The organism is Exiguobacterium sp. R-17, assembly GCF_049913315.1.
GTDB lineage: Bacteria > Bacillota > Bacilli > Exiguobacteriales > Exiguobacteriaceae > Exiguobacterium_A.
In genome coordinates this window covers 2,268,124-2,325,504 of record NZ_CP184372.1, presented here as the reverse complement: position 1 = coordinate 2,325,504, position 57,381 = coordinate 2,268,124, and the positions used below count along the sequence as shown (strand labels likewise).

At 47.4% G+C, this 57,381-nt stretch carries 59 protein-coding genes and 3 riboswitches (2 of these 62 cut by a window edge); of the genes, 46 read left to right on the top strand and 13 right to left on the bottom strand.

Features of this window, described 5'->3' with window-relative positions; all coding sequences use genetic code 11:
* The 17 genes from ACN9MT_RS12290 to ACN9MT_RS12210 form a co-directional block, all read left to right on the top strand.
* Positions 1–739, top strand: partial view of a bifunctional cystathionine gamma-lyase/homocysteine desulfhydrase gene (locus ACN9MT_RS12290; protein ID WP_290752251.1) — the 3' portion only. The gene continues 428 nt to the left of window position 1, outside the view; the window shows 739 of its 1,167 coding nt (coding positions 429–1,167); the start codon falls outside the window, past its left edge; its stop codon occupies positions 737–739.
* Positions 740–796: 57 nt separating this feature from the next.
* A riboswitch (SAM riboswitch) is annotated at positions 797–901 on the top strand.
* 78 nt (positions 902–979) lie between these two features.
* Positions 980–2,002 (top strand): methionine ABC transporter ATP-binding protein, encoded by a 1,023-nt coding sequence (locus tag ACN9MT_RS12285; RefSeq protein ID WP_426272256.1) that lies wholly within the window; start codon positions 980–982, stop codon positions 2,000–2,002.
* A complete protein-coding gene (locus ACN9MT_RS12280; protein ID WP_023469161.1) occupies positions 1,999–2,664 on the top strand; it encodes a methionine ABC transporter permease in 666 nt (221 codons plus the stop codon). Before ACN9MT_RS12285 ends, ACN9MT_RS12280 begins: the two co-directional genes overlap by 4 nt.
* 32 nt (positions 2,665–2,696) lie before the next feature.
* On the top strand, positions 2,697–3,530 hold the full coding sequence (locus ACN9MT_RS12275; protein ID WP_426272255.1) for a MetQ/NlpA family ABC transporter substrate-binding protein: 834 nt from the start codon (positions 2,697–2,699) through the stop codon (positions 3,528–3,530).
* A 79-nt stretch (positions 3,531–3,609) separates the two neighbouring features.
* Positions 3,610–4,860 (top strand): MDR family MFS transporter, encoded by a 1,251-nt coding sequence (locus ACN9MT_RS12270; RefSeq protein WP_290752244.1) that lies wholly within the window; start codon positions 3,610–3,612, stop codon positions 4,858–4,860.
* A gap of 133 nt (positions 4,861–4,993) precedes the next feature.
* Positions 4,994–5,779 (top strand): Fe-S cluster assembly ATPase SufC, encoded by a 786-nt coding sequence (gene sufC, locus ACN9MT_RS12265; protein ID WP_426272254.1) that lies wholly within the window; start codon positions 4,994–4,996, stop codon positions 5,777–5,779.
* Positions 5,780–5,797: 18 nt separating this feature from the next.
* Positions 5,798–7,075, top strand: coding sequence for a Fe-S cluster assembly protein SufD (gene sufD, locus ACN9MT_RS12260; RefSeq protein ID WP_056062861.1), 1,278 nt, complete (start codon positions 5,798–5,800; stop codon positions 7,073–7,075).
* Position 7,076: 1 nt separating this feature from the next.
* Positions 7,077–8,300, top strand: coding sequence for a cysteine desulfurase (locus ACN9MT_RS12255; RefSeq protein WP_290783271.1), 1,224 nt, complete (start codon positions 7,077–7,079; stop codon positions 8,298–8,300).
* Positions 8,290–8,724: a Fe-S cluster assembly sulfur transfer protein SufU gene (gene sufU / locus ACN9MT_RS12250; protein ID WP_035406013.1), complete on the top strand. Its 435-nt coding sequence runs from the start codon at positions 8,290–8,292 to the stop codon at positions 8,722–8,724. Before ACN9MT_RS12255 ends, sufU begins: the two co-directional genes overlap by 11 nt.
* 36 nt (positions 8,725–8,760) lie before the next feature.
* The gene (sufB, locus tag ACN9MT_RS12245) at positions 8,761–10,158 is read left to right on the top strand and encodes a Fe-S cluster assembly protein SufB (RefSeq protein WP_023469154.1); all 1,398 of its coding nucleotides are present in this window, start codon (positions 8,761–8,763) and stop codon (positions 10,156–10,158) included.
* Positions 10,159–10,245: 87 nt separating this feature from the next.
* A complete protein-coding gene (locus tag ACN9MT_RS12240; RefSeq protein WP_426272253.1) occupies positions 10,246–10,797 on the top strand; it encodes a dihydrofolate reductase family protein in 552 nt (183 codons plus the stop codon).
* Between the two features lie 146 nt (positions 10,798–10,943).
* Positions 10,944–12,017, top strand: coding sequence for an acyltransferase (locus tag ACN9MT_RS12235; RefSeq protein WP_368914613.1), 1,074 nt, complete (start codon positions 10,944–10,946; stop codon positions 12,015–12,017).
* A gap of 166 nt (positions 12,018–12,183) precedes the next feature.
* The gene (locus ACN9MT_RS12230; protein ID WP_035406019.1) at positions 12,184–13,026 is read left to right on the top strand and encodes a DUF72 domain-containing protein; all 843 of its coding nucleotides are present in this window, start codon (positions 12,184–12,186) and stop codon (positions 13,024–13,026) included.
* A 21-nt stretch (positions 13,027–13,047) separates the two neighbouring features.
* The gene (locus ACN9MT_RS12225) at positions 13,048–14,349 is read left to right on the top strand and encodes a bifunctional metallophosphatase/5'-nucleotidase (RefSeq protein WP_426272252.1); all 1,302 of its coding nucleotides are present in this window, start codon (positions 13,048–13,050) and stop codon (positions 14,347–14,349) included.
* Between the two features lie 62 nt (positions 14,350–14,411).
* On the top strand, positions 14,412–15,311 hold the full coding sequence (lipA, locus tag ACN9MT_RS12220) for a lipoyl synthase (protein ID WP_035406024.1): 900 nt from the start codon (positions 14,412–14,414) through the stop codon (positions 15,309–15,311).
* Positions 15,312–15,406: 95 nt separating this feature from the next.
* On the top strand, positions 15,407–15,784 hold the full coding sequence (locus tag ACN9MT_RS12215; protein ID WP_056062847.1) for a YutD family protein: 378 nt from the start codon (positions 15,407–15,409) through the stop codon (positions 15,782–15,784).
* Between the two features lie 85 nt (positions 15,785–15,869).
* Positions 15,870–16,316 (top strand): general stress protein, encoded by a 447-nt coding sequence (locus tag ACN9MT_RS12210; RefSeq protein WP_426272251.1) that lies wholly within the window; start codon positions 15,870–15,872, stop codon positions 16,314–16,316.
* A 36-nt stretch (positions 16,317–16,352) separates the two neighbouring features.
* Here ACN9MT_RS12210 and ACN9MT_RS12205 read toward each other — a convergent pair whose 3' ends face one another.
* Entirely contained in the window at positions 16,353–16,628 is a 276-nt protein-coding gene (locus ACN9MT_RS12205) for a DUF3055 domain-containing protein (protein WP_023469147.1), read from the bottom strand.
* Positions 16,629–16,663: 35 nt separating this feature from the next.
* Entirely contained in the window at positions 16,664–17,644 is a 981-nt protein-coding gene (glpX, locus tag ACN9MT_RS12200; protein WP_035406031.1) for a class II fructose-bisphosphatase, read from the bottom strand.
* A gap of 151 nt (positions 17,645–17,795) precedes the next feature.
* On the opposite strand from glpX, the gene ACN9MT_RS12195 reads away from it, so the two are divergent.
* Together ACN9MT_RS12195 and ACN9MT_RS12190 are read left to right on the top strand one after the other, a co-directional pair.
* Positions 17,796–18,239: a DUF86 domain-containing protein gene (locus ACN9MT_RS12195; protein ID WP_290752216.1), complete on the top strand. Its 444-nt coding sequence runs from the start codon at positions 17,796–17,798 to the stop codon at positions 18,237–18,239.
* Positions 18,240–18,245: 6 nt separating this feature from the next.
* Positions 18,246–19,010 (top strand): TIGR01457 family HAD-type hydrolase, encoded by a 765-nt coding sequence (locus ACN9MT_RS12190; protein WP_023469144.1) that lies wholly within the window; start codon positions 18,246–18,248, stop codon positions 19,008–19,010.
* A 42-nt stretch (positions 19,011–19,052) separates the two neighbouring features.
* On the opposite strand, the gene ACN9MT_RS12185 is transcribed toward ACN9MT_RS12190, so the two are convergent.
* On the bottom strand, positions 19,053–19,280 hold the full coding sequence (locus ACN9MT_RS12185) for a NifU family protein (RefSeq protein ID WP_012371190.1): 228 nt from the start codon (positions 19,278–19,280) through the stop codon (positions 19,053–19,055).
* Positions 19,281–19,389: 109 nt separating this feature from the next.
* Here ACN9MT_RS12185 and ACN9MT_RS12180 point away from each other — a divergent pair, with 109 nt between their 5' ends.
* Positions 19,390–19,686 (top strand): DUF1462 family protein, encoded by a 297-nt coding sequence (locus ACN9MT_RS12180; RefSeq protein ID WP_035406035.1) that lies wholly within the window; start codon positions 19,390–19,392, stop codon positions 19,684–19,686.
* A gap of 41 nt (positions 19,687–19,727) precedes the next feature.
* Here the strand turns inward: ACN9MT_RS12180 and ACN9MT_RS12175 are convergent, their stop codons facing one another.
* Positions 19,728–20,780, bottom strand: coding sequence for an NAD(P)/FAD-dependent oxidoreductase (locus ACN9MT_RS12175; protein ID WP_035406037.1), 1,053 nt, complete (start codon positions 20,778–20,780; stop codon positions 19,728–19,730).
* Positions 20,781–20,872: 92 nt separating this feature from the next.
* Here ACN9MT_RS12175 and ACN9MT_RS12170 point away from each other — a divergent pair, with 92 nt between their 5' ends.
* Complete coding sequence (locus ACN9MT_RS12170) at positions 20,873–21,106, top strand: YuzB family protein (protein WP_023469141.1); 234 nt, start codon at positions 20,873–20,875, stop codon at positions 21,104–21,106.
* Positions 21,107–21,182: 76 nt separating this feature from the next.
* On the opposite strand, the gene ACN9MT_RS12165 is transcribed toward ACN9MT_RS12170, so the two are convergent.
* Positions 21,183–21,749 carry an ECF transporter S component gene (locus ACN9MT_RS12165; RefSeq protein ID WP_029342415.1) on the bottom strand — a complete coding sequence of 189 codons (567 nt, stop codon included), beginning with the start codon at positions 21,747–21,749 and terminating at the stop codon, positions 21,183–21,185.
* 154 nt (positions 21,750–21,903) lie between these two features.
* A riboswitch (FMN riboswitch) is annotated at positions 21,904–22,046 on the bottom strand.
* Positions 22,047–22,157: 111 nt separating this feature from the next.
* Here ACN9MT_RS12165 and ACN9MT_RS12160 point away from each other — a divergent pair.
* From ACN9MT_RS12160 to ACN9MT_RS12145, 4 genes are all read left to right on the top strand, one after another.
* Positions 22,158–22,508 carry a HesB/IscA family protein gene (locus ACN9MT_RS12160; protein WP_029342414.1) on the top strand — a complete coding sequence of 117 codons (351 nt, stop codon included), beginning with the start codon at positions 22,158–22,160 and terminating at the stop codon, positions 22,506–22,508.
* A 118-nt stretch (positions 22,509–22,626) separates the two neighbouring features.
* Positions 22,627–23,493, top strand: coding sequence for an NAD-dependent epimerase/dehydratase family protein (locus tag ACN9MT_RS12155; RefSeq protein ID WP_426272250.1), 867 nt, complete (start codon positions 22,627–22,629; stop codon positions 23,491–23,493).
* Complete coding sequence (locus ACN9MT_RS12150; protein ID WP_426272249.1) at positions 23,490–23,993, top strand: GNAT family N-acetyltransferase; 504 nt, start codon at positions 23,490–23,492, stop codon at positions 23,991–23,993. Before ACN9MT_RS12155 ends, ACN9MT_RS12150 begins: the two co-directional genes overlap by 4 nt.
* Entirely contained in the window at positions 23,990–24,481 is a 492-nt protein-coding gene (locus tag ACN9MT_RS12145) for a GNAT family N-acetyltransferase (protein ID WP_426272248.1), read from the top strand. The genes ACN9MT_RS12150 and ACN9MT_RS12145 overlap by 4 nt, the downstream gene beginning before the upstream one ends.
* Before the next feature lie 241 nt (positions 24,482–24,722).
* Here the strand turns inward: ACN9MT_RS12145 and ACN9MT_RS12140 are convergent, their stop codons facing one another.
* Positions 24,723–25,721, bottom strand: coding sequence for an NAD(P)/FAD-dependent oxidoreductase (locus ACN9MT_RS12140; RefSeq protein WP_035406045.1), 999 nt, complete (start codon positions 25,719–25,721; stop codon positions 24,723–24,725).
* Between the two features lie 243 nt (positions 25,722–25,964).
* Between ACN9MT_RS12140 and ACN9MT_RS12135 the strand changes: the two genes are divergently transcribed.
* The 6 genes from ACN9MT_RS12135 to ACN9MT_RS12110 all read left to right on the top strand — a co-directional run bounded on the left by ACN9MT_RS12135 (position 25,965) and on the right by ACN9MT_RS12110 (position 34,187).
* Positions 25,965–27,176 carry an NAD(P)/FAD-dependent oxidoreductase gene (locus ACN9MT_RS12135; protein ID WP_023469134.1) on the top strand — a complete coding sequence of 404 codons (1,212 nt, stop codon included), beginning with the start codon at positions 25,965–25,967 and terminating at the stop codon, positions 27,174–27,176.
* Positions 27,177–27,257: 81 nt separating this feature from the next.
* Positions 27,258–27,575, top strand: a complete 318-nt coding sequence (locus tag ACN9MT_RS12130; RefSeq protein ID WP_035406048.1) for a YuiB family protein — start codon at positions 27,258–27,260, stop codon at positions 27,573–27,575.
* Positions 27,576–27,676: 101 nt separating this feature from the next.
* Positions 27,677–28,534 carry a glucose PTS transporter transcription antiterminator GlcT gene (gene glcT, locus ACN9MT_RS12125; RefSeq protein ID WP_035406051.1) on the top strand — a complete coding sequence of 286 codons (858 nt, stop codon included), beginning with the start codon at positions 27,677–27,679 and terminating at the stop codon, positions 28,532–28,534.
* A gap of 217 nt (positions 28,535–28,751) precedes the next feature.
* Complete coding sequence (ptsG, locus tag ACN9MT_RS12120) at positions 28,752–30,275, top strand: glucose-specific PTS transporter subunit IIBC (protein ID WP_290785426.1); 1,524 nt, start codon at positions 28,752–28,754, stop codon at positions 30,273–30,275.
* A gap of 129 nt (positions 30,276–30,404) precedes the next feature.
* Entirely contained in the window at positions 30,405–32,516 is a 2,112-nt protein-coding gene (gene ptsG / locus ACN9MT_RS12115) for a glucose-specific PTS transporter subunit IIBC (RefSeq protein ID WP_290774126.1), read from the top strand.
* A gap of 153 nt (positions 32,517–32,669) precedes the next feature.
* The gene (locus ACN9MT_RS12110) at positions 32,670–34,187 is read left to right on the top strand and encodes an MDR family MFS transporter (protein ID WP_313489938.1); all 1,518 of its coding nucleotides are present in this window, start codon (positions 32,670–32,672) and stop codon (positions 34,185–34,187) included.
* A 109-nt stretch (positions 34,188–34,296) separates the two neighbouring features.
* Here ACN9MT_RS12110 and ptsP read toward each other — a convergent pair whose 3' ends face one another.
* The gene (ptsP, locus tag ACN9MT_RS12105; RefSeq protein WP_056062784.1) at positions 34,297–36,021 is read right to left on the bottom strand and encodes a phosphoenolpyruvate--protein phosphotransferase; all 1,725 of its coding nucleotides are present in this window, start codon (positions 36,019–36,021) and stop codon (positions 34,297–34,299) included.
* Positions 36,022–36,373: 352 nt separating this feature from the next.
* On the opposite strand from ptsP, the gene ACN9MT_RS12100 reads away from it, so the two are divergent.
* The 3 genes from ACN9MT_RS12100 to ACN9MT_RS12090 are packed head-to-tail and all read left to right on the top strand — an operon-like array spanning position 36,374 to position 38,602.
* Positions 36,374–37,786 carry a leucyl aminopeptidase gene (locus ACN9MT_RS12100; RefSeq protein ID WP_308101863.1) on the top strand — a complete coding sequence of 471 codons (1,413 nt, stop codon included), beginning with the start codon at positions 36,374–36,376 and terminating at the stop codon, positions 37,784–37,786.
* Positions 37,783–37,953: a hypothetical protein gene (locus tag ACN9MT_RS12095; protein WP_426272247.1), complete on the top strand. Its 171-nt coding sequence runs from the start codon at positions 37,783–37,785 to the stop codon at positions 37,951–37,953. Before ACN9MT_RS12100 ends, ACN9MT_RS12095 begins: the two co-directional genes overlap by 4 nt.
* On the top strand, positions 37,934–38,602 hold the full coding sequence (locus tag ACN9MT_RS12090; RefSeq protein ID WP_308101862.1) for a DUF429 domain-containing protein: 669 nt from the start codon (positions 37,934–37,936) through the stop codon (positions 38,600–38,602). Before ACN9MT_RS12095 ends, ACN9MT_RS12090 begins: the two co-directional genes overlap by 20 nt.
* Here ACN9MT_RS12090 and ytvI read toward each other — a convergent pair.
* A complete protein-coding gene (ytvI, locus tag ACN9MT_RS12085) occupies positions 38,582–39,706 on the bottom strand; it encodes a sporulation integral membrane protein YtvI (RefSeq protein WP_056062778.1) in 1,125 nt (374 codons plus the stop codon). The genes ACN9MT_RS12090 and ytvI overlap by 21 nt on opposite strands.
* Before the next feature lie 89 nt (positions 39,707–39,795).
* Here ytvI and ACN9MT_RS12080 point away from each other — a divergent pair, with 89 nt between their 5' ends.
* Both ACN9MT_RS12080 and ACN9MT_RS12075 read left to right on the top strand, forming a co-directional pair.
* The gene (locus ACN9MT_RS12080) at positions 39,796–39,981 is read left to right on the top strand and encodes a hypothetical protein (protein WP_056062777.1); all 186 of its coding nucleotides are present in this window, start codon (positions 39,796–39,798) and stop codon (positions 39,979–39,981) included.
* Complete coding sequence (locus ACN9MT_RS12075) at positions 39,947–40,834, top strand: MazG nucleotide pyrophosphohydrolase domain-containing protein (protein ID WP_426272246.1); 888 nt, start codon at positions 39,947–39,949, stop codon at positions 40,832–40,834. Before ACN9MT_RS12080 ends, ACN9MT_RS12075 begins: the two co-directional genes overlap by 35 nt.
* Positions 40,835–40,872: 38 nt before the next feature.
* On the opposite strand, the gene ACN9MT_RS12070 is transcribed toward ACN9MT_RS12075, so the two are convergent.
* From ACN9MT_RS12070 to ACN9MT_RS12055, 4 genes are read right to left on the bottom strand one after another with little or no spacing between them, the layout of a single operon-like run.
* Complete coding sequence (locus ACN9MT_RS12070) at positions 40,873–42,063, bottom strand: aminotransferase (RefSeq protein WP_035406082.1); 1,191 nt, start codon at positions 42,061–42,063, stop codon at positions 40,873–40,875.
* On the bottom strand, positions 42,060–42,557 hold the full coding sequence (locus tag ACN9MT_RS12065) for an Lrp/AsnC family transcriptional regulator (RefSeq protein ID WP_035406085.1): 498 nt from the start codon (positions 42,555–42,557) through the stop codon (positions 42,060–42,062). The genes ACN9MT_RS12070 and ACN9MT_RS12065 overlap by 4 nt, the downstream gene beginning before the upstream one ends.
* A 4-nt stretch (positions 42,558–42,561) precedes the next feature.
* Positions 42,562–43,356, bottom strand: a complete 795-nt coding sequence (locus tag ACN9MT_RS12060; RefSeq protein WP_426272245.1) for a glycosyltransferase family 2 protein — start codon at positions 43,354–43,356, stop codon at positions 42,562–42,564.
* Between the two features lie 57 nt (positions 43,357–43,413).
* The gene (locus ACN9MT_RS12055) at positions 43,414–43,653 is read right to left on the bottom strand and encodes a NifU N-terminal domain-containing protein (protein WP_035406091.1); all 240 of its coding nucleotides are present in this window, start codon (positions 43,651–43,653) and stop codon (positions 43,414–43,416) included.
* A gap of 461 nt (positions 43,654–44,114) precedes the next feature.
* Between ACN9MT_RS12055 and ACN9MT_RS12050 the strand changes: the two genes are divergently transcribed.
* The 9 genes from ACN9MT_RS12050 to ACN9MT_RS12010 all read left to right on the top strand — a co-directional run bounded on the left by ACN9MT_RS12050 (position 44,115) and on the right by ACN9MT_RS12010 (position 54,273).
* Positions 44,115–46,382 (top strand): ribonucleoside-diphosphate reductase subunit alpha, encoded by a 2,268-nt coding sequence (locus tag ACN9MT_RS12050; RefSeq protein ID WP_426272244.1) that lies wholly within the window; start codon positions 44,115–44,117, stop codon positions 46,380–46,382.
* A gap of 18 nt (positions 46,383–46,400) precedes the next feature.
* Positions 46,401–46,889 carry a flavodoxin domain-containing protein gene (locus ACN9MT_RS12045; protein ID WP_056062771.1) on the top strand — a complete coding sequence of 163 codons (489 nt, stop codon included), beginning with the start codon at positions 46,401–46,403 and terminating at the stop codon, positions 46,887–46,889.
* Positions 46,858–47,901, top strand: coding sequence for a ribonucleotide-diphosphate reductase subunit beta (locus ACN9MT_RS12040; protein ID WP_035406099.1), 1,044 nt, complete (start codon positions 46,858–46,860; stop codon positions 47,899–47,901). The genes ACN9MT_RS12045 and ACN9MT_RS12040 overlap by 32 nt, the downstream gene beginning before the upstream one ends.
* A gap of 410 nt (positions 47,902–48,311) precedes the next feature.
* A complete protein-coding gene (gene yugI / locus ACN9MT_RS12035; protein ID WP_426272243.1) occupies positions 48,312–48,704 on the top strand; it encodes a S1 domain-containing post-transcriptional regulator GSP13 in 393 nt (130 codons plus the stop codon).
* 136 nt (positions 48,705–48,840) lie between these two features.
* Complete coding sequence (locus ACN9MT_RS12030; RefSeq protein ID WP_426272242.1) at positions 48,841–50,007, top strand: iron-containing alcohol dehydrogenase; 1,167 nt, start codon at positions 48,841–48,843, stop codon at positions 50,005–50,007.
* 113 nt (positions 50,008–50,120) lie between these two features.
* A complete protein-coding gene (locus tag ACN9MT_RS12025; RefSeq protein WP_426272241.1) occupies positions 50,121–51,470 on the top strand; it encodes a glucose-6-phosphate isomerase in 1,350 nt (449 codons plus the stop codon).
* Between the two features lie 173 nt (positions 51,471–51,643).
* Positions 51,644–52,117, top strand: a complete 474-nt coding sequence (gene ytkD, locus ACN9MT_RS12020; RefSeq protein WP_035406108.1) for an RNA deprotection pyrophosphohydrolase — start codon at positions 51,644–51,646, stop codon at positions 52,115–52,117.
* The gene (locus ACN9MT_RS12015; protein ID WP_052018981.1) at positions 52,089–52,853 is read left to right on the top strand and encodes an alpha/beta hydrolase family protein; all 765 of its coding nucleotides are present in this window, start codon (positions 52,089–52,091) and stop codon (positions 52,851–52,853) included. The genes ytkD and ACN9MT_RS12015 overlap by 29 nt, the downstream gene beginning before the upstream one ends.
* A gap of 166 nt (positions 52,854–53,019) precedes the next feature.
* The gene (locus ACN9MT_RS12010) at positions 53,020–54,273 is read left to right on the top strand and encodes an EAL and HDOD domain-containing protein (protein ID WP_290752142.1); all 1,254 of its coding nucleotides are present in this window, start codon (positions 53,020–53,022) and stop codon (positions 54,271–54,273) included.
* Between the two features lie 27 nt (positions 54,274–54,300).
* Here ACN9MT_RS12010 and pckA read toward each other — a convergent pair whose 3' ends face one another.
* Complete coding sequence (gene pckA / locus ACN9MT_RS12005; protein ID WP_426272240.1) at positions 54,301–55,869, bottom strand: phosphoenolpyruvate carboxykinase (ATP); 1,569 nt, start codon at positions 55,867–55,869, stop codon at positions 54,301–54,303.
* Positions 55,870–56,103: 234 nt separating this feature from the next.
* A riboswitch (SAM riboswitch) is annotated at positions 56,104–56,230 on the top strand.
* 128 nt (positions 56,231–56,358) lie between these two features.
* On the opposite strand from pckA, the gene metK reads away from it, so the two are divergent.
* Positions 56,359–57,381 carry the 5' portion of a methionine adenosyltransferase gene (gene metK / locus ACN9MT_RS12000; RefSeq protein ID WP_023469108.1) on the top strand. 186 nt of this gene lie beyond the right edge of the window, so only the first 1,023 of its 1,209 coding nucleotides appear in the window; its start codon is at positions 56,359–56,361; its stop codon lies beyond the right edge, outside the window.

Below are 57,381 nucleotides of genomic sequence, written 5' to 3'. Positions count from 1 at the left end.
GCCGACGAATCCGTTGTTGAAAGTAACGGACATCGCAGCAATCGCAACGATTGCAAAACGTCACGATCTTAAACTCGTCGTTGATAACACGTTCGCGACACCATACCATCAACAACCACTCGCACTTGGTGCTGACATCGTCTTGCACAGTGCGACGAAATACATCGGCGGACATTCAGACGTCGTCGCTGGACTTGTCGTCGTCAAAGATGATGCGCTTGGCGAAGAGATGCACTTCATCCAAAACTCGACAGGCGGCGTGCTTGGACCGCAAGACAGCTTCTTGCTCGTCCGTGGTCTACGTACGCTCGGTATCCGGATGGATGCGATCGAAGAGACAGCACATGATCTCGTTGCGTTCCTACAAGCGCAAGACATCGTCTCGAACATCTTCTACCCAGGACTGGCATCACATCCTGGTCACGACATCCAAGCGAAACAAGCGACTGGATTTGGTGGGATGATCAGCTTTGATGTCGGTTCAGCAGCGAACGCAGAAAAACTCGTCGAGGCGACACACTTCTTCACACTCGCTGAGAGTCTTGGTGCCGTCGAGAGTCTGATTTCGGTGCCGGCACGGATGACGCACGCGTCAATCCCAGCAGAACGTCGGGCAGAACTCGGCATCACGGACGGTCTCGTCCGGATTTCAGTTGGACTTGAAGACGCGGAAGATTTGAAAGAAGACTTAACACGTGCTTTCACGTTCCTCGAAAAAGTTTCTGAAAAAACTGTTTGACAACAAAAATAACCCCTGCTAATATTCAGAATATATTCTACAAACTTAATACCGAAACTCTTATCGAGAGTGGTGGAGGGACTGGCCCGATGAAACCCGGCAACCGCGGATCTGATCCGAAGTGGTGCTAATTCCAGCAGACAAAAGTCTGGGAGATGAGAGCAAATGGTTTTGTGTACTGAAAAGTGCGCGCGTTTGCTCTAAAACGCGCGCACTTTTTTTATTTTAGGAGGGACAGTTGTGATTCGTTTACAAGACGTAGGAAAGATTTATCGCTCAAAGCGCGGAGCGGTCGAAGCCGTCGCGAATGTCGATCTGACAATCGAACGCGGTGAAATTTTTGGAATAATCGGTTATTCCGGAGCAGGGAAATCGACCTTGATCCGATTGTTGAATATGCTCGAAGCACCAACGAGTGGTTCGATTCAAATCGATGGTGTCGAAATGACATCACTGAAACCAAAAGAATTACGAGGCGTCCGCAAGAATGTCTCGATGGTCTTCCAGCACTTCAACCTACTCTGGTCACGGACTGTTGAAGAAAACATTATGTTCCCACTCGAACTCGGTGGCTTCCCGAAGGCTCGCCGCAAGGAACGGGTCGCGGAACTGATCCAACTCGTTGGTTTGGATGGACGCGAAAAAGCTTATCCGTCGCAATTATCCGGTGGTCAAAAGCAACGTGTCGGTATCGCTCGGGCACTGGCATCGAACCCGGACGTTCTCTTATGTGACGAGGCGACAAGTGCACTCGACCCGAAGACAACGGACTCTATCCTTGAGTTACTCGTCGACATCAATGAAAAATTGAAACTGACGATTGTCTTGATCACACACGAGATGCACGTCATTCAAAAAATCTGTCACCGGGTCGCCGTCATGGAGGCCGGTAAAATCGTCGAACAAGGACCGGTCGCAGAAGTCTTCCGTCATCCGAAGCAAGCGATGACGAAGGAATTCGTCAAACAATTGACGTCGCCATCGGAAAACGAGTTGACGTTCGCGAAACTCCGCGAACGCTACCCAACCGGAAAAATCGTTCAGTTGACATTCGTCGGATCGACGGCGGAAAGTCCGATCCTCGCGGAAGTCATGAAGGATTCACCCGTCCTGTTCAATATCATCGGCGGAAACGTCGGTCAATCACAGGAAGGGGCGCTCGGTACGCTGTTCATTCAGTTAATCGGGGAAACAGAAGCAACACAAACGGTCATCACGAAGCTTCAAGCCAGTGATGTTGAAGTGGAGGTGGATCACCGATGATTTCATTCTTTGACAACCTAGACTGGGACATGGTGTGGGAAGCGACAGGCAGTACCGTTTATATGACGGCAATCGCTGGGGTTTCGACATTCGTCCTCGGTTTGATCATTGGTTTACTATTGTATGCGACAAACGAAGAATTATTGTTCAAGAATCGGGCGTTTTATTCAGTGCTGAGCTTGGTCGTCAACGTCTTCCGTTCGATTCCGTTCATCATCTTACTGATCTTATTGATTCCATTTACGACAGCGATCGTCGGTTCGTTCCTCGGACCAACGGCAGCATTACCGGCACTGATTTTCGGTGCTGCACCATTTTACGGTCGGATGGTTGAACTCGCGTTACGCGAAGTCGATAAAGGTGTCATCGAGGCAGCGGAATCGATGGGCGCGACGAAGTTCCAAATCATCTATAAGGTCTTAATCCCGGAAGCGTTGCCTGCCATCGTTTCTGGTATCACGGTCACACTCGTCTCACTTGTCGGTTATACGGCAATGGCCGGAGTAGTCGGCGGAGGTGGACTTGGGGACATGGCTTTCATCGAAGGATTCCAGCGTTCTCAAAACGATGTCATCGTCATTGCGACACTCTTAATCTTAGCGATCGTCTTCGTCATCCAAATCATTGGTGATTTGCTGATCCGTGCGATCGATAAACGTTAATTCAAATTTTATTCATATTGGAGGAATCATTCATGAAAGTTTGGAAAAAATTCGTAGGTACTGCCGCTGTATCCGTCTTAGCAATCAGCCTTGCTGCATGTGGCGAAAAATCATCAGGATCAGGTAGCGACGACAAAACACTCGTCATCGGTGCTTCAAACGTACCGCACGCTAAGATTCTCGAGCACGTCAAAAAGGAATACGAAGCAAAAGGTTACAAGCTTGAAATCAAGAAGTTCCAAGATTACGTACTTCCGAACAAAGCGCTCGCAGCGAAAGAAATCGATGCGAACTACTTCCAGCACGTACCGTATCTTGAGCAACAAGAGAAAGAAAACAAATCATATAAGTTTGCGAACGCAGGTGGCGTCCACGTTGAACCACTCGGTATTTATTCGAAGAAATACAAATCACTCGATAAGTTACCAAACGGTGCAACGATCCTGACGAGCTCAAACGTCGCGGAACGCGGTCGTGTCTTGACGTTCCTTCAAAACGAAGGGCTGATCAAACTCAAAGACGGTAAAACGACAGATGCACAACTCGGTGATATCGCAGAGAACCCGAAGAAACTCAAGTTCAAAACGAACATCGAAGCATCACTTCTTCCGCAAGCTTATAAAAACAATGAAGGCGACGCTGTCCTCATCAACACGAACTATGCGATCGATAACGGTCTGAACCCGTTAAAAGACGCGATTGCTTCAGAAGATGAGTCGTCACCATACGTCAACATCATCGTCACACGTGACGGCGATGAGAAAGACAAACGTGTCACAACACTTCTTGACGTGCTGCATGAGAAGAAAAACCAAGATTGGATCCTCGACAAGTACAAAGGTGCCGTCGTTCCAGTCAGCAAATAAGTTCACCGAAACCGGCATCCTTCCTATATAATGGAAGGATGCTTTTCATTTGTCTGAAACAGGGGTTAGGGGGAATCATATGCAACGCATACGTCAACTGCATCCGTTGACACTCGGGGTCTTGTTCGGGACGTTTTTCTCACGTCTTGGAACATTCATTACGATGCCGTTTTTCGCTATCTACATGACGACTGTTCTGAAGTTTGATCCGGTCGATGTCGGCTGGGTTCTCAGTATTTCGGCGATCGCCAGTCTCGTTATGAGTTTCATCGGCGGTACATTGTCGGACCGGTATGGTCGCCGAGCGATGATGCTCGCCGGAACGATTGGGTTTGCGATCGTCTTCATCGCACTCGCGCAAGTCGAGACGTTCTGGGCATTCTTCATCCTCAGTGCCTTGAACGGAGTCTGTCGTTCGATTTTCGAACCATCCGCTCGTGCCTTGATCAGTGATACGACGGACGAAGCAAATCGGTTATTCGTCTTCAACATTCGTTACGCGATGATCAACATCGCAGCTGCGATCGGACCAGGAATTGCCTTACTGCTGAGTGCGGGGAATACGTCCGCAACGTTTTACATCACGGCGTTCGTCTATATGGCATACGGGGTGATGATTGGATTCTTATTTAAACGTCATCCAATCACTGAGACACATGGTGGCAAGAAGGTCTCATTCGGAGCGACGGTTCGTCTGTTGCGGACGGATATCGCCTTTACGCTGGCACTCGCCGGCATCATCTTCGGGGTCTTCGGCTACAGTCAGTTCAATTCGACCTTGCCGCAATTCTTGACTGAGACGTCACTCCTTGAAGGCGGGAAGACACTCTATGCGATCTTAATCACGATCAATGCGATCACCGTCTTGATCGTGCAGTATCCGATCATGAAGTTCGGCGTCAAGACGTCACCGCTCGTTTCGATCACGACCGGGATTGCGACTGTTGCGATCGGACTGTTCGTCATGGGGAATGCAAACGCGATCTGGTGGATGATCGTCGCGATGTTCATCTTCACGTGCGGGGAAGTGATGATGTTCACGATGACCGACATCTTGACTGATCGCTTTGCGAAGCCGGAATTAAGGGGCAGTTATTTCGGGGCAATGGGCTTGACGTCGATCGGACAATCAATCGGTCCAATTGCCGGCGGACATTTATTAAGTTTATATGGAGCGGACCGTCCGTTACCGATTTTCGGGATTTTAGCGGGCTTGACATTATTCGGAATACCACTGCTCCTACTGTCACAACGGATTCATCGGACTTCGACGATCGAGGAACTGGAGGAACCGGTGAAACTTTCGAATGATTCTCAACAAAACGCATGATTTTGAGAAAAAACAACGAGCGATGACGCTTGAATAATACGCCATGTTTCTTTAAGATTAGAATGATACTAAATTAGTAACGCTCGTGTTCTGAATCGTCAGTCACGAAATGAATAGATGGAGGGATTCTAACATGAAGGCTTCACACTTGAAGATTGAAGATCTACACGTCGCGATCGACGGCAAGGAAATCTTGAAAGGCGTCAACTTGGAAATCAAAGGCGGGGAAATCCACGCGGTCATGGGACCAAACGGGACAGGTAAATCAACACTCGCATCAGCATTGATGGGTCACCCATCGTACGAAGTGACATCTGGTTCAGTCACACTCGACGACGAAGACGTCCTCGACATGGAAGTCGATGAACGCGCACAAGCAGGTATGTTCCTCGCAATGCAGTACCCAAGCGAAATCAGTGGTGTCACGAACTCAGACTTCCTTCGTTCAGCGATCAACTCGCGTCGTGAAGAAGGCGATGAAATCTCACTCATGAAATTCATCCGTGAACTTGATTCACAAATGGGTCTTCTCGAGATGCCTTCAGAAATGGCACACCGTTACCTCAACGAAGGTTTCTCTGGTGGAGAAAAGAAACGTAACGAAATTCTTCAGATGATGATGCTTAAACCAGCAATCGCGATTCTCGATGAAATCGATTCAGGTCTTGATATCGATGCACTTAAAGTCGTTGCAAAAGGTGTCAACGAAATGCGTTCACCTGAATTCGGCTGCTTGATCATCACGCACTATCAACGTCTCTTGAACTATATCGAGCCAGACTTCATCCACATCATGATGGGCGGAAAAATCGTCATGTCTGGCGGTAAAGAACTCGCACACCGTCTCGAAGCAGAAGGTTATGACTGGGTTAAAAAAGAACTCGGCATCGAAGACGTCGAAATCGAAACAAAAGCGTAAGACGAGGGAGGAAGCATGATGACTGTAGAACTGAATCTTGCAGTAAATCGCGAGGCAGTGGCAGAACGTGCGACTCGCTTAGGGGAACCATCTTGGATGGTCGCAAAGCGTCAAGACGCGCTTGATCTTGCCCCAACGCTCGCATTGCCAAAAGTAGAAAAAATCAAGATCGAAGGCTGGAACTTCACAGAAGGTACGACGGAACTTGAAACCGTCACTGGTCTTTCTTCAGATATCGAAGCATTGATCGGCGAAAACCGTGATCACATGCTCGTCACGCGTAACGGACAACTCGTCCACGCGCAAAACAGTGAAGCGTCGAATGGCGTCATCTTCACGACACTCGAAGACGCATTAAAACAACACCCGGAACTCGTCGAGAAGTACTTCATGACGGAAGGTGTTCAAGTCAACGAAGATCGTCTTGCGGCATTAAACGCAGCACTTCGTAACGGCGGTACGTTCCTTTATGTACCAAAAGGCGTCAAGCTGTCTGTACCAATGCAAGCGATCTACACGCTTGAGCAATCAGGCGCTGCCCTTTACCATCACGCAATCATCGTTGCAGACGCTGACAGCGAATTGACGTATATCGAAAACTTCGTCTCTTACGGTGACGAAGCGCATAACGTCAACGTCGTCACAGAAGTATTCGTCGAAGACAACGCAAAAGTTCTTTTTGGTGGTGTAGATACACTATCGAAAGGTGCCATCACGTATATGAACCGTCGCGGTGTCGTCAAACAAGGCGCGAAGCTCGAATGGGCACTCGGTCACATGAATGACGGTCACACGGTCACAGAAACAAAAACACACCTCGTCGGAAACGATTCGTTCTCAGATACGAAAGCCGTTACGGTCGGTCGTGGAGAGCAAAAACAAAACTTCAACGTCCGTACGGACCATTTCGGTAAAGGATCAGAAGGTTTCATCTTGATCCACGGTGTCCAAAAAGACGCAGCAACATCAATCTTCAACGGAACGTCGATGATCCATCACGGCGCTTCGAAATCAAACGGCGTTCAAACGGAACGTGTCCTCATGTTGTCGGAAAAGGCACGTGGTGATGCGAACCCAATCCTCTTAATCGATGAGGATGACGTCATGGCAGGACACGCGGCATCTGTCGGTCGTGTCGATGAACTACAACTCTACTACTTGATGAGCCGTGGCCTTTCACGGAAGGAAGCGGAACGCCTCGTCGTTCACGGATTCCTCCAGCCAGTCGTCTCGGAACTTGCGATTGACTCGGTGAAAGAACGTCTCGTTCAAGTCATCGAAGGGAAAGTAAACTAATATGGGAATCGATGCATCCATCCGCAATCAGTTTCCGATCCTCGACCAACAGGTCAACGACCGGAAACTCGTCTATCTCGATAGTGCGGCCTCGTCGCAGAAGCCGCTCGTCGTCATCAATGCGATTGACGACTACTATAAGACGATTCATTCGAATGTGCACCGTGGCGTCCATACGCTCGGAACACGAGCGACGGATGCGTACGAAGGTGCGCGTGAGAACGTTCGTCGTTTCATCCAGGCGCAACACCATGAAGAAATTATCTTTACCCGCGGCACGACGACGGCGATTAACATCGTCGCGTCAAGCTACGGGATGGAGCATGTCGAAGAAGGCGACGAAATCGTCGTCACGTACCTCGAACACCATGCGAATCTCATTCCGTGGCAACAAGTCGCTAAACGCAAAAAAGCGAAGTTGAAATACGTTGATTTGACAGCGGATGGTCGCGTGACGGTCGAAGCGGTCGAAGCACAACTGTCTGACCGGACGAAAATCGTCGCGATGGCACACGTCTCGAACGTTCTCGGGACAATCAATCCGATCAAAGAAGTCGCTCGTCTTGCGCACGCTCGCGGTGCCGTCATGGTCGTCGATGCTGCGCAAAGTGCGCCACACCAACGGATCGATGTCACGGATCTCGACTGTGACTTCCTCGCTTTCTCCGCACACAAGATGTGTGGTCCGACAGGCGTTGGTGTCCTTTACGGGAAAAAAGCATTACTCAATGCGATGGAACCGGTCGAATTTGGTGGTGAGATGATTGATTACGTTGGTCTTGAAGAGTCGACGTTCAAACCGTCTCCATATCGTTTCGAAGCTGGTACACCGATCATCGCAGGCGCTGTTGGTTTATCGGCAGCGATTGATTTCTTAGAAGAGATTGGTTTAGAGAACGTCGAAGCACACGAACGTGAACTCGCGCAGTACGCGATGGCACAAATGCGTGACATCGACGGACTAACGATTTACGGTCCGGAAGAACGCGTTGGACTCGTCACGTTCAATCTCGGTGATGTCCATGCACATGACGTCGCAACCGTCCTTGATATGCAGGGAATCGCGGTTCGCGCCGGTCATCACTGTGCACAGCCCCTGATGCGTTGGCTCGGAGCGAGCTCGACGGCTCGCGCTAGCTTCTATCTCTACAACACGAAAGAAGAGGTTGACGCACTCGTGACAGGACTTCGCCAAACGAAGGAGTATTTCAGTCATGGATTTTAACAATCTCGATCACTTGTATCGTCAAGTGATCATGGATCATTATAAAACTCCCCGAAATCGCGGTGCGATCGAGGGGGGCGTCACGATCGACATGAACAATCCGACGTGCGGCGATACGATTCGTCTCCAGCTCGCGATTGAAGACGATGTCGTCCGTGATGCGAAATTTGACGGGGAGGGCTGCTCGATCAGCATGGCGTCTGCTTCAATGATGACGCAACTCGTCAAAGGTAAGACTATCGATGAAGCCTTACGACTCGCGGATATCTTTTCGGACATGGTCCAAGGAAAAGACTATGACGACGAATCGTTCGACCTCGGGGACGTCGAGGCACTCTCGGGTGTCACGAAATTCCCGGCACGCATCAAATGTGCGACACTTGCCTGGAAGGCGCTCGAACGCGGCGTAGAAGAAGGGAAGTAAACTTCAGTCACAAGCAAGTAAGAGGAGGAAATGAACATGGCAAAGAACATGCCGGAAATTGGCGATTATAAATATGGTTTCCACGATCGCGATATCTCGATCTTCCGTTCTGGACGTGGCTTGACGACTGAAGTCGTCGAAACGATCTCGAAAATGAAGGAAGAACCACAATGGATGCTTGATTTCCGTTTGAAATCACTCAAGATCTTCAACGAACAAGCGATGCCAGCGTGGGGTGGCGATCTCTCAGAATTGAACTTCGACGACATCACGTACTACGTCAAGCCGTCTGAACGTGCAGAGAAATCGTGGGATGAAGTACCGGAAGAAATCAAACGTACGTTTGATAAGCTCGGTATCCCAGAAGCAGAGCAAAAATACTTGGCAGGTGTCTCGGCTCAGTACGAGTCAGAGGTTGTCTACCACAACATGAAAGAAGACCTCGAAGAAATCGGTGTCGTCTTCAAAGATACAGATACAGCCTTAAAAGAAAACGAAGATATCTTCCGTGAGTACTTCGGAAAATTGATTCCGCCAACAGACAACAAGTTCGCAGCCTTGAACACAGCGGTCTGGTCAGGTGGATCGTTCATCTACGTACCAAAAGGCGTTAAAGTCGACACGCCGCTTCAAGCCTACTTCCGGATCAACTCGGAAAACATGGGTCAATTCGAGCGGACGTTGATCATTGTTGATGACGAAGCATCGGTTCATTACGTCGAAGGATGTACAGCACCGGTCTACACGACGAACTCGCTTCACTCAGCGGTCGTTGAGATCTTCATCAACAAAAACGCTTACTGCCGTTATACAACGATCCAAAACTGGGCGAACAACGTCTACAACCTCGTTACGAAGCGTGCGATCTGTGAAGCTGGCGCAACGATGGAATGGGTCGATGGTAACATCGGTTCGAAACTGACGATGAAATACCCAGCCGTCATCCTCAAAGGTGAAGGTTCACGTGGTATGACATTGTCAATCGCAATCGCAGGTAAAGGTCAACACCAAGATGCGGGTGCGAAGATGATTCACTTAGCACCGAACACATCGTCGACGATCGTCTCTAAGTCGATCTCAAAACACGGTGGTAAAGTCACGTACCGCGGTATCGTTCACTTCGGACGTAAAGCGACAGGTGCACGTTCGAACATCGAATGTGATACGCTCATCATGGATAACCAATCGACGTCGGATACGATTCCGTACAACGAAATCCTCAACGATAACATTTCGCTCGAGCACGAAGCGAAAGTCTCGAAGGTCTCGGAAGAACAATTGTTCTACCTCATGAGCCGCGGGATTTCACAAGAGGAAGCAACGGAAATGATCGTTATGGGCTTCATCGAGCCGTTCACAAAAGAACTCCCAATGGAATATGCGGTCGAAATGAACCGTCTCATCAAGTTCGAGATGGAAGGTTCAATCGGATAATTCGTCTTACTCTCTCATCTCCGGATGAGGGAGTTTTTTTCATGACTTGAGGAAAACGGGTATAGGAGGGAAAAAGGAGGGGTTACTATGCGTGACATCGTTTATTCCTTTCAAGTATCACTTGACGGTTATATCGAGGATGCGTCAGGCAGCATCGATTTCGCTTCACCGGATGCGGAACTGCATCAATACTTCAACGATTATGAGAGAGCGTTCGATACCCATGTCTATGGACGTCGTTTGTATGAAATGATGCAGTACTGGGAGACAGCGGATCAAGAAGACGAGCCGATCATCGTTGAGTATGCGAAAACGTGGCAGGCGCTTGAGAAGATTGTCTTCTCGCGAACGCTCGACGCTGTCGAAGGAAAGGCGCGTCTAGCGACCACGTCGCTTGCCGAGGAACTTCAAGCACTAAAAGTCCTACCTGGGAAGCAGATTGCGATCGGGGGGGCGACACTTGCTGCTGAAGCGATTGAGCTTGGACTCGTCGATCGCTATCATGTTGTGATCTATCCTGTTCTACTCGGAGATGGGAAACGAATGTTTCCAGTGTTTGATCAATCACAAGCGCTACGGTTAGTCGAGACACACGTCTTTAAATCGGGATGTATCGTGTTATCTTACGAAAAAATCTAGTCTTTATAAAAAGAGTCTCTTATTTCAACAGAGATTCTTTTTTTTGTGACATTCAATAAAATTTGGATATTTTCATTTAATATGGGCGAAAATAGATTATAATAACTTTTGTAAAAAATCTATAAAACTGATTAAGGTGTGAAAAAATGAAATTTTATCAGGAAATTCCAGTCATTCGATCGATTGCGGCAATTTTGGTCGTCGCTGTCCATGTCATCGCTGGTCTCTATTATTCTCGAGGAGAATTTACAAACGAGGCAATCGGTTATATCAACCAGTTTGCTCGAATCGGTACGCCGATTTTTGCCATCATCAGTGCTTTTCTATTGATGTCGATGGTCCAGCGCAAAGGATTTAATCTTGGAACATTCGTTAAATCGCGTTTTTCTAAAATTTTCATTCCTTATCTGATTTGGAGTACCATCTATCTCGTGTATCGTTATCATGTAGAAGATAGTTTGAAGCCAGGTGTGCCGTTATCGGAGTACTTCCTTTATGGAACGGCGAACTTCCATTTGTACTTCATTTTGACTGTGCTTCAGTTTTATGTCGTCTTTCCATTTCTCGTAAGATTCAAGAAAGGAACCATGCTACTTGTTGCAACTGTGGTTGCGATGGGCGTCAACTATTTCTGGCTGACGTCAGGAAGCTTAACGACGAATAATGACTTCCTCAATCAAGTCGTCAACAGTCGCTCTTTCTTACTTAACTGGATCGCGTATTTCATGATGGGAATTACATACGCTGTTTATTATGAAGAAATACAACAGATTCTAAAACGTCACCGGACGATCTTGTTGCTCATCAGTGGATTGATTTTGGTTGATATTTGGGTCAGTATTGATTTGAACCGAATTTATACTTCGACGAATCTTGCGAACCTCGTGTATATCCCGTTCGTTCTTGTCGTTTTGAATTATGCTTTTCAATATGTGCAGAGAGATGCGACAGCAATGCGACTCTTTCAAACGATTGGAACACATTCGATGGGGATTTACCTGATCCATCCGCTCGTTATCCGCGGAATCGGTCGAACAGATCTCTTTGCTTACTTCGACTCTGCGAGTATGTTCGTTTGTGCGATGATCGTCACGCTTGCAGCTTCGATTTCTGTATCGTATGTCATCAGTCTATTGCCCTATGGTAACTATATCGTTCCGGTACCGAAACGAAGAGCGCCTGCTCCAAAAATCGTTGAGGCGCAGACTTCTGCTTCATAATGAAAATCGTTAACTAGACATCCTTTTTCTTCCTGCATAAGCAGGGGGAGAGGGATGTCTTTTTTCTGAAAAAGAGTGTTTGCTCAGAAAGCATTGAAGAAGAAATCCTGGATTCTGCTATGCTATGATGAATAGGTAGAATAGAACACGCGAGGGGGAAGAGAGCATGATATATATCGGTGTCACGGGCTGGGGAGATCATGATAGTCTCTACTTGACCCCGCAAGATCGAAAAGAAAAACTAGCTGCCTATGCTGGGCATTTTCCAGCAGTTGAGGTCGACTCGACGTTCTATGCGATTCAACCAGAACGAAACTATGAGAAATGGGTATCTGAGACACCGGACGGTTTCCGCTTCATCGTTAAGGTCCACCGCGCGATGAGTGGGCACGACCGGGAAAATAAAGATCCGCTCGGACCAATTTTTGAACAATATATCACGTCGATTGAACCGATGCGTAAGAGTGGAAAAATTGCGGCAATCCTTGTCCAACTTCCACCATGGTTCGATGTCAGTAAATTGCACTTGGAATACTTGCAAACGATCCGAAAATCGCTTGCTGGACTGCCTGTTGCGATCGAATTCCGAAATCCATCGTGGTACTCGGAAGCCTATCGTGAGCGGACGCTCCGTTTTTTGAAGGAACATCAGTTCATCCATACGATTTGTGATGAACCGCAGACGGAAGACGGTTCCGTACCATTCGTACCTGTCGTGACGCAGGAGACAGCATTCATTCGATTACATGGACGAAACAAGGCCGGTTGGTTAAAGAAACCGGGTCAAAGTAGTGACGATTGGCGAAAAGTCCGCTGTCTCTATCGTTACTCAGAAGATGAGCTACAGGAACTTGCAAGTCACGTCCGCGACGTTGCAGCGGAAGCAAAGGATGTCTATGTCTTTTTCAATAACAACTCAGCAGGAGATGCTGCCCCGAATGCGAAACGATTAATCGAAATTCTTGATCTCGACTATGAACTCGCGCCGCGACAAATCTCTTTGTTTTAAATCATCAAGGGGGGCTTCTGCATGAAGTTACACATCATTCACTATAATGATTTGCACTCACACTTCGACATGTGGCCTCGCTACATGTCATTCGTCAAGGAACACCGGACGTATGATTCGCTTGTTTTTGATTTAGGCGATCATGCGGACCGTGTCGATCCAGCGACGGAAGCGACAAAAGGAAAAATTAATACGCATTTATTGAACGCGTTGATGCCGACTGCTGTGACGATCGGGAACAATGAAGGCATCACGTTTCCACATGATTGGTTAGCGGATCTCTACACGGAAGCAGACTTTCCGGTTCTCGTTTCGAATTTAAAAGCACCGTTTGCGAAGCAAGGTGTCATTCACGAATTACCGACCGGTAAAGTCGGTGTCTTTGGTCTGACGGCACCTTATATTGAACTATACGGATTACTCGGTTGGACGATCGAAGAACCATTTGACGTCGCAGTGCGTGAAATCGAGCGGTTGCGTCAAGAAGTCGACGTCTTGATTTGTTTAAGTCACCTTGGTTTTTATCAAGACGAAGAACTGGCAATGCGTTTTCCGGAGCTCGATTTAATCATTGGTGCGCATACGCATCATGTCCTCGATGATGGTGTCGTCAAGAACGGTGTCTTAATCACGCAAGCCGGAAAACACGGTCAGTATGCGGGTGAGATTTATATGAATACGGATACGGGTGAGAAAGAAGCAGTACTTCATTCCCTACACGATTACGTTGAGGATGAGGCAACAGCGAAATTACTCGATCGAGAACAATATCTGGCGGAACAACAGATGAAGGAACCGATTGGCGAGACAGCGGGTCTAGCCAATGATTGGTTCAGTGAGTCGCCGTTTTCACAGTTGCTCGTCGAGACGATGCGCGACTGGTGTGAGGCAGATATCGCTTGTGTACCAGCCGGTATTCTGCTCGGGTCGCTTCCACCGGGTCCCGTCTCAGCCTTTGATTTACATCGACTCTGTCCACATCCGATCAATCCTTGTAAAGTCACGATGACAGGAATGGAATTACAAACATTCCTCGATGAAGTCAACAAAGAACAGTTCGAGCACTTAAAGGTTCGTGGTCTTGGATTCCGAGGAAAGTTGATGGGACGGATGCATTATGCTGGTTTGGCGGATCATCAACCGCTTGAGCTAACACGCGATTATTCTGTCGTCTTGCCGGATATGTTTACGTTCGGTCCATTATTCCCGGCCATCAAAGAGATGCCAAAAGAATATTTCATGCCTGAATTGTTGCGTGATTTGTTGTTTGAACGCTTATCGGAGAAGTCGGAATATAATGAATTGCATGTTCGCAAACCCTGATTGTTTGTTATACTAAAGCAGACATTAATTGACTTTTTGGGGATGAAGGGGGAAGCGAAACCATGGGACGCGGAGAAATCCAACGTAAACCGGAATGGTTGAAAATCAAGCTGAATACGAATGAGACCTACACAGAATTAAAGAGTATGATGCGCGAGAAAAAGCTACATACTGTCTGTGAGGAAGCAAAGTGTCCGAATATCCACGAGTGTTGGGCGGTACGCCGGACGGCGACGTTCATGATCCTCGGAAGTATCTGTACACGTGCGTGCCGTTTTTGCGCCGTGACGACAGGACGTCCGAACGAACTCGATCTCGAAGAACCAAAACGTGTCGCGGAATCGGTCCGTTTGATGAACCTGAAGCACGCGGTCATCACAGCGGTCGCACGCGATGATCTGAATGATTTCGGAGCAGGCGTTTACGCTGAGACGGTTCGTGAAGTTCGTCGGATGAACCCGGAGACATCAATCGAAGTCTTACCTTCAGACATGGGTGGGAATTTCGAAGCTCTGAAAACATTGATTGACGCACAACCAGACATTATGAACCATAACATCGAGACGGTTCGCCGTCTGACACCAACTGTTCGTGCAAAAGCCACATACGACCGGACGCTTGAATTCCTTCGTCGTTCGAAGGAGCTCGCACCTGAAATTCCAACGAAGTCGAGCTTGATGCTTGGTCTTGGTGAGACATGGGAAGAGATTCTCGAAACGATGGATGATCTTCGCGCAAACAACGTCGACATCATGACGATCGGTCAGTATCTCCAACCGACGAAAAAGCACCTCGACGTCATAAAGTACTATACACCGCAAGAATTCGCTGAACTGAAACAGATTGCGCTTGGTAAAGGCTTCTCACACTGTGAAGCTGGTCCACTCGTTCGTTCATCGTATCATGCAGATGAGCAAGTCAACGCAGCGAAAAAGAATAAAACAGCACTTCCGATCGACTAACGATCAACGACCGTTCGAGCAGCTGACTCGGACGGTTTTTCGTCTGTCAGGAGAAATGGAATATGCTATGATAAGAACAGCAGGAGGTGGGAATAATGATACAAGTCAATCGGGAACGTTATGAAGTCGTCGAAGAGAAACGGGAAGGCTTTAATGAAGAAGCCTTCATCGGTCGTTTCAGCGATGTCCTTGAAAAATATGATTATATCGTGGGCGACTGGGGGCACGGTCAATTACGACTACGTGGCTTCTATGAGGATCAACACGAGAAAGCGACATTCGATACAAAGATTTCGCATGTGGCTGATTATCTCTACGAATACTGTAACTTCGGATGTGCCTATTTCATCGTCAAGAAGGTCGGATTGGTAGAAGGAGAAGAAGCACCACCTCGCTTCGACGGTTCTTCATCCAATACGTTGAAGTTGAAACGGAAGTTCGCACCTGCACCAGACAAGACGGAAGGCGAGTAATCAAACTGTCATACAGAAAAGCGTTTTTATTGGAAGGAATTCGGCTATTACTATAAGTATCACGTACCTATAGGAGGAATCATCCATGCGAATCGTTGGAATTTACTCATCCGTACCAGAAGTCGTCAGTGCCGTGCACGATCTCCGTGTTGCGGGTGTCGTCTCGACTGATTTAAAAGTCTTAGCACACGACAAATACGATCTCGAACAAATCGAGGAATTGGCGGATCTAAACAACCAACAGACATCCACGCGTCTATCGCAGGAAGATCATCGTAATCTATGGCAGGAAATCAAGAGTATCTTCAAAAAAGATGAATCGTTCTCTCATGGAGATGCCATCCACGGAAGTGGCTTGACGAAGGAAGACGTCGATCGTGCGAATCATGCAGTCGAAAGCGGTCAATTCGTGTTACTCGTCGGTGATGAAGCGGATCAGCATTCAGAGCGCCGTGCTCATGACGAGTCAGATAATACGAACGTCTTCAGCGGACCGAACACACTAAATGAACGAAACGATCGTCTCTTATAAGACAAAAAAGCCTTCGTCCCGCGACGAAGGCTTTTTTCATAGACCAATATAAGCGCGAAGATACATTTCGAGTTCCGTTGCCGCATCGTCTTCGACGTCAAACGCCGTTGCGATGTAGCCGGGTTCATCGAAGTCATCCGCGCCGATGATTGCATAGCGATTCGATAAGAGATTCAAGACGAGAATCTTACCGTAAAAATGTTCCGAATGCGTGATGGCGAGATCAAACCGACTGGCTTCCCCAATCCAACTGACGAAGCGTGTCTTCGTTTGTTCGACATCATCGTATAAAAAATCACGTTCTTCCATCATTCAGCTTCCCTCATTTCCCTAACGTCTGTTTCAGATTAAAGGGTTTGGGGGACTTTTTGCAAGTATGGTTTACGCGATAAGCTATGCTCGGCGATCACTTTTCGGATTGTCCGTGTTTTCGAACGCATGACGAGAGATGTCGTTTCAACGATATCATCCGTCAAGAACTTCACGCCATCGAGCATTTCGCCTGTCGTGACGCCTGTTGCTGCGAAGATGCAGTCGTCGCTTTTGATCAGGTCGTCGAGCGTTAAGAGTTGAAGTGGATCCGCTAGACCCATTCGGATGACGCGAGCTGTTTCTTCTTCGTTCAATGGATGTAAGCGTGCTTGCATATCGCCACCCATCGCTTTGACGGCAGCAGCCGTGATGACACCTTCAGGCGCACCGCCTGTTCCGATGAAGATATCGATTCCTGTCGCAGGAGAAAGTGGTGCGATTCCAGCTGAGACATCACCGTCTTCAAACAGACGGACGCGTGCGCCCATCCGCATCGCTGCTTCGCGGAAATGATCATGACGTGGACGGTCTTGCATGATGACCGTGACGTCCTCGATCCGTTTATTGTTATATTGTGCTGCCTTTTCGATGATGACTTCAAGCGGGTCGTCGAGTGAGACGTGCCCTTTCAAGTTCGGTCCGACTGTTAATTTATCCATATACATATCGGGTGCGTGGAGCAGGGCGCCTTGATCGGCGACGGCGATGACGACCATCGCATTGCCAAGTCCTTTAGCGACGATATTCGTTCCTTCGAGCGGATCGACGGCGATATCAACGATTGGACCGTTCGCTGTTCCGACACGTTCGCCGATGAAGAGCATCGGTGCTTCGTCGAGCTCGCCTTCACCGATGACGACCGTTCCGTTCATGTTGACCGTATTCAAGACTTCGCGCATCGCAGTCGTTGCTGCGTCATCCGCTTCATTTTTCTTACCGCGACCAATCCATTGAGCAGAAGCTAGTGCTGCTGCTTCCGTAGCGCGTACGATTTCCAATGCGAGTTCCCGTTCCATGTATATAACCTCCACGTCACCAATGTGACATACTATTTTCAGCAAAAATCTAAATTGAGGATAACACATTGGTGAATGTGATGCAAATGACCTTTCTGCTTTTCAGGATTGCTGGATAACGATAAAATGGAGAATGTGAGGGGGAATGAAGATGTATTTCGTCAATCGTCAAAAAATCGAAGAGACGGTCGTCTGTTATGAGACAGCACTTCGACAAAGTAAGGAAATTACGGGGGATCCGGTGACGACGGCACTGGCTATGGAGCGGATCGGTTTTTTAGTCATCGAGAGTGTCATCGATATCGGAAACAGTATGATTGATGGATTCATCATGCGGGATCCGGGAAGTTATGAAGATATCATCCTCATCCTAGAAGATGAGAAGGTGATTGATGGACCGCTTGCGACGAGTCTGAAAAAGCTCGTTGCGTTACGTACGTTGATCGTCCGGTCATTCACACAGTCGAGTATGGCGGAGATTCGGGCGATACTTGAGACAGAGGAAGCAGAACTACGTCGTTTTCCGGAAGCGATTCGCCGGTATATCGAGACAGAACTCGGACCGGTGTCTGCATTTTTACCAAACGAGGAGTGAGTCAGGATGAAGGCAAAAGGCTATTTATTTGATTTAGATGGAACGATGTATAACGGAACGGAACCGGTAAAAGAAGCGGTCGATTTCGTCAATCGTCTGCAAGCAGAGGGCATTCCGTACTTGTTCGTGACGAATAACGCGTCGATGACGGCAGAAGCCGTGGCAGAGAAACTACGCGGGATGGGTGTTCATTCCGATGCGAAACACGTTTTGACGAGTGCGATGGCGACTGGCCGTTATATTGCTGACCTGTCACCAAAAGCGCGCGTCTATGCGATCGGAGAAACAGGACTGATCGACGCGCTTGAACGAGAAGGGTTAGACGTCGTCGCAACCGAAGCGGCAGATTACGTCGTTATTGGTCTCGATCGTCAGATCACGTACGAAAAACTCGCTGTTGGTGCACTTGCGATTCGTGCCGGTGCCCGGTTTATTTCAACGAACGGTGATATCGCGATTCCGACCGAACGTGGTTTCCTGCCAGGTAATGGTGCTTTGACGTCCGTCCTGCGCGTGACGACGGAGAAGGAACCGTTCTTCATCGGTAAACCAGAACCAGTCATGGTCGATATCGCGACAGAAATGATTGGTCTGTCAAAAGAAGACGTCATCATGGTCGGAGACAACTACCATACGGACATTCTTTTCGGGATCAATGGAGGTATCCGGACGATGCACGTCAATTCTGGCGTCCATACACCAGTCTTCATTCAAGGGCAGGATCGTCAACCGACATACATGGTTGATACGTTAGCTGAATGGATTCTATGAATCAAAAAATCCCGAACGAGAATTCGTTCGGGATTTCATGTATTAGAAGACTTGTTCGACTTCGACGACGCCAGCGACTTCTTCAAGAAGGGCACGTTCGATACCGGCCTTCAATGTGATTGTTGAACTTGGGCAGCTACCACAAGCTCCCATCAAACGGAGTTTTACGATTCCGTCTTCTACATCTACGAGTTCAACGTCTCCTCCATCACGAAGAAGGAACGGACGCAATTTTTCAAGAACTTCATTCACTTGATCAAACATTTCCATGCGTAAACACATCCTTTCGTATAGTTTCATTGTAACAGGGTTGAAAAATGTTCTCAATCTGGAAAACTTGTATACTAAAGAGGAGTGAATTGAAAAGGGGGACTTCAAGATGGAAATCACGGTTTACGGAACAGCGGTCACCTGTCCGAGTTGTGTCGGGGCACCCAGCTCGGAAGAGACATTCAGTTGGCTACAAGCCGTCCTCGGGCGGAAATATGAGCAAGCGATGACGCTTCGCTATGTTGATTTCGAGACAGCAACATCAGATCAATGGACGGAAGCGCTGAAAGAGGATGTCTATTTTTATCCACTGATCGTGCTCGATGATGAGATGATTGATGAGGGGTACGTCAAACTCAAGACGATCACAGCGGCAATCGATGCGAAGCTGAATCAGGCGGGATGAACGAAAAAGAGGTATCCCAAAGCTTGGGACACCTCTTTTGCTCATTTAATCTTTTTGTGTTTCCATAAGACACCGGACTTCAAGAGACGTGGGACTTTCCCCGTCAGTGCTTGTTTGCCCATGACGATTCCGAAACCATCTGATTTTCCGAGTGAACCGAGCATCCCGCGCAGTTTAATTTCTGGCAGCTTCGGTAATTTCTTTCCTTGCCACTTGGCTTGTAAGACATCGACGACTTGTTCTGCCTGATGTTCTGCGAGTTGACCACTTGGTGCATACGGTAGACTTGCACAATCACCGATGACGAAGACGTTATCGTATTCCGGTACGTGATGATGTTCCGTCAATTTGATCCGACCGCCACTATCCGCAGCAAAGCCGAGATCGCGTACAACTTTGACCGGCTGCGTACCAGCTGTCCAAATCGTTAAGTCGGATGGATACGTATCGTCGCCGTTTCGCACATCGTCCGCTGTGACGAGCGTGACATTCGAGTTGTTGATGACTTCAACGTCATGTTCCTCGAACCATTCCTGAACGTAAGACGAGACTTTATCGGATAAGAACGACAAGACGGATGGACCGCGGTCGAATAGACGAATCGTCAAATCCTTCCGGCTCTCATGCAGTTCACTGGCGAGTTCGACACCAGATAGACCAGCACCGACGATCGAGACAACGGATTCCGGTGACAGACCATAAATCGCTTGTTGTGTCTTCCGTGATTCTTCTAGTGTCTGGATGCTGTATGTAAATTCTTGAGCACCCGGAATGTTGTGGTATTTATCCTCGCAACCGAGGGCGATGATTAAGTCATCATAGAATAATTCTGATCCGTCCTGCAGATGGACTGTATTCGTCTCTGGTGAGATTTTGATGACATGTCCATATTTATAGGTAAGATGTTTCCCCTCCGGAAATTCAATCCGGACATCCCGATCTGATAATGTACCTGCTGCGAGTGCGTAGTATTCCGTTTTGAGTGCGTGGTACGGTAGACGGTCGACGAGCGTGACGGCAACTTCCTCGTCCTTGAATCGCTCACAAATCCGCATTCCACCATAACCTCCGCCGAGTACGATCAATTGCTTCATAACGTAAAATCCCCCTTAGTTCCCCTAAATCAGTCTGACCTTGTATAATACGACATGAGGCAGGTCGTTTCCTGCTTGAAGGAGGAAAAAAAGTGAATCCGATTATTGAATTTTGTATTAGTAACTTAGCGGCTGGTACACAGGTCGTCATGGAGCAACTTGAACGTGACCCGAATGTTGACGTCGTCGAATACGGTTGCCTCGGTTATTGCGGGATTTGTTCGCTTGACCATTTTTGTCTCGTAGATGGTGAGACCGTCGTAGGTGAAACGCCGGAAGAGTTGCTTGAAAAGATTTACCTGAAAATCGAAGAGAATGAGCTGTGAGCATGGACAGCCAAAAAATCCCCTCGTTCGTCTGAACGAGGGGATTCGTGTCCGTCAGCGGGCGCAGCTTTTCGGATCAGGCAGATTGTTGGCGGCGCATCATCCATGGGCGTAGTTTCAAGAACAATGGAATGAAGAGTGCCGAGATGAACAAAGCCTTGATGACGTTAAACGGTAAGATACCGGCAGTGATCGCTGTCCATTTGACAGCTGGATCCGCCATGTAATCCATACCGAGGAACCATGCATACGCTGGAAGGATCAAGATATAGTTGAGGATCGCAAGACCGAGTGCCATCGTGATCGTACCAGCGACGAGACCAGTTGCGAGACCTTGTGTTGATTTCTTTTTGTGGTAGAACCAGCTGACAGGTAGTACGAATGCGACGCCTGCAGCGAAGTTCGCGAATTCTCCGACCGGAACACCACTTCCGCGGAAGATGTAGTATAACACGTTCTTCAATGCTTCGACGATGACACCTGCGACCGGTGAGAACATGATCGCTGCGACAAGAGCAGGAACATCACTGAAGTCGATCTTCAGATAGTTTGGTAAGAACGGTAGTGGAAAATTGATAAGCATAAGAACAAATGAGATTGAACCTAACATTGACAGAGTGACCATTTTTTGTGTGCGTTTCATACGAGTATTGTCTCCTTTTGCTCGTTCCTCTCGATGAAGTATTGGCATGACTGCGACCATAAAGAAACCCCTATTGATGAGATCAACAGGGGAGAAGTCCGCATTAAATAAACCTAATCGATTATTGCAAAATCGATCAAATTCAAACTCATGCCGCCATCTTCTCCCATCCAGACTGTACTGTCGGCTCCTGAATTACACAGAATCAGCAAATAGCGCCCTATTCGCTCGCGGGCTTCAACTTAAAAAGAGTTGTTTACCGCCGGTCGGGAATTTCACCCTGCCCTGAAGATGGAACGATTATTTTATTGTACATACCATTTATACAACGAATTCAAGATAGTTTCAAGCAACTAGGTTTCGATTCGCTCAGAAGTTGCGTATACTAAAGAAAAGGAAGGTGATGACATGATCCATTTAACGGAGGCAGCAGCGCTACAAGTCCAGGACATGATGGCGCAGGCACCAGCAGATGAACGAAATCTTCGGATGCTCGTCCAAGGTGGTGGATGTAGTGGTCTGTCGTACGGAATGGGATTCGATCAACAAAAAGAAACGGATCTCGTTTTTGAACAGCACGGCGTGACCGTCATCGTGGACGAAAAGGATTATCCGGTCGTCAAAGGACTGGAAATCGATTATAAACAGTCAATGCTTGGTGGCGGATTCACGATCACGAATCCGAATGCCATCGCAACGTGTGGTTGCGGAACATCATTCCGGACAGCAACGAATGCCGGGACACCAGGTGGCTGTTAATGAATCCAATCGTGGACATCGTCCACGATTTTTTTGTTGCTCTCATACAGGAGACTTGTTGAGTGTACTCGAAATATTACAGAGAGTGAATACTACTACGAACAGGGAGGGCTTCAGGATGAGAAAAGTATTGATCTTCGGGGGAACACGCTATTTCGGACGACGCTTAGCAATTCGTTTAGCCGATTCGGGGGATGATGTGACGATCGTCACACGCGGTGAGCATACTCCACCCGTCGCGAAGGGCTTGACATTTTTCAAAGGAGACCGAACGTCAAGTAGTACGATGAAGGATTTAAGCCAACAGCACTGGGATGTCATCTATGACAACATTTGCTTCACGCCGTATCAAGCAAAGCTCGCGATCGACGCATTTGAAGGAAAAGTCGGACGCTATGTGTTGACGTCGACGATGTCTGTTTATGAAGACGGTGGTGCGAATATTTCGGAACGCGCCTACAATCCGTTTCCCGGGAAATATGATCTTGAGAAGGAACATGGGTATGGCGAAGGAAAGCGCCAAGCGGAGAGTTATTTCTTCCAACGGGCGACCTTCCCTGTCGTTGCCGTTCGTTTTCCTGTTGTCCTCGGACCAGACGATTATACGGAACGACTTGTCTTCCATATCAAACGCGCGCTTGACGGTCGTCCGATTATCGCTGAAAACAACTATGCGAAGATGGGCTACATCTCAAGTTACGAAGCCGCTGCCTTTCTTGAATGGTGTGGTCGTTCGGAATTGACAGGACCGATCAACGCTGCGAGTGACGGCGTCCTATCGATTCAAGACCTGATGGATAAAATCGACCGTATTGCGGGAACGACGAGCCAAATCGTCGCAAAAGGAGAGGATGAATCGCCACTTGCGCCAGAACGCGATTTCTATATGGATACGACAGCTGCGAAAGAAGCGGGCTATCTGTTCCAACATATCGATGACTGGCTCGATCGTTTGATTGAAGAGGAGGTGCGCAATCACCAATGATGCAGTTGATGAAACCAACTCTTGCGTGGGAAACGGAGTACCGCGCCTTTTTAGAAGACTGGCGAGAGTCAGGCGAAACGATCGTACCGGAAGCGGTCGGGGATACGTATGAACCGCTCGCTACCTATTTCGCGGAGCTTAAAGAAATGGAAACGACAGTCAGAGAAGGGCTTGTCACGCATTCGACGTACTGGATGGTCGATGGACAGCGAATCGTCGGCGCACTGAACTTCCGGCATGATTTAACGGAGAACTTGAAGTTGTACGGCGGACATATCGGATACGGGATCCGACCATCCGAGCGTCAGAAAGGATATGCGACGACCGGTCTTCGATTGGCGCTTGAAGAAGCACGTCAGCGTGGACTTGATCAAGTGCTATTGACGTGTGGTGTTGATAATCTAGCATCACGTCGTGTCATCTTAGCGAACGGCGGACAGGAAATCGAACCGACTGTTCGCAATGGACGCGAGACACGTCGCTTCATTATCCCGTTATGAGAATTCGTGAAGCACGTCTTGAAGATGCGTCGACCATTGCGCGCGTTCATATTGATGCCTGGCGGGAGACGTATCAAGGGATCATCCCTGATCCTTATTTAGCACAGTTGTCTTACGAGAAACGGACGAAACAATGGGAGCAGGCGTTAATCGATCAGCGTGTGTATGTTGTGGAGTTAGAAGACGAAGTCGTTGGCTTCGCGCAAGGTGGACCAAGTCGAAGGGATGCGCGTGAAGGAGAACTCTACGCGATTTATGTTTTGCGAGCTTCTCAAGGGCAGGGGCTCGGGAAGGCATTGTTTCAACGTATCATCGAGGACTTGGCGGAATACGAGGCAATGCAGGTTTCTGTCTTGCGGGATAATCCGGCGTGCCAGTTTTACGAGCGGTTCGGCGGTCAGCTCTTCGAAGAATCGATGATTGAGCGTGGTGGGGTAGAACTCGTGCAGCGTGTTTACCGGATGCCTGTTAAAAGATCATTCGTATGAAATCGGACGTTTCAACATCTTCGCTTTCCTCAGGCGGGATGTAAGCCGCGCCAGTTCCCATTCCATGTGATCTGTCGGGTCTTCCTTATCCCTGACGGAAGCACACATCGTGCTTCCTTTTCCTGTAGGAGTCAAAGATGTTTGGTCACGTCCTAGGTGTGATTCCATCAAAATAAGAGGTCGGACTCCGGTATGTTATCCAGAATTCGACCTCTTATTTGTTTGCAGCCATTCATTTATCTCAAGAATGGTTCGTTACTTTTTCGAACAGACTCGTCGAGTGTTGCGGGTGACGAGCCGATGGATCGACAAGAAGTTTCGCCTGGTTGACGGCAATCGGTGCTTCACCGAAGCCTGTTGCGATCAATTTGACGCGTCCTTCGTAAGTCGCAATATCTCCACAAGCGAAGACGCCTGGAATCGCAGTCTCCATCTTCGAGTTGACGCGAATCGAATTGCGTTCGAACTCGACTTCCCATTCTTTGAGCGGCCCAAGTGACGAGACGAAACCAAAGTTGCAGACGACATCGTCAGCAGCAACGACGACGACTTCGCCACTTTCAGCATGTTTGAACGTCATCGTCTCGATGTGCGTCTCACCTGTGACCGATTCGAGCGTATACGGCGTCATGACGTTAACGGATGAGTCATGTAATAGTTCGACCGAATGTTCATGGGCACGGAACTTATCGCGACGGTGGACGAGCGTGACAGATTTGGCAATCGGTTCAAGCATCAATGACCAGTCGACTGCTGAATCGCCACCACCAAGCAGGACGACTTGACGATCCTTGAAACGTTCCATGTCGTTGACGAAATAGTGCAAGTTTGTTTCCTCGAAGCGTTCTGCGTCCGCGACACCGAGTGGGCGCGCAGCGAACGAACCGTTCCCTGCTGTCAAGATGACGGTCTTCGTATAATGCTCGCCTTTGTTCGTGACGAGGCGGATGATCCCATCATCCATCCGTTCATAAGCGATGACTGTCTCACCGAGCACATACGTCGGATCAAATTCATTCGCTTGTTCAAGTAGCCGATCGACTAGTTCCTGCGCTTTTACTTTTGGAAAACCGGCGATATCGTATATATATTTTTCAGGATAAAGCGTAGCGAGTTGACCACCTAATTGAGGTAGACTCTCGATGACCTTCGTCTTCATCTGGCGCATTCCTGAATAAAACGCGGTGAACAGTCCGACCGGACCGCCGCCGATGATCGTGACATCATATGGTTGGTACATCTGATTCCCTCCTAGCATTGGATAGGTCTATTATATAGGAAGTAGGGGGTTCAGGTGCAAGTACAGAACATCTCACATTTTTTTAAAGGAAATTACATTTTTCTTTTGCAATCATTCTTAAAAAGTGTTTCAATAGGCTTATAGACATGTGAACATTATTTGAACAAAGTTTTTGAACATTCGTCTGTAATTGAATGTGAAGAAAATCACAACAAAACTACGATTCGTAAGGAGTATCAGAACATGAACACACCTAACATTGTTATTCTTGGAGCGGGCTACGGTGGATTGATCACAGCAGTCAACCTTCAAAAGAAACTCGGCGTCGATCAAGCGAACATCACGTTGATTAATAAACACGACTATCATTACCAAACAACTTGGTTGCATGAACCAGCTGCAGGTACGATGTCTGCGGAGCAAGCACGCATCTACATCAATGATGTCATCAACCCATCACGCGTCAAACTTGTCAAAGGTATCGTTGAGAAAGTCGACACGGCTGCTAAAACGGTTCTTTTACAAGATGGCGGAACAGTTCCTTACGATTACGTCGTCGTTGCTCTCGGTGGCGTTCCTGAAACATTCGGTATCAAAGGATTGAAGGAACACGCATTAACGATCAGCTCGTTGAACAGCGTCCGTAAAATCAAGGAACATATCGATTACTCATTCGCACAGTACAAAACAACAGGATCACAAGATCGTTCACTCTTGACGATCGTCGTCGGTGGTGCTGGATTCACAGGAATCGAGTTCATGGGTGAGCTCGTCAACCGTATTCCAGAACTGTGCAAACAATATGATATCCCACGCGAACTCGTTCGTGTCGTTAACATCGAGGCAGCGCCAACAGTCCTTCCAGGATTCGATGCTGATCTCGTCAACTACGCACACAAATGGCTTGAGCGCCAAGGCGTCGAGTTCAAACTCGGTAACGGCATCAAGGAATGTGGACCAGGAAGCGTCACGTTCGGTCCGCTTCAAGGCGACACGACTGAAACGATCGAAGCAAGTACGATCATCTGGACAGGTGGCGTCAGCGGTAACCCTGTCGTTGCAGCATCTGGTTTCGAAGCGATGCGTAACCGTGTCGTCGTCGAAGAAGATCTTCGTGTTCCAGGACACGATAACGTCTTCATGATCGGTGACTGTTCAGCAGTCATGGATCCAAGTTCGAACCGTCCGTACCCACCAACTGCACAAATCGCGACACAACAAGCACACAAAGTCGCTGAGAACATCGCAGCACTCATCGCGGGTCGTCAAACATCGACGTTCACGTACGAGAACAAAGGAACGGTCGCTTCACTTGGTCATAAAGATGGCATCGGTATGGTCTTCGGTAAGAAGATTTACGGTCGTAACGCATCGTTCATGAAAAAAGTCATCGATAACAAACACTTCTTTGAACTGAAAAAACTTGGTCTTGCGATCAAAAAAGGGAAGTTCTAAGTTCACGTTTTAGGCAAATGTACACTCGTGCATTTGCCTTTTTTGTCGGTTATACTAGAAGAGATTCAAAGGGGGAACAGTATGCATATCATTCAAGCCGTGATCGGGAGTGTGCTTTATCTCGTCATGTTCTTTAGTATCGGATTCATTTTAAACATGTTGTTACGGAGTACATGGGTGATGCTCGTACTCTATCCGATCATCCTCATCATGATGATCGATAACCAATCTACGCTCGAATACTTCACGAATGCTCGTGAAGCGATTCCGAATCTTGGGGACCGGATTGCTGGACTGCAGGCAGCGGATATCACGATGTTCGCAGCTGGGTTTGCTGGAATCATCATCGCCGGTCTATCGATTCGCTTCTTGCGTAAGAGCGGTTACCAAATGTTTTAAAGTCTACTTGAGTAAGTAGGCTTTTTTCGTGCTTGAAAAACCGTTATAATAAAAACAATGTCTTTAAATAAATGTGTAAGAGCAGATTGGGTTGAGAGCGAATGGATAAACAAATGTACCACGTTATCAAGGTATTGAATAATAATGTCGTCATTTGTTCAACTGGTGCGAATCAGGAAGTCATTATCCTCGCGAAAGGGATTGGCTTCGGTCGGAAGCCAGGCGATCAACTGACAGATCTCGACAAGTTGGAAAAAGTCTACACGTTGAAGGATAAAGAAGAACAGGATCAATATAAGGCGCTCGTCGGTCACCTCGATGAAAATTTCATCGCGTTGATGAATGAAATCGTTTCAATGATCGAGACACGGTTTGGGAAAAAAGTCGATGAACATATCCATATCGGATTAACGGATCATTTGACGTTTACGTTCAAACGACTGGAACAAGGAATGGAAGTCACCAATCCGTTTCTTGCCGAAACGGAAGCCTTGTATCCGGAAGAGTACGCACTTGCAGAAGAAATCGTCGAGTTCATCAGTGCCGAGATGAATTTTTACCTGCCTCCAGCCGAGATAGGATTCATTGCACTTCATATTCATTCTGCGACGAACTTCAAAGACGTACTTGAAGTTAACCGCCATCATCAGCTCGTCGGTTTAATTGCTAGTCATATCGAACAGCGACTGGAGATTAAAATCGACCGAAAATCGCTTGATTACAAGCGTCTGATTCGGCATCTTCGTTCAGCGATTGAAAGGGTTTCCAATGGGGAGTATCTAGAGGCTCCAGAAAAAGTAGAAAAGCTATTGCGTGAAGAATATCCGCTATGCTATGATACTGCTTGGGAGCTGATGTCCATCATGGAGCGTCAGTTGAAGAAAGCGGTACCGCGCGGTGAGGCGACGTATCTTACGATGCATCTGCAACGCTTAGTGCAGTACGATTCAGGTAAATGACCGCACGGACTACGTGTTACTGATACGATCAGGCATGAGTGGGATGTCGGGCAAGAAGCTTTGTTTCCGTTATGCAACGGGATAAGTCTATTGTCTACAATCCGCTCGTGCCTGATTTTTTTCTGTAAAAAAACGGTCAGATGTCTGACTTTTTTCGTCTCAATCATTGGCATTATTCATCATACTTCGCTCTTAACAGGAAAAGGAGGAAACACACATGTTTAAACAGATTTTTGCTGTTCTTCAACGTGTCGGTAAAGCGTTGATGCTTCCTGTAGCGATTTTGCCAGCTGCCGGTATCCTACTCGGATTCGGTAACGCGATGCAAAATCCGAACTTGACGTCAAAACTCGAGTTCTTAAAAAATGATGCAATCATCAAGGTTGCAAAATTGATGGAAGCAGCTGGGGATATCATCTTCGGTAACTTAGCACTCTTATTCGCGGTCGGTGTCGCGATTGGTCTTGCAGGGGACGGCGCAGCCGGACTTGCGGCAATCGTCGGATTCTTGATCATGAACAAAACAATGAGCGTATGGCTCGGCGTTACACCTGAAATGGTTGCTAACGGTCAAGGATATGCAAACGTACTCGGTATCCCAACACTTCAAACTGGGGTATTCGGTGGTATCATCATCGGTCTAATCGCAGCTTGGGCGTACGGGAAGTATCATAATCTCGAATTGCCACAGTTCCTTGGATTCTTTGCTGGTAAACGTTTCGTTCCAATCGTCACAGCAGTTGTTTCATTGGTTGCAGGTCTCGTTCTCGTATTCGTCTGGCCGTTCGCGCAAGATGGATTGAACACGTTCTCTCACTTCATGATGGAGAAAAACCCTACACTCGCAGCATTCGTCTTCGGTCTCATCGAACGTTCGTTGATTCCATTCGGTCTTCACCATATCTTCTATGCACCATTCTGGTTCGAATTCGGTTCGTATAAGAATGCAGCAGGAACAGTCGTTCATGGTGACCAAGCGATCTTCTTCGCACAATTGAAAGACAACGCAAAATTAACAGCTGGTACGTTCATGACTGGTAAATTCCCGTTCATGATGTTCGGTCTTCCAGCAGCAGCACTCGCAATGTACCACGAAGCTCGCCCAGAGCGTCGTGCAGTCGTTGGTGGTCTTCTTGGATCAGCAGCACTTACAGCATTCTTGACAGGTATCACAGAGCCAATCGAATTCGCGTTCTTATTCGTAGCTCCAATCTTGTTCGCAGTTCACGCAGTTTTCGCAGGTCTTTCGTTCATGACAATGCAATTGTTGAACGTTAAGATCGGTATGACATTCTCTGGTGGTTTGATCGACTTCCTTCTCTTCGGTGTTCTTCCAGGACGCACGCAGTGGTGGCTTGTCATCGTCGTCGGTCTTGCACTTTCTGTCATCTACTATGTTGGATTCCGTTTCGCAATCCGCAAATTCAACCTGAAAACTCCAGGTCGTGAAGATGCAGTTCAAGAGACTTCATCTGCTCAAGGTTCTGAACTTGCTGAAGGTATCCTCGATGCACTCGGTTCAGAGTCGAACATCAAACACTTGGATGCATGTATCACACGTCTTCGTGTTGAAGTTCTCGACAAATCGAAAGTCAACAAAGATGAGTTGAAAAAATTAGGTGCTGCTGGTGTCCTTGAAGTTGGTAACAACGTCCAAGCGATCTATGGACCGAAATCAGACAACATCAAGTCTGAGATTCAAGCTGTCATCGCGTCACGTAAACAAGAAAAAACAGTCTAATATTTTTTAAGATGAGTCCTTCTGCGGAAGGGCTCATTTTTTTTTCGAAATCGTTTAGAATCGTTTTGCACTAGAATATTTTAGGGTATGAATTAAGTAGTTTGTTTAAAAAAAGGAGGGAATATGCGCATGTGGAAAAACGTGTTTGGTGTCTTACAGCGGATCGGTAAGGCCCTAATGTTACCGGTAGCGATTTTGCCGGCAGCGGGGTTATTGCTTGCGTTCGGGACAGCGTTTCAAAACCCGAACTTAACACAATATTTACCGTTTCTAGAGAACGATTCGCTTGTCGTCATCTGGCGAGTCATGCAGGATGCGGGTGACATCATCTTTGCGAACCTCGGATTATTGTTCGCTGTAGGGGTCGCAATTGGCCTTGCGAACGGAGAAGGGGTCGCCGGCTTAGCAGCCATCGTTGGTTTCCTGATCATGAACAAGGTCATCAGTTCATTCTTGCAGATTACACCAGAAAAAATCACAGAAGCACAAAAGGCGAGTGATTTGTCGTATGCGACGGTCCTTGGGATACCGACCTTGCAAATGGGGGTATTCGGGGGGATCATTGCCGGTTTGATAGCAGCGTACAGTTATAATAAATTCTTTAAAATCAAACTGCCTGATTTCCTTGGATTCTTTGCAGGTAAACGTTTCGTTCCGATTGCGACCGCCTTGTTCAGTCTTGTCGCAGGTTTTGCTTTGTCATATATTTGGCCACCGATCGGAACAGGCATCAATACGTTCTCCAAAACAATCATCGAAGCGAACGAACCGTTGTCTGCCTTCATCTTTGGACTCGTCGAACGTTCATTGATTCCGTTCGGTCTTCACCATATCTGGTACTCAAGCTTTTGGTTCCAATTCGGTGAATATACGGATAAAGCAGGAACGATCATCAATGGGGACCAGCGAATCTTCTTTGCACAATTAAAGGACGGTGTACCATTTACAGCAGGGACATATATGACTGGGAAATATCCATTCATGATGTTCGGTTTGCCCGCAGCCTGTCTTGCAATGTACCATACTGTCGCAAAAGATCGTCGAAAAGCTGTTGAAGGTCTTTACTTCTCAGCTGCATTGACTTCTTTTCTAACCGGGATCACGGAGCCAGTCGAGTTCTCATTCGTATTCGTTGCACCGCTTTTGTTCGCTGTGCACGCTGTTTTTGCAGGTCTATCGTTCATGATTATGGACTTGCTAAACGTTAAGATTGGGATGACGTTCTCCGGCGGATTAATTGACTACACGTTGTTCGGGATTTTACCGAATCGCACTTCGTGGTGGCTTGTCATTCCAGTCGGTCTCGTTTTCGCCGTCATTTATTACTTCGGTTTCCGTTTCGTCATCACGAAATTCGATCTGAAGATTCCAGGACGTGAAGCGATTAAAGAAGGTGCTGCGACATCGACGGCACAAGCAGGTGATCTTCCGTATGAAATCCTGCAGGCGTTTGGTGGTCCATCGAACATCAAGCACCTCGATGCCTGTATCACGCGTCTTCGGATTACGGTCAATGATAAATCAGGTGTCAACAAGGATCGCTTGAAAGAGCTCGGTGCTGCCGGTGTCCTTGAAGTCGGAGATAACGTCCAGGCAATCTTTGGACCGAAATCTGATGGGATCAAGTCAGAAATGGCAGATATCATGAAAGATCCAAATTACAAACCGAAAGAGACACCGGAAGCTGATCCGATTCCACAAGTTCCAACAGGAGATGAAGCGCGAACTTCTGGATCGGGTACAACCGATACGGGACCACTCGCTGGGGATCGTGGTGGTGCTTATGTGCCTGAAGATGGATACGTCGCACCACTGAGCGGTATTATTCGTTCTCTGGATGATGTACCGGATCAAGTATTCTCCGGTCGTATGATGGGTGACGGATATGCGATCGAACCGACGGAAGGATATGTCGTCTCTCCCGTCTCTGGTGAGATCACAACCTTCTTCCCGACGAAACACGCAATCGGTATTCTTGCAGATAATGGAGATGAGATCTTAATTCACATCGGTATTGATACAGTGTCACTTGAAGGAAAAGGATTTGAGGCATTAGCGAAAGCTGGAGATCGTGTCGAACCGGGGACACCACTTCTCAATGTCGATCTCGAGCAAGTACGACCACTCGTGCCATCTTTACTAACACCGATCATCGTCACGAACATTGGCGATCGAAAAGTCGACGTCGATGTCGGACAGACGGTCGAAGCCGGAGAAGCGATTTCATATCGTGTAGAGTAAAGGAAGAAAAGCGACGGATCGTCACGAACGGTCCGTCTTTTTTTGTGTGAAAATATCGTAGAGCATATTTGATAGTGAGATTTTGCACATATGATGATACAATGAGTTAGCTATTATAAGAGTTAGCTAATTTTTTAGAAATGAGGTGCGTCGATGTCTTCGACTACAACAAAAACGAATACGACACCTGTCGTCATCGGATTATTGATTGGTATTTTAGTCGCAGCGATGGATAACACGATCGTTGCGACGGCGATGCCGACGATCGTCAGTGAACTGAATGGGTTTGATCAGTACGCTTGGGTCACGTCGGCTTACATGATTGCAACCGTTGCCGGGATGCCGATTTTCGGTAAATTGAGCGACATGTATGGAAGAAAACGCTTCTTCCTCTTTGGGATGCTTATCTTCATGATAGGGAGTATCTTGTGTGGAATGGCAGACTCAATCATTGAATTATCTGCGTATCGTGCCTTGCAAGGGCTTGGTGGCGGTGCGTTGATGCCGATCGCCTTTACGATTATTTTTGATATCTTCCCACCGGAGAAACGTGGGAAAGTCAGTGGATTGTTCGGAGCGGTCTTCGGGATTTCGAGTATCTTCGGACCGTTGCTTGGTGCCGTATTGACGGATTCCCTCGACTGGCGCTGGGTATTTTATATCAACATCCCACTCGGATTGATTGCCCTTGGTCTCGTGACGGTCTTCTATCAGGAATCACCAGTTCACCGGACACAGAAAATCGACTACGTCGGTGCCTTTACGCTTGTTGCAGGATTGGTTTTATTCTTACTCGCGCTCGAAATGGGTGGGAAAGAGTATGCATGGTCTTCACCACAAATTCTTGGTCTGTTCGGAGCAGCACTCGTCGCGTTCGTTGCCTTCGCATTCGCTGAACGCCGTGCCGCGGATCCAGTTATTACATTCAGTCTGTTCCGTCGTCGTTTATTTGCAGCAACACAAGGCGTTGCGTTCTTTTATGGATTCGTCTTCATCTCGGCGAGTGTGTTCATTCCGATCTTCGTTCAAGGTGTCTTTGGTGGCAGTGCGACGAACTCCGGTCTGATCCTGATGCCGATGTTAATTGCCTCAGTCATCTCGGCGCAGCTCGGTGGCCAGTTGCCGAATAAGTTTGGTTTCCGAAATGTCATGATCGTCTCGGCTGTCTTTTTCCTACTCGGTGTCTATCTCCTCAGTACAATGACGCTTGAGACATCGCGTACAGCAGTAACGATCTATATGATCATTCTTGGGTTCGGTGTTGGCTTTAGCTTCTCGTTGTTGAACCTAGCAAGCATCAATGGTATCGAGATGCAACGTCGTGGTGCTGCGACGTCGATGGGATCGACATTCCGGACGATCGGGATGACGCTTGGTGTCACGGTCCTCGGCATCATTCAATCACGAACGTTCACATCGGCTGTAGCGGATCGATTGCCGCAAGGTGGAGCGCCGTCAGGTGGGCAGTTCCCGACGGCAGCTGCGTTTGCGAAGATGCCACCAGAAGTCGCGACAGCAATCAAGACATCGCTTGCAGAATCCATCTCTACCGTCTATTTCTGGGCCTTGATTCCAGCAGTACTCGGTGTCATCTTTATCTTCTTAATGGGGAACGAGCGTCCGATTTTATCGGAACAAGCGACCCCAGAGAAGAAAAAACAAGCTCAATAATCAGGTTTCAACAACGCCTTCTTTCTTATTTAAAAGAGGGCGTTGTTTTTTTTGTTAATCGGCATAAAAAAAGACGAACCTGGATTACTCCAGATTCGTCTAACAGAAATTATTTTTTGATATCGAATGTCGTGCTGAGGAAGTCGACGACTTCTTCTGCTGTATCCATATCAAGCACTTGCTCGACGATTGCTTCACATTCTGACTTGTTGAGGCGTGTCATCAAGCTACGTGCGCGAAGGACAGATGAAGCAGACATCGAGAACTCATCAAGACCAAGCCCAAGAAGGATTGGGAGTGCCAATTCTTCTCCTGCCATCTCACCACACATGCCGACCCATTTGCCTGCTTTGTGTGCTTCTGTGATGACGTTGTTCAAGAGGTTCAAGATCGCTGGGTTGAACGGCTGGTAAAGGTATGATACTTTTTCGTTCATCCGGTCTGCTGCCATCGTGTATTGAATCAAATCGTTCGTTCCGACAGAGAAGAAGTCGACTTCTTTTGCGAACTGACGAGCCATGACCGCAGTTGCTGGGATCTCGACCATCATACCGACTTCGATGTCTTCTGATACAGTGACACCTTCACCTTGGAGATTTGCTTTCTCTTCAAGGAGAAGTGCTTTTGCAGCACGGAACTCTTCGATTGTTGCGATCATTGGGAACATGACAGCGAGTTTACCGTATGCACTTGCACGAAGAAGTGCGCGCAATTGTGTACGGAACAAGTCTGTTTGATCGAGACAGAGACGGATCGCACGGTAACCGAGGAACGGGTTCATCTCGTGTGGGAGATCAAGGTACGACAATTCTTTGTCGCCACCGATATCGAGCGTCCGAATGACGACTTTTTTATCGCCCATTGACTCGAGAACTGTTTTGTATGCTGTGAACTGCTCGTCTTCCGTTGGGAATGTCTCTGCATCCATGTAGAGGAATTCTGTACGGTAGAGACCGACAGCTTCTGCTCCGTTTTCAAGCACGCCTTTGACATCGTTTGGTGTACCGATGTTTGCAGCGAGCTCGACGTGGTGACCGTCAGCCGTCATTGTTTTTTCGTTCTTGAGTTTTTTCCACTCTTCTTTTTGTGCGATGTATGCTGCACGTTTTGCTTCATACTCAGCGACTTGCTCTTCACTTGGGTTGACGATGACATCACCTTCCGCACCGTCAAGGATGAGAAGATCGCCGTGTTTAACGTCCGTCAAGACAACTTTTGTTCCGACGACTGCTGGGATTTCGAGTGAACGTGACATAATGGCAGAGTGCGATGTCCGGCCACCAATGTTCGTTGCGAAACCTTTAGCATACTTACGATTCAATTGTGCCGTATCTGAAGGAGTCAAGTCTTCCGCGATGATGATGACTTCTTCGTTAATTTGAGCTGGAGTGACGAACGTGATACCCAGAAGGTGAGCCATCGTCCGTTTCGTGACGTCGCGGACGTCCGCTGCACGTTCACGCATGTATTCGTTATCCATTGATTCGAAAATCATGACCATCATGTTCGCGACTTCATCGAGTGCTTTCGCAGCATTTGCTTGCTCGTCCTCGATTTTTGCGTTCACCTGACTAACGATTTCCGGATCTTCTAGGATTAGAAGGTGAGCCGAGAAGATCTCCGCTTTATCTGGACCTAATTCTTTTAAGGTATTTTCACGAATGACTTCGAGTTCCGTCTTCGATTTTGCGATCGCTGCTTGGAAACGTTCTTTTTCCGCAGCCGCATCCTCGATTTTGTGCGATGGAATCTCAAAGACCGGTGTTTCCATCACGAATGCCTTTGCAATCGCGATCCCTGCAGAAGCGCCAATTCCTTTGATGTGTTGTGCCATGTGCATTACCCTCTTTTCAGTAAGTTTTTTTAACGCGACGACTTCGTTTCTTAGCTATCTATAGATACCCATAAACGCCTCTCTCTTAACGAGCCTTCTGCGCACTCTCCCTTGAATGAAAACGTAGACATTTCCCGGAACAGCAAACGCATCGTTTCTTGAAGTGTCTCAATATTTCACCTGTTTAATCCTATCATATTGTGAAACGGGCAACAATTGTTTGAAACCAAGCATTTCGACAAATTGGCAAACAAGAATCATGTAAGCGTTTGCGGTTCGTTGAGAGGCTATCAGTTGGAAAATGACTGAAAACACTTCATACTAATAGGTATTAGATAAAGGGGGAATTTTTATGCAAACGAATCAACCCGTAGACGTACTGATCGTCGGGATATCAGGGAATCAACCGCTTGATGAACGATTACAAGCACTGTATGGTGACAAACTAGAAGAGTGGGTCCGTCAAGGTGATATCTCAACGAAACGGGGAGAACTTCGTCTGTTGCCGACGTTATCGGGAGACGTCGCACGTGTGCTGTTCGTCGGACTTGGGAAAGTCGATCAACTCTCGCAAGACAATTTACGACGTTTGCTCGGAAAAGCCGCACAACATGTCAAAGCACGCCGATTAGAACAGGTGACAGTCGACGCGACGACGTTTCCAGGTCAACCGGTCGAACTGATTGCTGAGACATTCACCCTCGCTACATATGAGGTCAAACATTATAAAACGTCTCCTTCTAAAGCGTACACGCTTCATCTGACGGTCTTACCTTCTGAAGACGAAGCAGTGCGTCGCGGAACAGCCTTAGGGGAAGCAACGAACTTGGCGCGACGTCTCGTAACGATGCCGGGAAATCTTTTGACGGCGCCAGCGCTTGCGGACGAAGCACGCTTCATCGCGGAGCGTCATGGACATGATCTCCGAATCATCGATAAGGAAGAGATGGAAGCACTTGGCATGGGTGCCTTGCTTGCCGTCAATCAAGGATCGGTCATTCCGCCGAAGTTGATCGTCCTTGAATACAAAGGCTCAGTAGAAGCACCAATTGCTGTCGTCGGAAAAGGTGTCACGTTCGATACAGGTGGTTATTCGATCAAACCAAAAGACGGGATCGTCGGGATGAAAGGAGATATGGGAGGCGCAGCAGCAGTTCTTGGTCTGTTTGAAGCACTCGGTCAACTCAAACCTGATGTTCACGTCATTGGCGTCATTCCGGCAACGGATAACATGATTTCTGGGGATGCTTTCAAACCGGATGATGTCATCACATCGATGGCAGGAAAAACGATTGAAGTCTTGAACACGGATGCAGAAGGACGACTTGTCCTCGCAGATGCAGTCACGTACGTGAAAGAGTACCAGCCGAAAGCCATCATCGACCTCGCAACATTGACAGGTGGTGTCCTTGTCGCCCTTGGAACAGAAATCACAGGTGCGTTGACGAATGATGCGTCACTTTACGAACGCTTTGAACAGGTGACGAAAGAGACGAACGAGATGGTTTGGCAAATGCCATATGTCGATGCGTTCATCAAACAAGTCCGCCGCTCAGATGTCGCAGATTTGAATAACTCACCGGGACGCATGGGACACATGATCTTCGGTGGTGCGTTCGTCGGGGAATTCGTCGGCGACACACCATGGTTGCACCTCGATATCGCGGGAACATCGGAACAGAATCAAGCGTCTGAGATTGGTCCAAAAGGAGCAACGGGTGTCATGGTTCGTAGTCTGTATCGATTCGTCGAGCAAGAAAAATGAGACGTTGGAATCTACTCGGCGTCTTGTTGACGATTCTTACCGTCGTCTGGTACTTGGATGCACGAGATCGTCTATCGCTCGGTCTTGCGACATTTATCAGTATCTTCACGGTCTTATCACTACTGCGTTCTTTCCGGGAGAAGACGAATGCACGTCATCGGGATTGATGCGGCAAAGGCAGGATGGGTCGTCGTCAGGTACGAAAATGAGACGTACTCAGGATCAATCGAACCGACGCTTGGACAGATCCCGCCAGCCGACCGAATTTGGATCGATATGCCGATCGGTTTGATGGAAGGACGACGCGAAACAGATCAGCTGTTGCGACAGGAACTGCGCCCCGGACGAACGAGTAGTGTCTTTAATGCACCATTTCTCAGTGCGTTGACAACATCAAGTTATATGGAAGCAAATGATTTAGCGAAACAACATGCTGGTATCGGACTTTCGAAACAAGCGTGGTATCTATTGCCGAAAATCCGAGAAGTCCGTCATGCGTATCGATCTGAAATGATCGAATCACATCCGGAAGTCTGCTTTGCACGCCTCGCCGGTCATCCGGCACGTTTTTCCAAGAAAACAAGGGAAGGCATCGCGGAACGAATCGAATTACTTGAACAATACGATTGTCCCCCGTTATGGGAACAGCGTCAGCCGAACGTCGCGATTGATGATTGGCTTGATGCTTGTCTGCTTGCGACCGGTGCACGTTTTCCATGCGATTACTTTCCAGCAAGTCAACCAGTGGACACGGAAGGGTATCCTTTATATGCCGCTGTACCCAAAAAATCACCCTCACCGAAATGGTGTGGGTGATCCTTTCACGAAGTCCCAGATGTAATGGAAAATCTGTGCATTGTAGAGTGCTTTTAAGATGACGGCAATCAATGGTCCAAGGATTAACCCGAAGACGCCGAAGAATTTGATACCGACGAACAACGCAATCAATGCCGTAATCGGTTGAATGCCGATGTTATCGCCGACGATCTTCGGTTCCATGATGTTGCGCTGGAGAATGACGATGGCGTACAAAATGCCAAGTCCAATCGCAAGCGTCGTATCTCCAGTAATCACCGAGTAGGCGATCCAAGGCAGAAAGACGGAACCAGTACCGAGATACGGTAAGATGTCGAAGAAGGCAGCGATGAAAGCAACTGCGAATGGATGATCGACACCAATGATGAACAAACCAATCAAGACGATGAAAAACGTGATCGTGATCAACGTGAGCTGCGCTTTAAGATAGCCAAATAAGGCAGATCGTAAGCTCAAGAAGACCGACTCGACACGAGCGAACCAAGGAAGCATCTCGTAGCGCTTCAATCGCATTTCGTACTGGTGCCAATCCTTTGCGATAAAGAACCAAGCGAGTAAGACGATGACGAAAATCAACGCAATCGATGGCAAAGTCGCAAGAACAGATTGAAGCATCATCGCAACACTTTTTGAGCCTTCTCCAATCGCACTCGCAAGCGAACTACCGAGCGATTGAATACTGTTTTGGACCGTATTTTGTTGGGATGGTTCTAATGAACGTAATGCTTCGGACGCATCGTTCCAAATCGGTGCCAGTTTTTCGTTGTATAGCTTTTGAAAATACAGACTCAACTCCTGGATTTGTGCCGGTAATTGATTGGCGACAAATACGAGACCGCGAATCAACTGCATGATGATCAAGGCAAGCGAACCGATCAATAAACCACTGATCAAAATGATGGACAACAACGCACCCCATCCACGATTGATCCGTAATCGCTTTTGAAAGAAATCGACGAGCGGACGGCTGAAAAGAGCAAGCAGAAACGCAAAGACAAACGGGTACAAAATGGACGAGAGGCGGATGAGTAACCATCCAACAGCTACGAAGGCGAAGATCACCGTCAAGAACCGGGCCATTTGCCAAAGACGTTCAGTCGACACAAGCAACACCTCTTACTGGATTATGTAGAATTGATATCATCATATCATGTTTAGGTAGGGAACGAGTCATTCAAAAGGAGGAGAAAGCGATGCGTAAAAGAGAAATCGGATTATTTGCTGCATTGATTGCTGCGACATCCGTTGGAATCCGAGAATGGAAGAAAAATCAGGCGTTTGCCAAACGTGTCAAACAAGAGACGGAGGCGCAAGTACGTCAAGCAATCGTGGAGGATCAGACAGATGGAACAGATGAAGATACTGCAACAAAAGGTTGATGCGACGATTCGTTCACTCGGAGGTTATTTTCGACCGCTATCTGGTCTCGCACGCTTGACAGAAGAAATCGGTGAAGTCGGCGAAGCACTCGAACAAAGAGATCAAGAAGCTCTTCGTTCAGAACTTGTCGACGTTTTGATGATCTCGACGTGTCTTGCCAATCAATACGTGACGGATCTTGCGGTGCAACATGAGACACTCGGAACGGTAAACGATGATCAGGATGGTTCCTTTTATCGACTTGTGCATGAGGCTGGTCAAGTCGCACGCGTCATGAATGGATACGAAGGGGATAAACCGCCTAAAGCGAAGGATACAATTGTTCCAATCGGTCATTCCATCGCACGTCTGCAACGGGAATTATTTCGTTTAGCACGACCACTACAACTCGATTTACTGTCGGAAATCGATCGGACGAATGAAAAGAATCTCAAGCGGGATAAAACACGCTTTGCCTTGACGCGTGATCCCATTACCGAAAAAACGATTGATCACTTCCGGAGTGCGACAGGAAGTGAGGCACGTCTCTGGGGAGCCCCTGCGTACGAAGAGGATAAAACGCTAAAGGAGAATATGGAGACGGCACTCCCTTCGCTCCGGCGTTTCCTACGTTGTGCAATGATTGAAGGAATCGAGGCGTTCGTCTTCGAAGCACCGATGGAACGCTCGCGTAGTCTAGTTGAAGTCAAAGAGCTGGCGGATGAAATGGGACGTTTGATCAAGGAACGGACACCGCTTGACTTTAAGGACTCACCGTATCGGTTGGAAGTCTTTGCGCCACAACTCGGTCCAGTCTCACCGTATCATGCGGAAGACGACTATCGGATGTTTCTTGTTTTCTATGTCGATTAAAAATAAGCCGCCTGCTCGTTTGAGCAAGCGGCTTATTTTTAGTGTGAGTGAGACGATGTTGTCTCATCCTGAGTCTGCCATTTTTTCATGAAGCGCTGAATGCGCGCGATGGCTTCTTGCAGTTGTTCGATTGAACTCGCGTAACTTGCCCGGACATAGCCTTCACCGCTTGCTCCGAAGACGGATCCTGGAACGACGGCGACGCGCTCAGCGAGCAACAATTGCTCGGCGAACTGCTCACTCGTCAGCCCGGTATGACCAATGTACGGAAAAGCATAAAAGGCACCGCCTGGTAAGTGCGTCGGAAGACCCGCATCGTTTAACGCCTTGACGAAGTAATTCCGGCGTTGGCGATAACTTGTCACCATATCAGGGACCGTCTTATGACGAGAACGTAACGCTTCAATACCCGCGAATTGGACGAGTGTTGGTGCACACATCATTCCATATTGGTGGACCTTCAGCATCGATTGCGTGATCGCAGGTGGTGCGCAAGTGAAGCCAAGCCGCCAGCCCGTCATCGCGAAGGCTTTCGAGAAACCATTGATGATGATTGTCCGCTCCCGCATACCAGGAAGGGTCGCAAAACAAATCGCTTCCGTTTCGTAGGATAGCTCCGCATAGATTTCATCACTGATGACATATAAATCATGCTTTTGAACAAGTAACGCGAGGTCCGCTAATTGATCGCGTGTCATCGTCGAGCCTGTCGGATTCGATGGGAAACAGAAAATGATTGCTTTCGTTTTGTCCGTCAGCAACTGTTCGATCGTTTCCGGTTGAATCGCAAAACCGTCTTCTGCGTGACATGCAGCGGCGACAGGAATTCCTCCAGCAAGTTCGATCAAGGGGGCATATGAAACGAACGCCGGTTCAACGACGATGACTTCATCTCCCGGATTGATCAAACTACGAAACGCAAGGTCAAGTCCTTCCGAAGCTCCGGTCGTGACGATGATCTCTTCCGTCGTCGAATAGGAGATGGCGAACTTTTCTTGCATGTAAAGCGCGATTTCCTGACGTAACTCGAGTAAACCGGCGTTAGCGCTGTATGCTGTGTAGCCCTGTTCAAGTGCTGCAAAGCTTGCTTCTCGGACGTTCCATGGCGTGACGAAATCGGGTTCACCGACACCAAGTGAGATGACATCTTCCATCGATCCAGCTAAATCAAAGAAACGACGAATGCCGGATGGAGCTAGCTGTTCGACACGTGTTGATAAAGATTTCATGGAGACACCTTCAATCGTTTGTCGTCATCATCCTGACTGAAGAGAACGCCATCGTGCTTATACGTCTTTAAGCGGAAATGGGTCGTCGTCGAGATGACGGAGTCGAGTGTCGATAATTTTTCAGAAACGAATTGAGACACTTCTTGTAGCGATTTGCCATCAAGTACGACTTGTAAGTCATATGCGCCTGACATCAGATACAGAGATGTCACTTCCGGGAAACGATGGATTCGCTCTGCGACTTCATCAAAGCCGCGTCCCCGTTTTGGTGTGACCTTGACATCGATGAAAGCTGTCACGCCGTGATGGGCATGAATCTTTTGCCAGTCAATGACGGCGGTATAGCCGAGTAGGACACCGTCACGTTTGAATGTTTCAATCGAAGCAGCTACTTCTGACGCTTCCCAATCGAGCATCTGCGCAAGTAAGTTTACGTCCATCGGACCATTTTGTGTTAATAGTGCTAATAATTCGAGTTGTTTTTCGGTGTACATGGAATCACTCACTTTCTGTCAATTGACCATTGAAGGTACGGCGTGTCTGTCGCAATCGTGCGCGTCGTTCTTCCTGAACGATATGGAAGTTCTTCATTTCACGTGTCGGAAGTTGATGTTTTTCGACCAGGCGGTCAAAATAGACGCGTCGCGTTGCGTCTTGTCGTGCCGACTCATGATTGCCGGACGGATTGAAGGCGTACAGGACGGTTGCTCGTGCCGGATGTAACACTAAATGATCCTTACCGACGCGTAAAATCCAGTCCCAGTCCCAGTAGTTGAAGACGTCTTCATCAAACAGACCGAGTTGATCGTGGAGCGATTTACGGTAGAGCGATCCGGACGGAATGTACGTCGAGTCTTCTCGGATCGTCTCCGGGTCATACGGGTACGCGAACGGTTCGGAATGAAGTGCAATCCGGTGACCGTCTTCCCAGCGATACGTAAAGAGCTCCGCGTCCGTATACGTTAGATCCGCGCCGGCTTCGATATCACCGACCGCTTCTTCGAGATGACTCGGTAATAAGAGGTCATCGTCATCGTGAAGTAAGATATACCGACCGGAAGCGAGCATGACACCGTGATTTCGAGCACGGACGTGATGATTTTCAGGTAACTCGACATATGTGATCTGCAGACGATCCTGATAGGCAGAGGTCACTGCTGAGACATCGTCGCCATTATTGTTTAGGACGATGACATCGAAGTCCTGATAGTGTTGACGTGTCAACGCTTCTAGCGCTTCTGCTAGTTCGCGAGGACGATTGTATGTCGGGATGATGATGGATACGGTTGGCATCAGCGATCGCTCCTTGAACAAAGACACCTGTTCAGGAACAGGTGTCTTCTTGTTTTTTTACATGTTTGCTTCGATACGTGGTAGCAGCTCATTCCATTCTGCTTCTGGTTCTTTCGTGACCGTCACGAAGTCGCCGTAAGCGAATAGATTATCGATGCCGTCGATCGCGATCAAAGATGCGAGCAACGTATCTTCCGGTGTATCTTCTTTTTTGACACTCGTACTTTTCGCACCGAAGCGCTGTTCCTCGAGCGTGATTTTGACGGAATTCGGGTTTGGTGTGTAATCGACTTGCATAGGTAAGCTCCTTTCAACGTACATACGTATATGCCATATGTCATCTTTTCGTGATAGTTGGATTCAATCCTTCTTCCTCCAAACGGAAGATCGGTACGTTCAGTATATCAGAAAATTCGAAGAGATTATTTTTCTTCTGATAGGAGAAATGACTCATCTTTATTTTAAGGGTTCGCGTGAACTTATAATATGTTTTACTCGCTATCTCAATATATCTCAAAAGGCGTCATGATGCCTTTTTCAAATTGTTTGACCTGAATTTCAAAGCAAGGGGTTATTTTTTTAGATTTCAGTGATAACCTATATCTTGTACATTAACAGGTTTAAAAACGTCTAAAACGTCTATATATAGAGTGATACTTGTAGAGTTCTTTCTATATGTAGGACGTCTTTTTTTAGTTTAGCGTATTTCATCGTGTAATGCGAACCTGTTTAACGATAGAGAATGGGAGTGGTTCATAGTGGCATCTCCACTGAATACAGCACGCATCTTTAAGGGTGCAATGACAATAGAAGACGTATATGTCGTGATTCGACAAGCGACGGAAACGTATCCGGAACTTGATATCGACCGCTATACAGAACGTGCCATCCGAGCGCTTGAAGGGAAGTCCTTACAAGCAGATCAAGTCTATGAACTGTTAACGATGCATGCACTCGATATGTTGAAGGCAGAAGAGCCGAACTGGACATTCGTAGCGACAGCGACTTACTTAAATCGGTTATATCTAGAAGCGGGTGAAAACCGCGGATATGCAGCGGAAGAACGATATGGTTCGCTGTATACATTGATTGAAAAGCTGACAGAAATCGGTATCTTCACGAAACATTTACTGGATGCGTATTCGAAAGAAGACATCAACGAACTGTCGGCAACGATTGATCCTTCCCGCGACCACCTGTTCACATACATTGGCCTTCGGACACTGGCAGACCGGTATCTTGCACGTGATCACGTCAAAAATTTGTACGAGCTACCGCAAGAACGATTCATGGTCATCGCGATGACGCTGATGCAGAACGAACCGAAGGAACGTCGTTTAGAACTCGTCAAAGAAGCCTACTGGGCATTGTCGAACCTCTACATGACGGTCGCGACACCGACGCTTTCGAACGCCGGTAAATCATATGGTCAACTCTCATCATGCTTCATCGATACAGTCGATGATTCGCTACGCGGCATCTATGACTCGAACACGGATGTAGCGACACTTTCTAAGGGTGGCGGCGGAATCGGTGTCTACATGGGGAAAATTCGCTCACGTGGATCAGACATCAAAGGCTTTAAAGGTGTTTCAAGTGGTGTCATCCCATGGATGAAACAATTGAACAATACGGCAGTCAGCGTCGATCAGCTCGGTATGCGCCAAGGATCAATCGCCGTGTATCTTGACATCTGGCATAAGGACATCCTCGAGTTCTTAGATGCGAAGCTTAACAATGGGGACGAGCGACTTCGGACACATGACTTGTTCACGGGCGTTAACTTACCAGACCGCTTCATGCGTGCTGTAGAAGCACGAGAAGACTGGCACCTGTTTGACCCACACGAAATTCGGACGATTATGGGCTTCAGCCTTGAAGATTATTTCGATGAGACAGAACAAGGCGGTAGCTTCACGGAACGATACGAAGCATGTGTCAAAGAACCGCGTCTCAGCAAAAAAACAGTCCCAGCGATTGATCTCGTCAAACGCTACATGCGTTCGCAACTTGAGACAGGGACGCCATACATGTTCTTCCGTGACGCCGTTAACCGTGCGAATCCGAATAAACATGCAGGCATGATCTATTCATCAAACCTGTGCTCGGAAATCATGCAAAACATGAGTCCGACGACCGTGACAGAAGAATATACAGAAGACGGTAAAATCATCGTCACGAAGACACCAGGTGACTTCGTCGTCTGTAACTTATCATCGATTGCGCTTGCACGTGCGGTTCGTTCAGATGTTCTCGAACGATTGATTCCGATTCAAATGCGGATGCTTGATAACGTCATCGACTTGAATACGATCGATGTTCCGCAAGCACAATTGACGAATCAAAAATACCGTGCCGTTGGTCTTGGAACATTCGGTTGGCATCATCTGCTCGCGCTCGAAGGTATCCGTTGGGAATCGGTCGAAGCGGTGCAATACGCAGACCGTCTCTACGAGAAAATCGCTTACTTGACGATCGATGCGTCGATGCAACTTGCGAAAGAGAAAGGCGCGTACCGTCTCTTTGAAGGTTCAGAATGGCAAACAGGAGAGTACATCAAACGTCGCCACTACAAAACGACGGATGAACTCGATTGGGATCGTCTCCAAGCCGACATCACGGCGCACGGGATGCGGAACGCTTACTTGATGGCAGTCGCACCGAACTCATCGACGGCGATCATTGCGGGAAGTACGGCATCGATTGATCCAATCTATAAAAAAGTCTACTCAGAAGAGAAGAAAAACTATAAGATCCCAGTTACCGTTCCGGATTTAACACCGGAAACGAACTGGTTCTATAAATCAGCGTTTGAGATTGACCAGTTATGGAGCATTCGTCAAAATGCTTCGCGTCAGCGTCACATCGACCAAGCGATCAGCTTTAACCTGTACGTGAAAAATAATGTCAAAGCAAAAGAATTACTCGAGATGCACATGGAAGCATGGCAACTTGGGATGAAGACGATCTACTACACGCGTTCGACGACGGTTGAGATCGACGAATGTGAATCGTGTTCATCATAAGATAAGGAGGACGATATCATGAAGGCAGCAATCGTATATGCGTCATTGAGTGGAAACACGGAGGAGGTGGCAGAACTCGTCGCGAAGACGTGTTCTGAGATGGGAATCGAGCCGACGATGTTGTTTGCGGACGAAGTGACGACGTATCAGTTAATGCCTTATGATATCGTCTATTTTGGTTCGTATACGTGGGGAGATGGGCAATTACCCGACGATATGCGCGACTGTCTTAGAACGGTTTTGAAGGAGAGCACGCATGCGATTCCGCAGGCAGCTGTTTTTGGAACAGGGGATAAGATGTTCGTCAAATATTGTCGCGCCGTCGATGAGATGGCGTATCACCTCTCGAAATTTGGGGTCCCGCTTGCCGGAGAACTGTTGAAAATCGAACAGTCACCACGCAATCGCCCGCATCTCGTCAAGGAATGGACAAGACGGACCATTCTTCAATTACAGCAAGAAGGAGTCGAAGCACATGGAACAGCTACAAAAAATCAAACTGCTTGATGCACGTCATCCAAATCGCGCGACAGCGATCATCGGTGGCGAAACAAGTGCCATCGTCAACTGGAACGACATTGCGTATCCACAGTTTTATTCGATCTACAAACAACTGTTATCGAACTTTTGGATTCCAGATGAGATTTCAATGTCAAAAGACATGCAACAATGGAATCAATTGAGCGAACGGGAACAAGATGCATTCAAACGAATCATTGGGCTACTCTCGATCCTTGACTCGGTTCAGACACGCTACATCTTAGAATCAGCGATGTTCACATCGGATTCATCCGTTCATGCGATTCTCGCCATCATCGCACAACAGGAAGTCGTTCATAATCAATCGTATAGCTACGTCTTATCCAGCTTAGTTCCATTGGCTGAACAAAACCGGATTTTCGATATCGCAAAAGACGATGATATGGTCATGAAGCGTAATGCATTCATTCTTGATTTATACGAAGATTTCCAAAATGACCGGACACCAGAGAACTTCGCGAAATCACTCGTTGCTTCAATCGTTCTTGAAGGGATCAACTTCTATTCTGGCTTTGCTTTCTTCTATAATCTAGCGCGCCATCAGAAGATGGTCGGAACATCGACGATGATCAGCTATATTCAACGTGATGAATTGCAACACTCGTACTTCATCAGCCAATTGTTACGTGCTGTCTTGTCGGAGCATCCGGAAATTGATGCCGATGGCTCATTCACACAATTCGTATATGACACGTTCAAGCGTGCCGTGGATCTTGAAATCGAATGGAGCGAATATGTCTTGCGTGATCTAGACGGTCTGGACGTCAGTGAAATGCGTGACTATGTCAAATATCTTGCGAACAAACGCCTTCGCGTCATCGGTTTGTCGGACCTCTACGAAGGACACGACGAAGACGTCATGCCGTGGATTCGTGCATATTCAGATGATTCGATGAACGCGACGAAATCGGACTTCTTCGAACAAAAATCACGTTCATATGCGAAGGTAACGGATGCGAATGGATTCGATGACCTATAATTGATGATTGCTTCTACTCTATATTTCCTTTACGCTAGGACAGGTGAGGTTCTGCTCGACTCCTGCGGAAAAACAAGTCGTCATGACCCTGGAAGATGCGACGCATCTGAAGCGGCATGAGGGCTTGTCCGCGGAAAGCGAGCAGACCGAGACTGTCCGTTTTTATTAGAGCGTTTTGAAAGTCGCTCACATCACTTTTCTTTATCTCTTTTTTTAGGTCAATTCAACAAAAGAACAAAAAAAGGGCCGAACTCGGAAAGTTCGGCAGAATCAGGGGGAATACTTGAAGTCTTGCTACTAAAATGTTCCCTTGTGAAATAAAAAATAAACAAATTCCAAAAATATTTTTTACGATACAAGAAAAGTGTGTTATTATAAGTTGATGAATTTAGTTAGGGAGTGTATACATTATGGCAAACTTTGAAAAAAACCAAGTCGTTACTGGTAAAGTAACTGGTATTCAAAACTTCGGTGCTTTCGTAGCACTTGACGAGCAAACACAAGGTCTCGTCCACATTTCAGAAATCTCACACGATTACGTAAAAGACATTAACGATTACGTAAAAGTTGGCGATGAAGTAACTGTTAAAGTTCTCGACATCGACGAAGCTAACAAAAAAATGAAGCTTTCGATCAAAGCAACTCAGGAAGCTCCAAAACGTGAAGCACGCGCGAAAGGTCCACGCAAAAACGCTGGACGTCGCGATGCAGGTCCTGCTTTCAAACAAGAAGAAGCACCTGGATTCAACGTTCTTAAAGGTAAATTGGAAGAATGGATTGAAAAATCAAACTTCCAAAAATAAGCCACATGAGAGAATCGACATCGGTCGGTTCTCTTTTTTTGCGCAATTTTTACATACAATAAGCATTAAATTAGATGCGAAAGGGGAATGTGTGGATAATGTAAGGTGTTCATTACTTATTGAGGAGGCAACACAGATGGAAAACTTTGAATATCGCAATCCAACAAGACTTATTTTTGGTGACGGTCAAGTCAGCCAACTGAAACCACAACTCGAGTCACTTGGTGCGAAGAAAGTCATGCTTGTCTTTGGCGGCGGAAGTATTAAACGTAACGGCGTCTATGATGATGTCACACGTGAACTCAATGCGGCAGGAATCGAGTACGTCGAATGCGACGGTGTCGAACCGAACCCGCGCATCGAAACTGCAGAACGCGGAATTAAAATTGCACGTGAAGCAGGCGTTGACGCACTACTTGCACTTGGTGGCGGTTCTGTCATCGACTGCACGAAATTGATCGCAGCAGGTATCCCGTATGAAGGCGAAGCATGGGATCTCGTCATCGGTAAAGCGACACCAAAAACAGTCATTCCATTCGGAACAGTCTTGACGCTTGCAGCGACAGGTTCTGAGATGAACTCAGGATCGGTCATCACGAACTGGAAAACACAAGAGAAATATGGTTGGGGTAGTCCGCTTACGTACCCAACATTCTCAATTCTTGATCCAAAATACACAGTCAGCGTACCGAAAGATCAAACGATCTACGGTATCGTCGATATGATGAGTCACTGTCTCGAACAATACTTCCATCCTGCACATGCACCGGTTCAAGAACGCATGACAGAAGGTGTCATGAAAGCAGTCGTCGAAGCAGCACCAAAACTCGTTAACGATCTCGAAAACGTGGAACTTCGTGGAACAATTCTCTTCGCTGGTACGATGGCGCTCAACGGTGTTCTTCAAATGGGAGCACGCGGCGACTGGGCATCACACAACATCGAACATGCTGTCTCGGCTGTTCATGACATCCCACATGCGGGTGGACTTGCCATTCTCTTCCCGAACTGGATGCGCCACGTACTCGACGAATCAAATGCACATCGTTTCGTCACACTCGGTGAGAACGTCTTTAACGTCGACACGGAAGGGAAATCAGAGATGGAAGCAGCACTCGCGACAATCGACGCGATTAGTGCTTTCTGGACATCACTCGGCGCACCAAACCGTCTTGCGGATTACGACATCAAAGAAGATACAGTCGATTCAATCGTCAAGTCAGCAATGACTCGCGGCGACTTCGGAAACTTCAAATCACTCGGAAACGAGGATGTTCGTCAAATCGTGACAGCTGCCCTATAACAACTCATAACATTTGCTAATCTTTTCACAAAAGACTTGAACGACCTTCCTTCTTGCGTTTTAATGAAAAGGAAGGTCGCATTTCGTTGCGAATGAATAAGGAGGACGATGGCATGTCAACAGTACGTTTTGATTATTCGAAAGCCCTACAATTCGTAGGTCAACATGAAGTAGATCACATGACGGAGACCGTAAAGACGCTCCACCATGCGATTCATGCAGGAACAGGTGCAGGAAGTGATTTCTTAGGATGGGTAGATCTTCCGACGAACTACGATCAAGCGGAGTTTGCACGTATCCAAGCGTCTGCAGAAAAAATCAAGTCGGATTCTGATGTGTTGCTAGTCGTCGGAATCGGCGGTTCGTATCTCGGTGCACGTGCGGCAATCGAGATGCTTGGACACTCATTCCATAACTTGTTATCAAAAGACGAGCGTAAAGCACCACAAATCATCTATGCAGGGCATAATATCTCATCAACGTATCTGCATGATTTATTTGAAGTACTTGAAGGAAAAGATGTATCGGTCAACATTATCTCGAAATCAGGTACGACGACAGAACCAGCAATCTCGTTCCGTCTCTTGAAAGCATTCATGGAAGAAAAGTACGGTAAAGCAGAAGCGAAACACCGGATTTACGCAACAACGGACAAAGCCCGCGGTGCATTAAAAACACTCGCAGATTCTGAAGGATACGAAACATTCGTTATTCCAGATGATGTCGGCGGACGTTTCTCTGTGTTAACGCCAGTTGGTCTATTACCGATCGCAGCAGCAGGAATTTCGATCGAAGAGTTAATGCAAGGGGCACGTGACGCACAAGAGCGCTACGCGAGCGAAAACTTAGCTGACAACGAAGCGTACCAATACGCAGTCGTCCGAAATGCATTGTATGCGAAAGGGAAAACGATCGAGCTACTCGTCAACTACGAACCAGCACTTCATTACGTATCAGAGTGGTGGAAGCAATTGTACGGCGAATCTGAAGGAAAAGACTTCAAAGGGATCTTCCCAGCAGCAGTTGATTTCTCGACCGATCTTCATTCAATGGGACAATATGTCCAAGAAGGTCGTCGTGATCTGTTTGAGACAGTCATTAAAGTCGGACAAGCGCGTCACGCGTTGACGATTGAAGAAGACGCCCAGGACCTTGATGGATTGAACTTCCTCGCAGGAAAATCGATTCAGTTCGTCAACGATAAGGCAGCAGAAGGCACATTGCTTGCGCACACGGACGGACAAGTTCCGAACCTGACAGTCGAACTTCCAGAGATGACACCGTATCACCTCGGATTCCTGTTCTACTTCTTCGAAAAAGCATGTGCGATGAGTGGTTACCTCCTTGGAGTAAATCCATTCGATCAGCCAGGCGTCGAAGCGTACAAGAAAAATATGTTCGCTCTTCTTGGAAAACCAGGATTCGAAGCAGAAAAAGCAGAACTCGAAGCACGTTTGAAGTAATACAAAACGACAGTCGATTGTTCCTTAGTGGAACATCGGCTGTTTTTTTTACGTTCACGAGATGAGGACGAGTAATCATTTTCCAGATTTATAGGCAATCCTAGCGTTTTCACTTTTAGAATACCCGTGAAACAGGTAAAGTGAAGTTAGAAGAAGAAATGAGGTGCACGTACGTGATTACATTCTTGGATTATTATCAAAATCAAGTGGAGTTAAGTTTTGAGGACCATCCGTTCTCGGATCGCCCTCTACATGTGTGGGTCATTGCCGTGTACGAAGGGAAATGGTTGCTGACCCATCATAAGCAACGCGGATATGAATTTCCGGGTGGGAAGGTTGAACCGGGTGAAACGGCAGAAGAAGCCGCACGTCGTGAAGTGATGGAAGAGACAGGCGGAAAAATCGATTCCTTGAAGTACATCGGGCAATATCGTGTTGCCGGAAAAGGGGATACGATCATTAAAAATATCTACTTCGCGCAAATCGAATCGCTGTCATCCCATTTGGCTGTAGATGAAACAGATGGTGCTTTTCTGTTCGAGGAACTCCCTGATCGTCTCGATACGAACCGACAATACAGTTTCATGATGAAGGACCGCGTCCTTCCGGAGACACTCCGTGTACTTAGCGAACGCCGATTGGTTTGAACTTCCGCGGCAAGGTCCGTTTCGGACGTTTCGGATGTTCTATACGACGACAGACGGGGAGCGCGTCGGTGCCTATATCGTACTTCCGCAAGTCGCGAACGGACAGGGGATTCTCTACTTGCGAGGTGGCACACGATCTATCGGAATGGTTCGACCGACACGGCTGCTCGCGTTCGCGCAGGCTGGTTTTTTCGTCATGGCACCTTTCTATCGGGGAAACTTAGGCGGAACAGGAAAAGAAGATTTCGGACATCGGGATGTCGAAGACGCATGCAGTGCTTTCGATTGGTTGCAACAACGTGTCTCGCATGTTCATGCATTCGGATTTTCTCGTGGGGGGCAAATGGCATTACTCCTGGCTCATCATCGTCCAGTTTCGCGGACGGTGTCGTGGGCAGGCGTGACCGAGTTGACATGGACCTACGAGGAGCAGAAGACGATGCAAAAAATGTTGCGTCGCTATACGGGGGGGACACCAGACACCGTACCTGAGGCGTATAAGGTGCGCTCGCCGCTTCATGTCGCTCCTCAAGGTGAAGTATTATTGATTCACGGTGCGTATGATGAGAACGTTCGTTTACGACATGCGACGGCTTATGCTGCACGTCATCCCGACCAAACCCTGCTTCAGACTTATGCGTATGCACATCAGTTCCCGATCCATGAAAAATTACGTGTGACGCGTGATATTTTGACTTGGTTCGAGACAGGCATTTGGAACCGATATGATACATGATTCAAGCAATACGACGTTTGTCGTATTGCTTTTTGTATTTTGGAAGATGAAGCATAGAGATTGAAAAAACAGACCATTGATACATTGTAAAAAACAATAATCTCCTAAAAAGTAAACTTTGATATAATAGAAACCATCTGAGGACAATGGAGGGGGCAGGAGAACGATGGATATCTTATTAGCACGTCAACCCATCGTTAATCGAGTTGGATCAATTGATGCATTTGAATTATTGTATCGTTCGATTGAACAAATGACTATTTTTGATGGGGATTTAGCGACGATGGATGTATTGACGAATACACTCGTCCATATGGGGGTGGAACATGTCGCGGAAGGAAAAAAACTTTTCGTCAACTTTACGTCAGATTTGTTGAAAAGTGATCTGATTCATTATTTAGATCCTAACCGATTCGTCATTGAAATTTTAGAGACAGTTGATATTGATACTGAAATGTTGTCGGTTCTGCATAGTTGGAAAGAAGCAGGCTTCACATTAGCACTTGATGATTTTGTGACAGATTTACTTCGACAGCACGGAGCGGAATTGTTTGCGTTGATTGATTTAATTAAAATCGACATCGAGGCAATTTCCCCTCGCGAGCAAAGTGCCATTTTGCATATCGTTCGACGTAATTATCCTCATATTAAGATGCTTGCTGAACGTGTCGAGACGCACGAGGATCATACACGTTGTCTTGATATGGGGTATGACTGGTTCCAAGGCTATTTTTATGCTAAACCGATGCTGATGAAAGGGAAAGCTGTTCCACCACAATTGCCGGTGTTGTTAAAGATGCTGAAGTGGCTTGATACGGATGAGAAGTACGATGAAGTCATTGATGAAATCGAAGCCAATCCGTATATCAGCATCCAGGTATTACAACTAATCAATTCTCCGGGAGTGGGATTACGCAATACAGTTAGTTCCGTTCGTCAAGCGATCTCACTACTTGGCTTCGCTCAACTTAAAAGCTGGATTTCGTTGATTGTCTTACGTGAAATGAAGCTCGCAAGTCCTTATGAATGGTCGAATGAGTTGCTGCGTTCTTCCTTACATTGCGCAAAGCTCTGTGAGTTGTTTGCAACAGAAACAAGGACGCTGCAACAAGAGAGTGCCTATATGATCGGCTTGTTATCGCATATCGATGCGTTATTGTCCGTTGATATTGACGACATCATCGATCAATTGCCAATCGAGGATTCCTTGAAGATTGTCCTCCAAGGAAAAGACCATCCGTTCCGGGATTGTCTAGTGCTTGCGATCAGCGCAGATCGCGGTGATTTCGAACAGTTCGAATTGCTCAGTCAACGGTTAGGTGTATCACTTCCGCGAGCATATGCGTTACTGACGGAAAGTCAGGAGTGGCTTATGCAAAAAGAGATGCATCTTCAAGAAGAGACAGATGCCATTCTATAAAAAAAAGAGCCCTGAGGCTCTTTTTTTTTATAGACATGGACCTGCTGACTTGATCGCATCCGTCGCACTTTCGAAACGAAGGAAATTATGTTGGAATTTCTCAGCAAGCGAACGCGCTTGTGTGTTGTATTCGTCAGGATTTGACCAGACGCGTACCGGATTGAGTAATTCACTTGGAACACCAGGAACTTCAAGTGGCATATGAAGTCCGAAGATTGGGTGCTTTTCTGTTGGAATCGCTGCAAGTGTTCCGTTGACGGCAGCGTTGACCATCGTCCGTGTATACGATAGCTTCATTCGACTACCTGTCCCGTAAGCACCGCCTGTCCAGCCTGTGTTGACGAGATAAACGGTCACACCGTGACGATCAATCAGTTCTCCGAGCATCGTCGCATACTTTTCAGGTATCAGTGGAAGAAATGGTGAACCGAAGCATGTCGAGAACGTTGCTTCCGGTTCCGTGATACCACGCTCTGTTCCAGCAAGTTTTGATGTATAACCTGATAGGAAATGATACATCGCTTGTTCTTTCGTCAATTTACTGATCGGAGGCAAGACGCCATACGCATCAGCCGTCAAGAAGACAATCGTCTTCGGATGACCAGCCCGTGATGGAACAGCGATGTTATCGATCGCTGTGATCGGATAAGCAGCACGTGTATTTTCTGTCAACGATGTGTCATCGTAATCAGGATGACGAGATTCATCGAGCACGACGTTTTCAAGGACAGTTCCGAAACGGATCGCATCAAAAATTTGCGGTTCTTTTTCGCGTGACAGATTGACCGTCTTCGCATAACATCCACCTTCAATGTTGAAGACGCCGTCATGCGACCAACCATGCTCATCGTCACCGATCAATTGACGGCTATCGTCTGCTGACAGGGTGGTCTTACCAGTACCGGATAGACCGAAGAACAAGGCGACGTCGCCTTCGTGTCCGACGTTTGCTGAACAGTGCATCGAAAGGACATTTTCTTGTGGTAAGAGGTAGTTCATGACGGAAAAAATCGATTTTTTGATTTCGCCCGCATATTCGGTTCCGCCGATCAAGACGATCCGGTGTTCAAACGACATGGCGATGAATGTCTCGGAATTCGTTCCGTCAACGGTAGGATCTGCTTTGAAATGTGGCGCGTAGACGACCGTGAACGGTTCGAAGGCAGCCACTTCAGGATACTCGCGTAAAAAGAGTTGTTTGGCAAACAGGTTATGCCAAGCGTATTGTGTGAGCACACGAACCGGAAGGGTGAAGTGCGTATCTGCCCCAGCAGCAGCTTCTGTGTAGTAGAGCTGATCGGCTTCGTTCATGTAACGAAGAACCTTTTGTAACAATTGTTCAAATTTGTCTCCATCCATCGGTTGGTTAACATGACCCCAATCGATGTGAGACTCGCAGGAAGAATCACGGACGATGAACTTATCTTTTGGTGAACGACCTGTAAATTTCCCCGTTTCTACAGATAGTGCGCCGTTCTCAGCAAGGACACCTTCTTCGTTTCGAATCGCATGTTCGACAAGTTCAGCAACAGATAGTTGTTTGAACACATGCTCTTTCTTGAGTAGTTCTTCGATATTCAGGACCGTCATCGGCATCCTGACCCCACCTTTCCCCTACGTTGGTTTTGGCTCACTGCATTTAGTATGACACATTCATTATATATGACATACTAAAGGGAGCGCAATCATTTTCTAGTGCTGATTTCTATTTATCTGGAAACGCTTTCAGCATTAATAGTTTAACATCTCTTTTAAAAAGTTTCGACTAGAATTTGAAACCTTGCTTGACAGAGTAGGTACAACTTTATATCATGTAATTCGTAACGGATACTCTTATTCTGAGCAGGTGGAGGGAACAAGGCCCGAAGAAACCCGGCAACCGTCCTACATTAATTCATATATTAATGAGGGAAAAGGTGCTCTCCTGAAGCGAAGTAAACACTTCGAACGATAAGAGGGTAAAGGAAGAACGCACAACCTTTCCCTGACCATTTTTTGGACTTGGAAAGGTTTTTTTCATTTTACCGTCCCACTCAACTAGGGGAAATGAGTACACCGTCAAATTCTTTTTTGGGAGGGTCATACATGACAAACCTTAATCGCCGACTATTCACGTCGGAGTCAGTCACTGAAGGTCATCCAGATAAAATCTGTGACCAAATTTCGGATTCAATCCTCGATGCGATTCTTGCAGCGGATCCAAATGCACGTGTTGCGGCAGAAACTTCTGTTACAACAGGTCTCGTTCTCGTTGCAGGTGAGATCACGACATCCACTTACGTCGACATTCCAAAAGTCGTTCGTGAAACGATTCGTGAAATCGGCTACACACGCGCGAAATACGGTTTCGATGCGGATACATGTGCTGTATTGACATCGATCGATGAGCAATCAGCAGATATCGCTCTTGGTGTCGACCAAGCGCTTGAAGCACGTGAAGGTAGCATGTCTGATGCAGAAATCGATGCAATCGGTGCAGGAGACCAAGGTCTTATGTTCGGTTACGCAACGAAAGAAACACCAGAACTCATGCCACTTCCAATTTCGCTTTCGCACCGTCTCGCACGCCGTTTGGCAGAAGTGCGTAAAAACGGTCAACTCGACTACCTTCGTCCGGACGGAAAAACACAAGTCACGGTCGAATACAACGAGAACAACGAGCCGGTTCGTGTCGATACGATCGTCATCTCGACACAACATGCGGAAGAAGTTACGCTTGAGCAAATCCAAGCTGATTTGAAAGAACACGTCATCACACCGGTCATCCCGGCTGAATACATCGACGCAGCAACGAAATTCTTCATCAACCCAACTGGTCGTTTCGTCATTGGCGGACCACAAGGAGATGCTGGATTGACTGGTCGTAAGATCATCGTTGATACGTATGGTGGATACGCACGCCACGGCGGTGGAGCATTCTCAGGTAAAGATCCAACAAAAGTCGACCGTTCAGCTGCATACGCAGCACGTTACGTCGCGAAGAACCTCGTTGCTGCAGGTCTTGCAGACAAAGCAGAAGTTCAACTTGCGTACGCAATCGGTGTCGCGCACCCTGTATCAATCGCAGTTGATACATTCGGCACAGGAAAACTTCCTGAAGCACAACTC

Bases quoted from the DNA above. Each gene is read 5' to 3' on its own strand.
- ACN9MT_RS12280 (WP_023469161.1), top strand. From the start codon at position 1,999: ATGATTTCATTCTTTGACAACCTAGACTGGGACATGGTGTGGGAAGCG.
- ACN9MT_RS12275 (WP_426272255.1), top strand. From the start codon at position 2,697: ATGAAAGTTTGGAAAAAATTCGTAGGTACTGCCGCTGTATCCGTCTTA.
- ACN9MT_RS12270 (WP_290752244.1), top strand. From the start codon at position 3,610: ATGCAACGCATACGTCAACTGCATCCGTTGACACTCGGGGTCTTGTTC.
- sufC (WP_426272254.1), top strand. From the start codon at position 4,994: ATGAAGGCTTCACACTTGAAGATTGAAGATCTACACGTCGCGATCGAC.
- sufD (WP_056062861.1), top strand. From the start codon at position 5,798: ATGACTGTAGAACTGAATCTTGCAGTAAATCGCGAGGCAGTGGCAGAA.
- ACN9MT_RS12255 (WP_290783271.1), top strand. From the start codon at position 7,077: ATGGGAATCGATGCATCCATCCGCAATCAGTTTCCGATCCTCGACCAA.
- sufU (WP_035406013.1), top strand. From the start codon at position 8,290: ATGGATTTTAACAATCTCGATCACTTGTATCGTCAAGTGATCATGGAT.
- sufB (WP_023469154.1), top strand. From the start codon at position 8,761: ATGGCAAAGAACATGCCGGAAATTGGCGATTATAAATATGGTTTCCAC.
- ACN9MT_RS12240 (WP_426272253.1), top strand. From the start codon at position 10,246: ATGCGTGACATCGTTTATTCCTTTCAAGTATCACTTGACGGTTATATC.
- ACN9MT_RS12235 (WP_368914613.1), top strand. From the start codon at position 10,944: ATGAAATTTTATCAGGAAATTCCAGTCATTCGATCGATTGCGGCAATT.
- ACN9MT_RS12230 (WP_035406019.1), top strand. From the start codon at position 12,184: ATGATATATATCGGTGTCACGGGCTGGGGAGATCATGATAGTCTCTAC.
- ACN9MT_RS12225 (WP_426272252.1), top strand. From the start codon at position 13,048: ATGAAGTTACACATCATTCACTATAATGATTTGCACTCACACTTCGAC.
- lipA (WP_035406024.1), top strand. From the start codon at position 14,412: ATGGGACGCGGAGAAATCCAACGTAAACCGGAATGGTTGAAAATCAAG.
- ACN9MT_RS12215 (WP_056062847.1), top strand. From the start codon at position 15,407: ATGATACAAGTCAATCGGGAACGTTATGAAGTCGTCGAAGAGAAACGG.
- ACN9MT_RS12210 (WP_426272251.1), top strand. From the start codon at position 15,870: ATGCGAATCGTTGGAATTTACTCATCCGTACCAGAAGTCGTCAGTGCC.
- ACN9MT_RS12205 (WP_023469147.1), bottom strand. From the start codon at position 16,628: ATGATGGAAGAACGTGATTTTTTATACGATGATGTCGAACAAACGAAG.
- glpX (WP_035406031.1), bottom strand. From the start codon at position 17,644: ATGGAACGGGAACTCGCATTGGAAATCGTACGCGCTACGGAAGCAGCA.
- ACN9MT_RS12195 (WP_290752216.1), top strand. From the start codon at position 17,796: ATGTATTTCGTCAATCGTCAAAAAATCGAAGAGACGGTCGTCTGTTAT.
- ACN9MT_RS12190 (WP_023469144.1), top strand. From the start codon at position 18,246: ATGAAGGCAAAAGGCTATTTATTTGATTTAGATGGAACGATGTATAAC.
- ACN9MT_RS12185 (WP_012371190.1), bottom strand. From the start codon at position 19,280: ATGGAAATGTTTGATCAAGTGAATGAAGTTCTTGAAAAATTGCGTCCG.
- ACN9MT_RS12180 (WP_035406035.1), top strand. From the start codon at position 19,390: ATGGAAATCACGGTTTACGGAACAGCGGTCACCTGTCCGAGTTGTGTC.
- ACN9MT_RS12175 (WP_035406037.1), bottom strand. From the start codon at position 20,780: ATGAAGCAATTGATCGTACTCGGCGGAGGTTATGGTGGAATGCGGATT.
- ACN9MT_RS12165 (WP_029342415.1), bottom strand. From the start codon at position 21,749: ATGAAACGCACACAAAAAATGGTCACTCTGTCAATGTTAGGTTCAATC.
- ACN9MT_RS12160 (WP_029342414.1), top strand. From the start codon at position 22,158: ATGATCCATTTAACGGAGGCAGCAGCGCTACAAGTCCAGGACATGATG.
- ACN9MT_RS12155 (WP_426272250.1), top strand. From the start codon at position 22,627: ATGAGAAAAGTATTGATCTTCGGGGGAACACGCTATTTCGGACGACGC.
- ACN9MT_RS12150 (WP_426272249.1), top strand. From the start codon at position 23,490: ATGATGCAGTTGATGAAACCAACTCTTGCGTGGGAAACGGAGTACCGC.
- ACN9MT_RS12145 (WP_426272248.1), top strand. From the start codon at position 23,990: ATGAGAATTCGTGAAGCACGTCTTGAAGATGCGTCGACCATTGCGCGC.
- ACN9MT_RS12140 (WP_035406045.1), bottom strand. From the start codon at position 25,721: ATGTACCAACCATATGATGTCACGATCATCGGCGGCGGTCCGGTCGGA.
- ACN9MT_RS12135 (WP_023469134.1), top strand. From the start codon at position 25,965: ATGAACACACCTAACATTGTTATTCTTGGAGCGGGCTACGGTGGATTG.
- ACN9MT_RS12130 (WP_035406048.1), top strand. From the start codon at position 27,258: ATGCATATCATTCAAGCCGTGATCGGGAGTGTGCTTTATCTCGTCATG.
- glcT (WP_035406051.1), top strand. From the start codon at position 27,677: ATGGATAAACAAATGTACCACGTTATCAAGGTATTGAATAATAATGTC.
- ptsG (WP_290785426.1), top strand. From the start codon at position 28,752: ATGTTTAAACAGATTTTTGCTGTTCTTCAACGTGTCGGTAAAGCGTTG.
- ptsG (WP_290774126.1), top strand. From the start codon at position 30,405: ATGTGGAAAAACGTGTTTGGTGTCTTACAGCGGATCGGTAAGGCCCTA.
- ACN9MT_RS12110 (WP_313489938.1), top strand. From the start codon at position 32,670: ATGTCTTCGACTACAACAAAAACGAATACGACACCTGTCGTCATCGGA.
- ptsP (WP_056062784.1), bottom strand. From the start codon at position 36,021: ATGGCACAACACATCAAAGGAATTGGCGCTTCTGCAGGGATCGCGATT.
- ACN9MT_RS12100 (WP_308101863.1), top strand. From the start codon at position 36,374: ATGCAAACGAATCAACCCGTAGACGTACTGATCGTCGGGATATCAGGG.
- ACN9MT_RS12095 (WP_426272247.1), top strand. From the start codon at position 37,783: ATGAGACGTTGGAATCTACTCGGCGTCTTGTTGACGATTCTTACCGTC.
- ACN9MT_RS12090 (WP_308101862.1), top strand. From the start codon at position 37,934: ATGCACGTCATCGGGATTGATGCGGCAAAGGCAGGATGGGTCGTCGTC.
- ACN9MT_RS12080 (WP_056062777.1), top strand. From the start codon at position 39,796: ATGCGTAAAAGAGAAATCGGATTATTTGCTGCATTGATTGCTGCGACA.
- ACN9MT_RS12075 (WP_426272246.1), top strand. From the start codon at position 39,947: ATGGAACAGATGAAGATACTGCAACAAAAGGTTGATGCGACGATTCGT.
- ACN9MT_RS12070 (WP_035406082.1), bottom strand. From the start codon at position 42,063: ATGAAATCTTTATCAACACGTGTCGAACAGCTAGCTCCATCCGGCATT.
- ACN9MT_RS12065 (WP_035406085.1), bottom strand. From the start codon at position 42,557: ATGTACACCGAAAAACAACTCGAATTATTAGCACTATTAACACAAAAT.
- ACN9MT_RS12060 (WP_426272245.1), bottom strand. From the start codon at position 43,356: ATGCCAACCGTATCCATCATCATCCCGACATACAATCGTCCTCGCGAA.
- ACN9MT_RS12055 (WP_035406091.1), bottom strand. From the start codon at position 43,653: ATGCAAGTCGATTACACACCAAACCCGAATTCCGTCAAAATCACGCTC.
- ACN9MT_RS12045 (WP_056062771.1), top strand. From the start codon at position 46,401: ATGAAGGCAGCAATCGTATATGCGTCATTGAGTGGAAACACGGAGGAG.
- ACN9MT_RS12040 (WP_035406099.1), top strand. From the start codon at position 46,858: ATGGAACAGCTACAAAAAATCAAACTGCTTGATGCACGTCATCCAAAT.
- yugI (WP_426272243.1), top strand. From the start codon at position 48,312: ATGGCAAACTTTGAAAAAAACCAAGTCGTTACTGGTAAAGTAACTGGT.
- ACN9MT_RS12030 (WP_426272242.1), top strand. From the start codon at position 48,841: ATGGAAAACTTTGAATATCGCAATCCAACAAGACTTATTTTTGGTGAC.
- ACN9MT_RS12025 (WP_426272241.1), top strand. From the start codon at position 50,121: ATGTCAACAGTACGTTTTGATTATTCGAAAGCCCTACAATTCGTAGGT.
- ACN9MT_RS12010 (WP_290752142.1), top strand. From the start codon at position 53,020: ATGGATATCTTATTAGCACGTCAACCCATCGTTAATCGAGTTGGATCA.
- pckA (WP_426272240.1), bottom strand. From the start codon at position 55,869: ATGCCGATGACGGTCCTGAATATCGAAGAACTACTCAAGAAAGAGCAT.